This is a genomic window from Devosia ginsengisoli (assembly GCF_007859655.1).
GTDB lineage: Bacteria > Pseudomonadota > Alphaproteobacteria > Rhizobiales > Devosiaceae > Devosia > Devosia ginsengisoli.
In genome coordinates, this window is sequence record NZ_CP042304.1 from 3,018,521 (window position 1) to 3,074,225 (window position 55,705).

Below are 55,705 nucleotides of genomic sequence, written 5' to 3' on the forward strand. Positions count from 1 at the left end.
AGGCCTTGGCCGGAGCGGTGGATATTCTCGTGCTCTGCTGTTCGGGCGGGCCGGAAACGGCCGGGCTGGTCAACGGCGCCGTGCTCGATGCGCTGGGGCCGCAGGGCTTTCTCATCAATGTGTCGCGCGGCTCCGTCGTCGATGAGGCGGCGCTGCTCGATGCCCTTGCCACCGGCCGCATTGCCGGCGCGGGGCTCGATGTCTTCAACAACGAACCTGGTATCGACGAGCGCTTCTTCACCCTGGAGAACGTGGTTCTCCAGCCCCATTACGCAACTGTCACCGCGGAATCACGCGAAGCGATGGCCGATATCCTGCATAGCGCGATCGCCCATCAATTCGCTGCCCTCCGCTGACGCGATCGGATTCGGTGTTCCTATGTTTTATCGGCCGGAAGATGGTCATGGCCTGCCCCATGATCCATTCACCTCCCTCGTCTCGCCGCGCCCCATCGGCTGGATTTCGACCATTGATGCAGAAGGCGGCGTCAACCTGGCGCCCTATAGCTTCTTCAACGCCATATGCGGCAAGCCGCCCATGGTCGGCTTTTCCAGCGAGGGCATGAAGCATACCGCTGCAAACATCGTGCAAACGGGAGAATTCGTGGTCAACATGGCCTCGGGCGCGCTGGCCCAGGCGATGAACCTGACCTCGGCCCGCGTTCCGTTCGGCGTGGACGAGTTCGAACTGGCGGGGCTCGAAAAGGCGCCGAGCCAGACCGTGCGCGCGCCCCGTGTCGCACGGGCGCCCGCCGCTCTCGAATGCAGGCTGGTCAGCATCACCCCTGTCGTTACGCTCGACGGCACGCAAACCGGCAACAGCCACATCATCGGCCAGGTGACCGGCATCTACATATCGCCGGACTGTCTCAAGGATGGCCTGTTCGACGTGATCACGGCAGGCCCGATCGCCCGGCTGGGCTATCGCGACTATACCCAGGTGGTCAGCACTTTCTCGATGATCCGCCCGCAAGACGACCTGCCGCATCCCTGATGGAAGGGCTATGCCGGCCCCTGCAGCCATTCCAGCTCGGCGAGGGCATCTGATATGACCGAGGCGAAGCAGGTCTGCATCAGCAACTGCGTCTCGGTTCCGGACAGCACTTCGGGAAAAGACAGATAGAATTTTGTCCTGGCGTCGATGCCCTCGACGGGACGCCAGACCATGTTGCTATTGGCCTGGCAGATGATCGAGGCCATCAGCGCATTGTTGAACGACAGCGCATTGAGGACTTCGGTCATGCGGATAGAAAAATTCGCGAATGGCGATTGCAGCGCCGTGCGGCAGTTCAGCCTGTGGCGGCGGAACAGATCGCGATAATACTGGAAATAGGGGTCGCGACGCGATGGCCAGATGACATCGTGGCCATTGATCTGGCTCAACGGGATCCGCTCGAACTGCGCCAGGGGATGGTCGGCGCGCATGATGCAGACCTGCGGCACTTCGCATTGCAGCAGGTTGACGATATTGGCGTGCTCCAGCGGCCGCGTGTGAAACGCGAAATCGACATGGCCCTCGGCCACGGCATTGGTCATCCCGTCGATGGCATTCGAACTCACCGCGAAGCTTCCGGTGGGGTGATGCCTGTGCAATTCGCCCAGCAGCAGCGGCAGGATTTCGGTCAGGAATGACATCGTCGCCGAAATGCGGATCTGCGACAGCAATTTGTCGGTCCGCGGCTTGAGGTGCATTTCGATGCGGTCGATCAGCGCCAGCAGGTCGCGCGCATCGTCATGCAGTGCCTCGGCCCGCTGGGTCGGGAAAATGGCGCCATTGCGCCGGACGAACAGGGCGACCCCGACCGATTTTTCCAGATTGCTGATAAGCTGGCTCACCGCCGGTTGCGACATGTTGAGCTGGCGGGCGGCGGCAGAAATCGAGCCGGTCATGACGACAGCCGAAAAGGCCTCGATATATTTGAGCCGGCGGATATTGCGCGGTGGAGCCTGGGTCATCACCTGCCCTGCGCCGGCGAGGCCGGCCATGTTGCGGTCCTCCGTGCTCACGGGGCGAACCGAGGCGATCTGCCGCCTGAAGTCACGAGGGTTCGGCGCTGCGCAGAACGCGCGGCATGGCGGCGAGCAATTGGCGCGTATAGGGCTCGCCGGGTTCGGTCAAGACCTGTTCGGCCGATCCGCGCTCGACGATCTGCCCGGCTTTCATGACGATCAGGCGGTCGCACATCTGCCGGACCACGGCCAGATCGTGGCTGACAAAGACCAGCGTCAGCCCCAGGCTCTCCTGCAACTCCTTGAGGAGATTGAGCACTTCGGCCTGCACCGTCACATCCAGCGCCGATGTCGGCTCGTCGCAGAAGATCAGCTCGGGGCGATAGGCCAGCGCCCGGGCTATGCCGATGCGCTGCCGTTCGCCGCCGGAAAAGGCATGGGGCATCTTGCCCGCAGCAGCGCGGGGCAGGCCCACCACTTCGAGCAGGTCCTCGGCCAGCACCCTGGCCGCCCCGCGATCCACCAGGCGCTGGGCGAGAAGTCCGTAGATGATGTTGGTCCCCGCATCCATGCGCGGATTGAGCGACGAATAGGGGTCCTGGAAAATGCATTGCAGGCGCTGCGACAGGCCCTTGCGGTCGCCGGACGCGATGGTGCGGCCGGCCAGCGCTATCGTGGCGCCGGCATCGGGCTCGACCAGGCCCAGGATCGCCCGCCCAATCGTGGATTTGCCTGAGCCGGATTCCCCGACAATGCCGAACGTCTCGCCGGCGATGACCTCGAAACTCACCCGGTCCAGCGCCTTGAAGCCCTCGCCGCGCCTGTCGCCCTTGAAGGTCTTGGAGAGGTCGTGGACCGAGAGCAGGACCGGCTGGCCCGGATTGGCGGCAATGCCCGATTTGAGAAAGTCGATGCCCCGGCAGCGGCCCGGCGTGTCCTCGAAGGCATCGAGCACGTCGAAGCGTGGGCGCTTTTCATCGACGCTGGGGATCGCCGCCATCAGGTCCCGCGTATAGCGCTCGCGCGGCGCGCCGATGATCTCCGCGGTCAGCCCATGCTCCACCAGCTTGCCGCGCGACAGCACATAGACCTCGTCGCACATCTGGGACACCACGCCCATGTCGTGGGTGATGAGGATGATGGCAATCTGCTCCTGCAGCGCCAGGCGCTTCAGCGTGCCCAGCACCGCCTGCTGCACGGTAACATCGAGCGCCGTGGTCGGCTCATCGGCGATGATGAGGTCCGGCTGGGCCGCGATGGCGATGGCAAAGACGATGCGCTGGCACAGGCCACCCGAGAGCTGGTGCGGATATTTCGACAACCGCTGTTCGGGATGGCTGACTTCGGCGCTGGTCAACAGGGCAATGGCATGGTCGCGGGCCGCCTGGCCCCGCTTGTCCGTATTGGCCTCGATCGCCTCGATCAGTTGTTCGCCCACTGACAGTACCGGGTTCAGGGCGGTCATCGGATTCTGGTAGATATAACCCACGCGCTTGCCGCGAATGGCGGCGAACTGCCGCTCGGAAAACCGGGCCAGGTTTTCGCCGTCGAGCAGGATTTCTCCTCCCGAAATGTGGGCATTTTCGCCCAGCAGGCCCAGGACGGCCTTGCCGATCGTCGATTTTCCGGCGCCGCTCTGCCCCACGATACCGACGATCTGGCCGCGCTCGAGCGACAGCGAGAAATCCGTGATTGCATCGAGTTCGCGGCCATTGGCCAGCGCGTAGGCAATCGAGAGATTGTTGATTGAAAGCAGCGACATGCCTACCCCTTTGCCTGCAGATAGGGATTAGCGTGATCGCGCAGGCGGTCGGCGACGACATTGATGGACAGCACCATCAGCACCAGCACGAGGCCGGGGACCACGCTGATCCACCAGCGGCCGGACAGCAGGTAGTCATTGCCATTCGAGATCAAGAGGCCCAGCGAGGGCTCGGTGATCGGAACGCCGACGCCGAGAAAGGACAATGTCGCCTCGGCAACGATGGCGCCCGATATGGCCATCGGCAGGATGACCAGCACCGGCGAGATGGCGTTGGGCAGCAGGAAGCGAAACATGATGCGCAGGTCGCCGATGCCGCCGATACGGGCCGCGGCGATATAGTCCTTCTTCATCTCGGAAAGGCCCACCGCCCGCACCAGGCGGGCATTCTGCGCCCAGATGCCGATGGCCAGGGCGAAGATGACCTTGTCGACCCCCGAACCGAACACGGCCAGCAGCATGAGGGCCAGCAGCACGCCGGGAAAACTGACCGTCAGGTCGACGGCGCGCATGATAATGCCGTCCACCCAACCGCCGCGCATGGTTGCGACCAGGCCCAGCACCACCCCGACGATCATGCCGATGCTGACGGAGAGGATTGCCACCAGTAGCGAGGTGCGCATGCCATACATCACGGCCGAAAGAATATCGCGACCCACCGCATCGGTACCCAAGAGGCTAATGCTGCCATCCATCATTTCGCCCATGGGCGGCAGCAGGCCATTCATGATGTCGAGTTCGTTCTGGTTGAACGGATTCTGCGGCGCCAGCACCGGCGCGAAAAGGGCGATGAAGACGCAGATGACCACGCCGACCAGCCCGGCAGTGGCCGCCGGATAGCCACGGAAAATGGCCCGGAACGGCTCGAGGCGGCGCAGGCCGGGTTCGGACATGGACGCGCTCATGCGTAACGGATCCGCGGATCGAGAATGGCGTAGATGATGTCGGCAACCAGATTGATGAGCACGAACATCAGGGTGATCAGGATCATGTAGGCGACGACCACCGGCCGGTCGGAGCGATAGATGGCGTCAAGCAGCAGCTTGCCGATGCCCGGCCAGGAAAACACCGTTTCGGTCACCGTCGAAAAGGCGATGAGCGTGCCCAGTTCGAGCGCGGTGATCGTGACGATGGGAATGAGGATGTTGCGCAGCAGGTGCCGCCCGATAAGGCGCGGCGGGGCGATGCCCTTGGCCCGGGCGAACATCATATAGTCCTGATACATGACTTCCTGGGTGCCCGAACGGGCCAGCCGGGTCTGCATGCAGATCAGCGCGACGCCCAGATTGGCCGCCGGCAGCAGCATGTAGCGCAACCCTTCCGGATTGAGCAGGGAGAGCTGCATGCCGAGGAATTCGGTGGTCGGCCCGCGCCCGGTTGCGGGCAGCACCCGCAACCAGACCGCAAAGATCAGGATGAACAGCAAGGCCTGCCAGAAATTGGGAATGGAATAGCCGATCGTGGTGATCATGCTGATCAGCTTGGTCGCCGGCTTCTTGCGGTTGAGGCCGGAATAGATGCCCATCGGGATGCCGAAGGCCAGGCCCAGCACCATGGCCAGGAACACCACTTCCAGTGTCGCTGGCAGCCGCTCGAAGATCAGTTCGAGCACCGGGCGTCCATAGACGAAGGACGTGCCGAAATCCCCGCGCAGGATATTGCCGAGAAAAGTGAGGTATTGCACCGGCAGCGGCCGGTCGAGACCGAGGGCGGCGGCGAGCGCCAGCCGGTCGGCTTCGGTCGCATCCTCGCCGGCCATGACCGCGACCGGATCGCTGATGACATACATGCCGGCAAACACCAGCACCGACATGATCAGCAGCAGGATGGCGCTCTGGCCCAGCCGGCGCAGCACGAAACTCAGCATGGATTGGACAGTCCAGTCATCGGCGCAGTTGCCCTTATGGCCAGAAACGAAATTGCCCGCGGCCGGTGCCGGCCGCGGGCCTTTGCTTGTCGTGTTTTACTTCGAACGGGCCATGGTGGCGACCGTACGCCCTTCGGCGCCGCCGACCAGTTCGATATCGGCCCGATGGGCCCACAGCTCGTGGTTGTAGAAGAGCGGGATGCCCGGCATGTCGGCAACGGCCGTCTTCATCGCCTCGGCAACCAGTTCCTGGGAACGGGCCGGATCGACTTCGACAGCCCAGGCCTGCATGGCCTCTTCGAATGCGGGGCTGTTATAGTTGGAGAAGTTGGCCGCACCCAGGCCGAGATCGTCATTGCGCTGGGCAAAGGCGCCGGAGATGAGCTGAGCAGCGCCTTGCGGGTGGCCCCAGCCATACATGAAGACGCCCATTTCGCCGCCGGTGCGCCGGGTCTGGAACACGGACCAGGGCTCGGTGCGCAGGGTGACGTCGACACCCAGCCGCGTCCAGTATTGCGTGATGGCCTGGGCGACGAGCGGACCATTGGTATAGCGGTCGGCGGGCACGTTCAGTTCGAGCGCAAAACCATCGGCATAGCCGGCTTCGGCCAGCAGCGCCTTTGCCTGGTCGAGATCGGTCACCAGGTCGGGCATTACCGGGGCGCCCGGCATGTAGCTGGGCGCGAACTGATTGGCCGGCGTGGCATTGCCGGCGAACAGGCGTTCGGTGATGGCATTGCGATCGATGGCCATGGAAAGCGCCTGGCGGACGCGAACATCGGCCAGCGGATTGGAACCGTCGGCGGCGCTTACGCCGGCTGCGCCATCGGCGCTGGTATCGAGAACGAGGAAGATCGTCTGCAGGCCCGGCACCGTGCTGTAGTCGAAATTGTCGTCCCGCTCGATGAGCTGGAGATCCTCGGCACTGGGACGTTCGACAATGTCATAGTCACCGGCGAGCAGGCCGGCGATACGGGCGCCATTATTGGGCACAGAACGGATTTCGACCCGATCCCATTCGGGCAATTCGCCCCAGTAGTTCTCGTTGCGAACGAGGTTCGCATCGCCCGTCGACTGGAAGCTTTCGTAGATATAGGGGCCGGTGCCGATGGCGGCCGAACCGGCATCGAAGTCGGCCTGGCTCGGATAGGCGTCGACAATGCCGCAATCGCCATCCTGATCAAAGGTGATATCGTCTTCGACACCGGCGGCTTCTGCCGACAGGATTTTGAGGAATTTGAGCTTCTGGGTGATGATCGGATAGGGTGCGGTGGTCTCGAAGCGCACCGTGTGATCATCCACCGCAACGACATTGGTGACGGGCCCAAGCGCCGAGGTCACGACATTGGCGCGGCCATCGACGCGATACATCATGCGGCACATGCTGTAGACCACGTCGCGCGCCACGAAGGGCGCGCCATTGGAAAAAACTTACCCCCTCGCGCAGGTTGAAGACGATCGAGGTCGGGCTATCCCACGCCCACTCGGTCGCCAGCAGCGGCGCATCGTCGAGCCCCACCAGCATCTCGAAGACATGCTCGGCGAGCGAGCCGGTCTGCGTGTCGCTATAGGGATAGGGATCGGCGCTGACCGGGGCGGTGCCATAGGCCATGCGAAGGGTTTCGGCCGAAGCCGGGCTGACGACGAAGGCGCTGCAAGACGCCAGCAGAAGCGCTGTAACGAATGATCTACCCATTTGAGTTTTCCATTTCCTGATGTTCCCGGTCCTGGGTGGTCTTGTGGCCACCTTGCTGAATTTCGATGAACTGTTTGAACTCCGTCAGGATGTCCGCGCAGTCCTGTTTGACCGCTTCAAAACGGTCATTCTTGAGGCGCGTTTCCTCATCCATGTAGAGGTCGCGCCGCAATTCGATCTGGATCAGATGCTGGTTGATTTCCGGCCAGCCATAGCGAAGCGTGATCTCCCCGCCCGCGAAGCGCCGATTGAGGCCGACGTCGTAGCCACGCCGTTCGAAGCATTCCAGAAGCTTTTGCGCCAAAGCCGGATCGCAGGATTCGCCGTGGCGGGTGCCGATATCGACTTCGGGGCGGGCCCGACCGCCCTGCGCCTTGGTGTCGAACTGCATCATCGAGTGGCAATCGATGACCACGCTGGAGCCGAAGCGGCGGCGCAGCGCTTCGACCATCGTCGTCAGCGCCTGGTGATAGACCACATGACACGTCGCCAGCCGCCGCTTGGCCTCGGCGTGGCTGAGCTTGCGGTCATAGATGGCGGTTTCCTTGGCCTTGGACCAGAACAGCGTCGTGCCATTGAGCAGGGCGGTGGGCTGGAGCCGACCATACCAGCGCTCCGGCTCTTCCAGCATGGTCTGGTCGATATCGTGCTGATGGCGGTTCACATCGATATAGGCGCGCGGGAAATTCGCCCGGATGGAACTCAGCCCCAGCACGTCGCCATGCGCGAACAGCTCGTCGACATATCGGTCCGAAGGGTAGTCGATGACATTGAAGGCCAGGCCCGGCGCATAGCCGAAATCGTCGGGATAGCGCGTCCCGCTATGCGGGAAGGACAGCAGCAGCGGCACCGTGCTGTCTGCGTTCCAGTTTACCGTCACATTCTGGTCCGTGGTCGCCGCATCGACCACATCAGCCTCTGGATTCAACGCCGTCCACTCCGCGCTCTACGCCGCCACTGCCGCGATTTTCCGGCACGCTAGCGACTTCACCCAGGGCGCAAAAGAATATTGACGGACCCACTGCCCCCATAAGGCTAGCCTATGGCTTGCCCCATAACCGAAGCCGATGGCTGGTTCGGCTTGGGCAATAGCGTGGACCGCGCCGGCAAGAGATTCTAGAGAAGGGCCTCAGCCCGCACTTTCGGATTTCAGGCATGTCTTTGCACCCGTTCATCGTCGTTTCGGTCGGTTCGGCCACCGATCCCCTGCCCTATGTCCAGGCGGTTGAGCGCGCTGGTGGCGAAGCGCTGGTCATGGTGCCCGACGGGTCCGCACCGGTACTGCCCGAGCAGGCGAAGGGCATCTTGTTCTGTGGCGGCGCAGCGGTGCATCCGTCGCGCTTCGGGCAGGCGCTCGACCCCAATATCAGGAAGGCGGTCGACGAGCCGCGCGATGCGATGGAATGGGCCCTGATGGATCAGGCGCTCGAACGTGACCTGCCCATCCTCGGGATTTGCCGCGGCTTTCAGATGATCAATGTCTATCTGGGCGGCACACTGACCCAGAACCTGGCCGCCGAGGACTGGAACGACGATCACCGCCCCGACCTGCCGCGCCATGGCCTGGCCCACAGCGTCCAGGCTCGGGGTGGCGTATTGGGTGACATATTCGGCAGCGCGCCCTTTGCGGTGAACTCCATCCACCGGCAGGGCATCAAGTCGCTGGCCGAAGGCCTTGCGGCAACGGTTCATACCCTCGACGGCCTGATCGAGGGATATGAAGCCCAAGACCGCCACATCCTTGCCGTCCAATGGCATCCCGAAGAGCTGGTGGACCAGCCGGCTCAGGCCCGGCTTTTCGCAACGCTGATGGCCCGGGCCCGCGGCCTGGAGCAGGCAACCGCAAGCTGATCCCGGCGCCGACCAATCCTATCGTCCAATGGCGTTCGAATACGCCCAAAGTATAGCTTCACCACCGCTTCGGCACCCGTCTTCGGGGGCTTGAGCCTGCCGCAGCGCTGCTCCACAAAGGATGCAGGCTCAAGAAAAGCAAACTGGTGAATAGCTGGAGGGACGAGACATGACCGAGGACAAGGCAGCAAGCCTGCGCGAGGCAGCTTTGCATTTTCACGAATTTCCCAAGCCCGGGAAACTCGAAATCGTGGCGACCAAGCCGCTGGCCAATACCCGCGACCTGTCCCTGGCCTATTCACCCGGCGTCGCCATTCCCTGCGAGGAAATCGCCGCAGATCCGCAGGCGGCCTATAAATATACCTCCAAGGGCAATCTGGTGGCGGTGATCTCCAACGGCACCGCCGTGCTCGGCCTGGGCAATATCGGCGCGCTAGCATCCAAGCCCGTCATGGAAGGCAAGGCGGTGCTGTTCAAGAAATTCGCCGGCATCGACTCCATCGATATCGAGGTGAACGAGCAGGATCCCAAGCGCTTCATCGAGATCGTTGCGCCGCTCGAGCCTAGCTTCGGCGGCATCAATCTCGAGGACATCAAGGCGCCGGAATGCTTCGAGATCGAGGAGGCCCTGCGCGAGCGCATGAACATCCCCGTCTTCCATGACGACCAGCACGGTACCGCCATCATCGTGGCCGCCGCCGTGCTCAACGCCATGAAGCTGGTGGGCAAGGACATCGCCAAGGCCAAGATCGTCACCTCGGGAGCCGGCGCGGCCGCCATTGCCTGCATGAACATGCTGATCGCGGTGGGGGCGAAGCGCGAGAATATCTGGATCGCCGATTCCAAGGGGCTAGTGACCAAAAAGCGCGACAACAGCGTTGACCGCTGGCGCGGCGCCTTCGCGCAGGACAGTGACAAGACCGAGCTGAGCGAGGTGATGGAAGGCGCCGATATCTATGTCGGGCTCTCCAAGGCCGGTGCGCTCAAGCCCGAGATGATGAAGGACATGGCGGCAAATCCGCTGATCCTCGCGCTCTCCAACCCCATTCCCGAAATCATGCCCGAACTGGCGCGCGAGGCGCGGCCCGATGCGATGATCTGCACTGGACGCTCGGACTATCCCAACCAGGTCAATAACGTCCTCTGCTTCCCCTTCCTGTTCCGCGGCGCGCTCGATTGCGGCGCGACCGTGATCAACGAGGAGATGAAGGCCGCCGCCGCCCACGCCATCGCCAGGCTGGCGCATGAGCCGGGCCTCGAAGCCAGCGCGCATGGCGTGCCGGCCATTTTCGGGCCGGATTATCTCATTCCCAACCCGTTCGACCAGCGGCTGATCCTGCGCATCGCCCCGGCCGTGGCCAAGGCGGCGATGGAATCGGGCGTTGCCAAGCGGCCCATCACCGACTTCGCCGCCTATCGCGATACGCTCAACCGCTTCGTGTTCCGCTCGGGCCTGGTGATGAAGCCGATGATCGAGCGGGCGCAGGGGCAGAACAAGCGCATCGTGTTTGCCGATGGCGAGGACGAGCGCGTATTGCGCGCCACTCAGGTGATGCTGGAGGACAATATCGGCCGCTCCATCCTCATTGGCCGGCCCTCGGTCATCGAGCAGCGCATCGCCCGTTTCGGGCTGACCCTCAAGGCCGGGCGGGACTTCGATGTGGTCAATCCCGAAGACGATCCGCGCTATCGCGACTATGTCGCCGATTTCCATGAACTGGTCGGCCGCAAGGGCGTGACGCCGGACACGGCCCGCACCATCGTGCGCACCAATACCACGGTCATCGGGGCGCTGGCCGTGCGGCGCGGCGAGGCCGATGCGCTGATCTGCGGCTTGCAGGGGCGCTTCATCAAGCATGCCCGCGACATCCAGTCGGTAATCGGGCTTGCCCCCGAAGCCCGCCAGCTTTCGGCGCTCTCCATGCTGGTGATGAATCGCGGCGTGTTCTTCCTCGCCGATACCTATGTCAATATCGACCCGACGGCCGAGGAAATCGTCGCCATCACGCTGCAGGCGCACAACCACCTCAAGCGCTTCAATATCGAGGCCAGAGCGGCCTTGCTGAGCTATTCGAATTTCGGCTCGCGCGACGGTACGACCAGCGAAAAAATGCGCGTCGTCTACGAGACACTCAAGCAGGTGGCACCCGACCTCGTCGTCGATGGCGAAATGCAGGGCGACCTGGCGATCAACGAAAGCCTGCGCGAGCGCTATGTGCCCAACTCGGTGCTGAAGGGCGAAGCCAACCTGCTGATCTTCCCCAATCTGGAAGCGGCGAACCTGTCGGTGACCCTGCTCAAGGAGCTCAACAACGCCCTGCCCGTGGGGCCGATCCTGATGGGCACGCGCCAGCCGGCGCATATCCTGGCGCCGTCGGTCACCTCGCGCGGCATCATCAACATGGCCACCATCGCCGCCAATGAGGCCATTGGCGGATGACCATTACGAACGGGCCGGCGTTGGCGCCGGCCCCCGCCGGACATGGTCAGTAGGTGCACCGGCCACCCGACAGGTCGAAGACCGAGGCGGTGGTGAAGCTGTTCTCCTTGGACACCAGCCAGGCGACCATGGCCGCGGCCTCTTCGACATCGAGAAAGCGGCCGCGCGGAATGCGGACCAGCATGTAATTGATGAATTCCTCGGTGAGGGTGTCGAGGATACGGGTCTTGGCGGTGGCAGGCGTGATGGCATTGACCGCGATGTCGTATTTCGCCAGTTCCTTGCCGAGGGACTTGGTGAGGCCGATGACGCCGGCCTTGGCCGCGGAATAGGCGGAGAGGTTCGGATTGCCCTCCTTGCCGGCCACGGAGGCGATGTTGACGATACGCCCGTAATTGCGGGCCTTCATGGACGGCACCACCACCTTGTTGACGTAGAATGTGCCATTGAGATTGATCTCGATGACCCGGCGCCATTCGTCCGGATCATACTGGTCGAGGCTGGTATTGCTGCCGGCAATGCCGGCTGAATTCACCAGGATCGAGACCGGGCCCAGTTCCGCCTCGACTTCCGCATGCACCCTGCTCAAGCCATTGAGGTCGGTAATATCCACCACCTTGCTGGAAGCACCCTGCCCGAGCGCGGCGACAGCCTGTTCCAGCACGGCACCATCGCGATCCCAGAGGCTGACTTTGGCCCCGGACTGCAGGATGCGATGAGCCATGGCGAAGCCCAGTCCCTGGGCGCCGCCGGTGATGACGGCGGTCTGGTCTTGCAGGTCAATCTTGTTCATGTTGTTTTCCAATAATGCGGACGGGCACGCAGGCCCGTTCAACTTACTCAGCCGGCGAAGCGCGCTCCAAGGCCGCCATCGACCCGCCAGTTCGCGCCGGTGACGAAGGACGCCTCGTCCGAGAGCAGGAAGACGACGCAATTGGCAATCTCGGCCGGTTTGGCGATACGAGCCATGGGATGCACGTCGAGCACCTGCTGGCGCATTTCCGGCGGCTGGGTGGCGAGATATTCGGCCACCAGCTTGGTCTCGGTCCAGCCGGGCGAGATGGCATTGACGCGGACCTGCTTCGGCCCGACTTCCAGCGCCAGCGACCGCGTGAGCCCGACAAGGCCGGATTTCGCCGCGGCATAGGGAAAATAGCCGGGGAACGTGTGGTCGGCATGGACCGAGGCGATATTGACGATCGACCCGGCCTTGGCCGCCAGCATGGCCGGCAGCACCACTTTGGCGCAGAGCCAGGCAGCCTTGAGGTCGACCGAAAACACATCGTCCCATTCGGCCTCGGTCATCGTGACCGGGTCGGCATTGGAATTGCGACCGGCATTGTTGACCAGCCCGGTCACGGCGCCGAACTTTTTGACGCCCGCGTCGTGCACGCGCGAAATGTCCTCGATGCGTCGGATATCGCCGGCCTCGAAATGCACCCGGTCGCGATCGGCAAGCCCGGCGACGAAGGCCTCGCCCGCCGCGCGGTCGAGATCGACCATGGTGACGCATGCACCCTCGGCCAGCGCCTTTTCAACAATGGCCGCGCCGATGCCCCGGCTGCCGCCGGTGACGAAGACATGGCCGTTTGCCAGCCGCCCGGCCATCAGACGTCCACCACTGGCGATACCGCAACATTGTCCGCGAAGAGCTTGTCGACCTCGGCAATGCTGAAACCAGCTTCGAGCAAGACCTCGCGGCTGTGCTCGCCATAGCGCGGCGAGCCGCGCAAAGACGGATCGGGATCGCCGGAGAAGCGGATGGCCGGCGCCACGGTGCGGTATTCGCCACCCTTGGAATGCGTCATGGTGGTGAGATAGCGCTGGGTCTGCGGATGGGCGAGGAAGGTCGCATAGTCGTTGACCGGGCCGCACCACAGGCCGTGCTCGGTCAGCAGGTTGTCCCAATGCGCGACGGTGTCTTCGCGCAGGCGCGCGGCGACGGCGTCATAGATGTCGTCGCGCCAGCGCATCAGCGCTGCGCTGTCCTTCTGCGACGGCCGCGATGTCTTGAGCGCCTTCAGCGCCGGCACGCCGATGACGTCGCCCAGCCGGTCGAGATCGACCTGGGCCAGGGCGATATGGGCGTCCGCGCAGCGATAGATGCCATAGGGCGGCTCCATGTAGATGGACGCCTGCGGACTGCCCGAACGGGTCGGCGGCGCCTCGGCCGCCATGAACGACGTTAATTCCTGCACCTGCATCTCCATGATCGCCGAGACCATGGTGACCTTGATTTCCTGCCCGCGTCCAGTCGTGGCGCGCGCCACCAGCGCTGCCAGCACGCCCTCGGTCAGCTGGTGCGAGGCCGAGACGTCGACCATGTAGAGCGGGGAAGGATGCGGCAATTCGCTGGAGCGCCCGGCATTCATGGTGAGGCCGGCAAAGCTCTGCAGCAGCAGGTCCTGCCCCGGCCGGTCCTTCAAGGGCCCGTCCTCGCCATAGCCGCTGATCGAGCCATAGACCAGCCGCGGATTGATGGCGCTCAGCGTCGCGTAATCGATGCCCAGCTTGCTGGCGACGCGCGGCCGGAAATTCTGCACCAGCACGTCCGCATCCTTGACCATCCGGTACAATACCTCACGCCCGGCATCGGACTTGAGGTCGAGGATCAGCGAGCGCTTGTTGCGGTTAAGGGTCACGAAGGTCGTCGCGTCGCCGAATTTGGTGATGCCGGCCATGGTGGAGTAGCGCGAGAAGTCGCCGCCCCCTGGGGCTTCGATCTTGACGATATCGGCGCCCATCTCGCCCATGCGCTGCGTGCACATGGGACCGGCCAGGGCAATGGTGAGATCGAGGACGCGAAGGCCCGCCAGGGGGCCGGTACTGGACATGGTTTGACCACTCATCTTGGGTTGGATCTGGTTCATCAGCGCCCCCGGAATACCGGTTCGCGCTTCTCGCTGAAGGCCTTGATGCCTTCGGCGGCATCCTTGGTGGACATGCAGAGCGTATAGCCGTCATTCTCCCAGGCGAGGCCCTGGGCGATGGACGTGCCCTGGCTCTGCTTGATGATATTCTTGGCCGATTGCACGGCGATGGGCGGGTTCTTGGCCAGCCGCGCGGCGATCGCCATGGTGCGGGCCTCAAGCTCCTCGACCGATACGAGGTCCTGCACGAAACCGACGCGGTGCGCCTCGGCGGCGGGGAATATCTCGCCCGTCAGAATCCAGCGCGCCGCATTGCCGTAGCCGATCAGCCGCGGCAGGATGGAGGTATTGCCCGAGCCGGCATGCCAGCCGCGCTGCACTTCCGGCGCACCGAATCGCGAGCGATCCGTCGCCACGCGGATATCGCAGCTCATGGCCACTTCCAGCCCCCGCCGAGGCAATAGCCGTCGATCATGGCGATGGAGGGTTTGCGCAGCTTGAGCAGCGGCGCGATGTAGTCGCGATCATATTCGGCGCGATTGCGCTGCTCCCAGGGGCCGCCCAGATCGTCGAGCGCGGTAACGTCGCTGCCCGCCGAGAAGGCGCGGTCGCCGGCACCCGAGATCACCAGCACCTTGATATCGTCGCGATAATCGACCTCGCGGCAGATGCGCACGAATTCGCCGCCCATCGCCGCGGTAATGGCGTTGAGCTTGGCGGGGCGGTTCATCACCATATGGGCGATGCCATTGTCGACGCTGTAGAGAATATGGGGTTCTTCGGTCATCTTCCGGGTCCGTACTAAGGGGCGCGCAGCGTCATGGTTATGGTCCAGCTTGCGCTGGCGCCGGGGGCGAGGATTGTCGCGCTGCCCTGCTCCAGCGCCTGGCCGAGATGATCGACCGGCGCGGTGGTGGGTTCGAGCGCGATGTGGTGGCCATTGCCGGGTGCCGGCCAACCGCCATAGTTGAGCCAGATGCCCAGATGAGCGATCTCGGCATTGTCAAAGGCGATATCGATGGCGCCGCGTGGGCCGCTCACCGCGGCGCGGGCGCCGGGAACCGTGCTGGCATAGAGCTTGCCGGCGAACTGGGTGGTCGCGGGATGGACAGCATCGAGCTTCAGGTCCAGCGCGCGGTTCGGGCCGGGCCAGGCCAGTTGCGGCGCCACGATGGTCTTGCCATCGCGGGAGAGATAACTAGCCGAGACGGTATCAACGCCGAGTTCGATCCTGTCCTCCGGCGTCACGGCGAGCAGGCCATGCAGCGCCCACATATAGGGCAGCGCCACATCGCCGATATTGTCGACTCGATAGTCGGCGGCCAGCACCGCATCATCAGCACTCAGCCGCCGGGTGAAGCGGAAGCCGCCAGCGGTCCGGCTCAGCGTCAGGCTGTCGGGCGCCTGTGCCTCGACCGTGAAGGGCCGTCCCCAGAGGTCCCCATGGTCGCGCAGCCGGCGGCCATGCGTCGTTCCGCTCGCATCCCAGGGCGCAACGGTGGGGAAGCACTCGTCCCAGCCCACCGCCTCGTCGGCGGCATAGACCGCGTCCTCGCCGACCTGCGAACTCTGCGGCCCCTTGGCCATCCAGTCCCGGCCGGAGCGCCGGTCGATGAGGCTGACGACGCGGGCGCCGAAATCCGCGTCCACCTCGACAAGCAGGGCATTGCTTTCTATCGCGATAATGGCCATGGCGCCCCTCAGCCGGCCAGCGAGGCGCGGGCCTGCGCCCGTTCCGCCCGCGCCATGCGCCACTGGCCGATGGCCACCGCCACGATCAGCAGGAAGCCCTTGGCGACGAGCTGGTAGAAGGTCGGGATATTGAGCAGGTTCATGCCATTGCTCAGCGTCGCCAGCAGCACTACCGCCAGCATGGTCCCGACAATGGTGCCCTTGCCGCCCGCCAGGATGGCGCCGCCGAGAAACACGGCGGTAATCGCTTCGAGCTCGAGGCCCTGCGTTCCCGAAGCCGGCTGGCCCGAACTGGTCCGCGCCGTCACCAGCACGCCCGCCAGTCCCGCCAGCGCCCCGGAAATTGTGAAGATGTAGAACTTCATCCGGGTGAGGTTGATACCCGCCAGGCGGGCCGCGGCCGGGTTGCCGCCCATCGAATAGACGGCCCGGCCGAAGACGGTCGAGCTCATGACGAAATGGGCGACCACGGCGACGGCCACAAGCAGCAGCAAGGCCACCGGGATGCCGGGAAAGCTGCCGCTTTCGAGCACGCGTCCCGAGCCGATATAGGCGAAATTCTGGTCGAGCACGCCGATCGGCCGACCTTCGGGCGCGACGAGAAAGGCGATGCCGCGATAGGCCGATAGCGTGGCGAGCGTCGCCACCACCGCATTGACCCTGAGATAGGAAATGATCGCGGCGTTCACCACGCCCAGTAGCGCGCCCGCCAATACACCCATGAATACGCCACCGGTGACTGTCCCCACATAGGTGACGAAGATGGCCGAGACCACCGAGGCCACGCCGGCAATGGAGCCGACGGAAATGTCGAGGGCACCCGAGACGATGACGATGGTCATGCCGACGCCAAGTAGCCCGACCACAGCCAGGTTCATGCCAATATTCATCAGGTTGCGCGGCACGAAGAAGAACGGCGTCTGGCTGGCGATCAGCGCCACCAGCAGCACCAGCGCGATCAGCAGGGACAGGTTTTCCGCACCCACGAAACGGGTAAACGCCTTGAACGGGTTCTCCGTGGAACGCTGCGTGGTGGTTTGGGAAATATTGGTCATGAACCCCTCTTGGGTGGATGTCTCGCTACGCGGCCTGCTGGCCGAGCGCGGCGTTGAGGATGCGTTCTTCCGACGCTTCGCTCTTTTCTATCGGGTCGGAAAGCTGGCCGGCATGCATGACGACGATGCGGTCGGCCAGCGCCAGCAGCTCCGGCATTTCCGAGGAAATCAGCATGATGGCGATGCCGCTTTTGGCGAGACTGTCGATCAGCCGGTAGATTTCGGCCTTGGCGCCGACATCGACGGCACGCGTCGGTTCGTCGAGAATCAACACCTTCGGCTTGGCCGCCAGCCAGCGAGCCAGCACAACCTTCTGCTGGTTGCCGCCTGACAGCTTGCCGACTTCCTGCTCCAGCGACGGGGTCTTGATTTCGAGACTGTCGATCAATGGCGAGACGGTGTCGACCATCATCTTGTTGCGCAGGATGCCGAAGCGGCTCAGCGTCGAGAAGACCGCCATCGAGGCGTTCTCCATCACCGAGCGAACCAGGATCAGCCCCTCGCCCTTCCGGTCTTCCGGAGCAAAGCCGATGCTGGCGGCAATCGCGTCCGATGGCGCCTTGATGCGGGTGCGCTGGCCGGCCACCAGCACGTCGCCGCTGCGCTTGTGAATGTCGCCGAAAATAACCTTGGCAAGCTCGGTGCGCCCGGCGCCCACCAGTCCGGCAAAGCCGAGGATTTCGCCGGCATGAATCTTGAAATTGACATTCTCGTGGAAGCGGCTCGACAGGTTCGAGACTTCCAGCACCACTTCGGGCCGTGTCGTCTCGATGCGGCTGAAGCCGTAGGATAGATCGCGGCCCACCATCATGCGGACGACATCGTCCGGTGTCACTGACCTGGTCTCGCACACATCGACCAGCCGGCCATCGCGCAGGATGACGATGCGATCGGAAATTTCCATCACCTCATGCAGGCGATGGGTCACGTAGATCACGCCCAGCCCGCGATCGCGCAGCTTGCGGATCAGCGTGAACAGCCGCTCGGTTTCGTCCGAGGTGAGCGAGGATGTCGGCTCATCGAAGGCGACCACCTTGACGCCGGGCTTCAGCGCCCGGGCGATCTCGACGATATGTTTCTGCGCCGGCGACAGCGTATCACCCATGGCCGCCGGGTCGATGAGGCCATCGAAGCCGCATTCCTCCAGCAAAGCCCTGGCATCGGCACGAAGCCTGGCGAAATCGACGACGCCGCGCCGCTGCGGCAGCTCGCCCACGAAGATATTCTCGGCGGCGCTGACATGGGGAACGATCTCGGGCTCCTGCCGCACCAGGCGGAACCCGGCCTGTCTGGCCTCGCGCGGGCTGACATGGCTGGCTTCCTGCCCATCGAGCAGAACCTCACCCTCATCGAGCTGGTAATCGCCGGACAGTATCTTGAGCAAAGTGGACTTGCCGGCGCCGTTCTCACCGACAAAGGCGACCACCTCGCCGCGGCGAACGTCGAAAGTGAGATCGGCCAGCGCCCGCACATTCGGGAATGCCTTGCCCACGCGGCGAATATCAACGACGGGTGTTTCAGCCATCATACCAACCAGCCAAATCTGCAGAATAATGGGGCGGGCCGCCCGAGGCGACCCGCCGGAGCATGCCTGCGCTCAGGTGCAGGGCATATGGTCCTGATAGTTTTCCGGCGTGACGATCGAGGTATCCGCCACCGTATTGGCGGGCAGTTCCACGCCGTCTTCGAGCGCCGCGATCAGCACCTTGGCCGCGGCAGCGCCGACATCGGTACCGCTGATATAGAGCGCAGCCTTGAAGCCGCTCGGCTGGCCGGCAGCCCAGGGGCGGCAGGCTTCATAGGCACCCAGGCCCACGGCGATGATGTCATCCGGCGCGAAACCGGCATTGGTCAGCGCATTGAGCGTACCGAGCACGCCTTCGTCATTGCAGCCGAACACCACCCACTTGTCGACATCGGGATGCGCGGTGACCACGGGACCGGCGGCTTCGAGAGCCGAATTGGTCGTACCGTCATAGGTCACCGGGAAGATACGGGCGGCATCGGCACCGGCCTTGGTGATCTCGGCACGCGAGGCATCGGTACGGTCGTTGCAGACCGAGAGGGTCTGCACTTCGACCGACAGGATGCCGTAGGTGCCGCCGCCCAGCCAATCGCTTTCGTTGAGCAGTTCGCCGGCAGCAATGCCAACCTTGGTGCCCATATCCTTGCCGTCGAAGCCGACCAGCGGGATCGGATTGCCTTCGGCATCGGCGATATTGTCATTGGTGCCGACCAGCAGGACACCGGCATCAGCCGCTGCCTTGGCGACCGCCGGCCCGATGGCCTGGTCCGGAACGGTGATGGCGATGCCCTTGGCACCGGCCGCAAGGGCGTCGGTCATGGCGCTGATGGCCAGGTTGGCATCGAGTTCGACGTTGATCACACTGGCCTGATAGCCGAGTTCTTCGGCGGCCGCGGTGAAGCCGTCGCCCTGATCAATGAAATACTGCTGAGTGCCGCTCTTGTTGATGTTGACGATGAGCTTGTCCTGGGCCGTTGCGGCACCGGCAAAGACGGCGCCGAACAGGCCCGCGGCCAAGATTGTGCTGCCGAGCAGGCGGGTAAGTGTGGTCATCTGGTCCTCCCTGACCGATTTTACGATCATCCGCGCGGTCCATGCTCGTCGAGCTGGCCAGCATCCGGTTGACGAATTAGAGGATTATCTGTTTATCATATAAAGTCAACGCAACATCGAAACATCGAGTTGCGTCGGAGGAAAACATGCAACGTCTCGTGGGCAAGATCGCCATCGTCACCGGAGCGGGCCAGGGCATTGGCGAAGCCATTGCCCGGCGTTTTGCGGCCGAAGGCGCACGCGTCGTCATCGCTGAACGCGAGCGTGAGCGCGGCGAAGCGGTCGCGGGACAATTGCGCGACAGCGGCGCCGAAGCGCTGTGCATCCGAACCGATGTCAGTGACACCAAGAGCATCGAAGCCATGGTCGCCGAAACCGTCTCGGCTTTCGGCTCGCCCGATATCCTGGTCAACAATGCCGGCATTGCCGTCTTCGGCGATCCGCTCCAGATCACCGATGCCGACTGGCAGCGTTGCATGTCCGTTGATCTCGACGGGGCCTGGTATTGCTGTCGCGCCGTACTGCCGCACATGCTGGCGAGAGGCAGTGGCGCCATCGTCAATATCGCGTCCAACCATTCCTTTCAGGTGATCCGCAACACCTTTCCCTACCCCGTCGCCAAGCATGGCCTGCTCGGCCTTACCCGTTCGCTGGCGCTCGAATATGCCGAACGCGGCGTCATCGTGAACGCCATCTCGCCCGGCTATATCGACACGCCGCTCAACCGGAAGATGTTCGCGGACGACCCCGATCCGGATGCACGCGCCAAGGTGGAAGCGCGCCAGCCGCTCAAGCGCCTCGGCCGCCCCGAGGAAATCGCCGCCGTCGCTGCCATGCTGGCTTCGGACGAAGCCCGCTTCATTGTCGGCGCCAATATCGTCGTCGATGGCGGCGTCACCATCCGCATGTACGAATAGGGAGAAAGCCGATCATGACCATCGAGGTTTCCACTGCCGTCGCCTGTCGCAACGTCCTCGGCGAGGGCACCTACTGGGACGCCAGGCGCGGCCGGCTCTGGTGGCTCGACGTGCCCCTGCCATCGCGGCTGTTTTGCCTCGATCCGGCCAGTGGGGACGTCCAGAGCTACGACATGCCCGAGATGATCACGGCGGTTCGGGCCAAGAAGGACGGCACCGGGCTCATCGTCGCCTGCCACAGCGGCATCAGCAGCTTCGACTATGCCACCGGCAAGCTGACGCATCTGCTCAATCCCGAGCCGCAACTGCCCTATAACCGCTCCAATGACGCGGGCACCGATGCGCGCGGGCGCTTCTGGTTCGGCACCATGCAGAACAATATCCAGCCCAATGGCGCTGGCATCGATCTCATCGCCGGCGCCGGCACACTCTACCGCCTCGATCCGGACCTGACGCTCACTCCGTTCGAAACCGGTATCTGGGTGTCCAACACCGTGTGCTGGAGCCCGGATAATCGCACCATGTATTTCTGCGATACGGCCTCGGGCGTCATCTCGGCCTATGATTTCGACCTCGATGACGGCGTGGTCACCAACAAGCGGGCCTTTGCCGAATTCGACCGCGGCGCGCCGGATGGCTCCTGCGTCGATGCCGAAGGCTATCTGTGGAATGCGCGCTGGGATGGTGGCTGCGTCGTGCGCTTCAATCCGCGCGGCGAGGTCGACAAGGTCATCGACCTGCCCGTCGCCAAGGTGACCAGTTGCGCCTTTGCCGGCCCCGATCTCGACCAGCTCTACATCACCACCGCCAGCTATGGGATGAGCGAAGCCGAGCGGGCCGCTGCGCCCGATGCGGGCAACCTCTTCATCTGCCACCCCGGAGTCAGGGGCCAGCGGACCGCCGAATTCGGCTGAGTGAAAAGGCGGGGCATCGGCCCCGCCTCGTCTTCTAGAGGTCGACCTGCTGCCGGGCCAGCGCCGCGGTCAGCACCGGGCCCTGCCCCCACGGCACGATATAGCCACGCGGCACGTGCCAGTAATGCTCCTGCGTCAGCGCCGCATAGACCGCCGCGGAGACGCCCTGCAGGTTGCCGTCGGCATCGAGATTGGCCAGTATGGCGTCATAGGCCTTGTCGGCCGCGGCGCGGAAGGTTTCGGCTGGCAATAGTCCCAGCCTTATGCCGCGATAGAAGGCGCCGGCCATGAAGGCCGCTGTCGAGGATTCGGGGCCGGATTCGGGCTCGTGCACCATGGCCCACCAATTGCCATCGGGCAGTTGCCATTTCAGCATCGCCGCGGCGAGGTCCTGGGCGTTGCGTACCACCTCGTCATAGCGGTTCGCGCCCTTGTCCGCATGCTCGGCAACATCGATCAGCCCAAGCAGCCCCCAGCCCTGCCCGCGGCCCCAGCCGCGAATGTAGGATCGCTGGGTTTTTTCGAGCCAGAAGTGGTTGTAGAGACCCAGTTCCGCGTCGAACAGCAGTTCGCGATAGGCCAGTATCTCGTCCACCGCCCGCTGCGACCATTCCGCCCCACCACCGATTTTAGCGAGATGGGCATAGAAAGGCGGGTCGAAATGCATGCAGTCGAGCCAGGTGCCGGCGCCAGGATCGCCCATCTGCGCCTGCTGGGCAGCGTCGAGCGCCGGACCGCCATAAGGCTGGCGCAGCGCCCGCAGCGTATCCTCGAAGGTGATGGCGACGTCCCGTACCCGGCGGCGCGAATAGAGATGCTCGGCCAGTTCGATCACCGCCTTGAGCAGCACCGCATCGCCCGTGCGCTTGACGATCTCGCACATGACATGGCCGGGCGCCGTATTGTCGTCGAGCTGCCAGGGTTCGCGCCGGGTCGACCAGGCGCGGAAGAAGCCTTGCGAAAAGTCCTGCCAGGTGGAGAGGCCGAGCAGATCGCCTGCGGCGATAAGGCCCTCGAAGCCCACCGAGTCGCCGTAAAACCAGCCCTTGAAGTCGTGTTGCTGCAGCCGCTCCGCCACCCGCTTGAACAGCTGGCGCTGGGCTTCCGTCGGTTCTGTCATGTCGATTCCTAGGGGGCTCACTCGGTGAGCGAAAAACCCCTGTTAGCGTCAATAATGGCGCTCTGGATGAGATGCCGCATGGCCCTCTCGGCCCCTTCGGCGTCGCCGGCGGCAAAGGCGTCGTAGACGTCCTGATGCAACTGGTTGGTCTCTTCCATTCCGACGAGTGCGGTGGTCGAACCGCGAGCCTGCATCTGCACGTCGATCATCAGCGACAAAGCCGCCTCGATCACCGAAAAAAGCTGCTCGAGAATTTCCGACCCCACCGCTGCCAGGAACGCGCGGTGAAATTCGAGATCATGCGTGATGAAATGCTGGCGCTGTTCTTCGGGCGTGACGGATTCTTCGTGCAGCACGGCGATCTTGCCCTGCCAGGCCGCATGGATGCGGGCCTTTGCGGCCTCGCTGCCATTGGCCGTGGCGGCCCAGACCACGCCGGGCTCCAGTGTCAGGCGGACCTGCAGCAGGTCCTTGAGCAGCACCTTGCGGTCCGCCGCCTGCATTCGCCACTGGATCAGATCGGGATCGAGCAATCGCCAGACGGCCCGCGGCATGACGGTGGTCCCCGCCATCTGCCGGCTGCGCACCAGCCCCTTCGCATTGAGAATGCGGATGGACTCGCGCACTACCGAGCGCCCCACCTTGAGTTCGTCCATCAACTCGGTTTCGGTCGGCAGGGTTTCGTCGGTCTTCCACTCGCCCGCCACGATACGGCGGCCGAGATCGCTGACGACCTGACCAAGAATGCCGCGCACGGGCATCAACCCGCCAAGCGGCATATCCTCGCGATTCGATGTAGTTGAGCGTCTGACCATTGCCAATTCGATCTGTGTTCCAAAGCCTCCCGTCAAGTGTGTACTTGCCCCTCTCCCCCTCCTCCGACTAGCATCGGTTCTAGTTTATATGTTTATCATATAAAGTCGAATGAGAAGCCGCAAGCGCCTCATGACGTTCGAGGGACCAGACGTGACCCAGCCACACGGCATCTTCCCGATGCTCTATGCCTTCTTCGATGCCGACAACCGGCTGGATCGCACCGCCTTTCGCCGCCAGGTCGAGGTCTGCATCGCCTCGGGCTGCCATGGAATCGCGATCCTGGGGCTGATCACCGAGGTCAAGGCGCTGACCCCAGACGAGCGTGAAACCCTTGTCCGCTGGGCCGTCGAGGATATTGCCGGCCGTGTGCCGCTGATGGCGACCATCGCCGGGGCCACGCTCGATGAAGTGCGCATGCTAGCGGCGTCGGCCGAAGCCTCGGGCGCCGATTACCTCATCCTGCAGCCGCCGCTGGGCCAGCGTCCGTCGAGTGGCGATCTCCTCGAATTCTACTCCACCGCCATGGCCGGCATCGACATCGCCGTCGGCATCCAGAATGCGCCGGAATTTCTCGGCGTCGGGCTCAGCCCCGACGAGGTCGGCCTGCTTCGCGCCCGTCACCCCAACTTCACCCTGATGAAGGGCGAAGGTCCGGTCGTGCAGGTGCGTCCCTTCGTGGTCTCGCAGGGCAATGACTTCCCCATCTTCAATGGCCGCGGTGGCCTGGAACTGCCGGACAACCTGCTCGCCGGTTGCGCCGGCATGATCCCGGCACCAGACTGCGCCGACATCCAGGTCGCCATCTTCCGCGCTATCAAGGCCGGCGACCTGGCCGAGGCCGAACGGCTTTACGCGCAGGTGCTCCCCTACATCGTCTTTGCCATGCAGACGCTCGATGTGGCGATCTTCTATGGCAAGCGCATGTTCGCGCGCCGCGCCGGCATCGACAATGCCGGCGCCTGCCGTGTCCCCACGCTCATGCCCGACCCGTTCTTCGAGGCGGCGCTGGAGCGCTGGACGGCAGGTTTCGGGCCCTACGGCGCCACGCGCTGACCTACCAGTCGGCGACGCTGCCGTCGTGATGATACCACTGGATCGGCCTGACCTCCTCGAAGGGGTGCTTTTCCGCCGCCTCGAAATTGATCTCGACGCCGATGCCGGGCGCCTGGCTCGGTTCGACATAGCCCCCGACGATCGGCGTCACGCCGGAAATGATTTCGTCGCGCCATGGCACATCGGAGCGCATCACCTCCTGGATGAGGAAGTTCGGCGTGGCGAAGCCGAGATGGATATTGACCATCGTCGCGATGGGCCCGAGCGGATTGTGCGGCGCCATCGATACGCCGAACGTGTCGCACAGGGTCGCGATACGGCGCGTCTCGGTAATGCCGCCGGCATGGCAGACATCGGGCTGTGCCACGGCGATCGCGCCGGCCTGCAGCAGGTGCAGGAATTCATGCCGATGCACCAGCCGCTCTCCGGCTGCGATGGGGATGCTGGTCGAAGCCGCCACGCGCGCCGTGCCCTGCCAGTTTTCCGGCTGGCACGGCTCTTCGAGAAAGAACGGCCGATAGGGTTCGAGCACCTTGGCATATTCGATGGCCATGGCCGCCGTGGTGCGCCCATGCAGGTCCACCATGATGTCCATGTCCTCGCCGGCACCCTCGCGCGCGGCCGCCATCAATGCCTCGGCCTCGGCCAGCGCGGCATGGCCATCGAGCGGCGCCGTCTTGCCGACCGCCAGTATCTTGACCGCCGAAAATCCGTCTTCCCGCGAGCGGGCCGCCTTTTCGGCGAAGGCCCCGGACGCAGCGCTGTTATAGACCGCAGTCGAATCGCCCCCGCCCAGATGGTCATACATGCGCAGCCGCCTGCGGCTCAGCCCGCCGATCAACTGCCACAGCGGAATGCCGAGATCCTTGGCCTTGAGATCGTGCAGCGCCTGGTCGATCCCCGAAAGCGCCGACATGGTGACGATGCCGCCTTTGAAGAAAGGATGCCGGAACATCACCTGCCAGAGATGCTCGATATTGCGCGGGTCCTCGCCGAGGATCAGCATGCCGATATCCTCCACGGCGCCGGTCACCGCACGCGTCTGGAACTCCATGGTCGCCTCGCCCAGCCCGTAGAGCCCCGGCTGGTCGGTTTCGACCCGCACGAAGATCCAGTTCCGCAGCCGGGCATTGACCACGAAACTCCTGATGGCGGTGATCTTCATCTGCGTCTCCTCTTTCCGGGCATTGGGACGTGGCGCTGGCCCTGCCGTCAACGTCCCTATCGTTGACCTATAAAATCGATCATATATGTTCTTGAGCAAAGCGGGAGGGAAATCATGAGTGCAGGCAAGGTTCGTATCGGCATCGTCGGCGTCGGCTGGTGGGCCGCCGCCAATCACCTGCCCATCCTCAAGGCGCGTCCCGATGTCGAGCTGGTCGGCGTCTGCCGTCTGGGAAAGGACGAGCTCGCCAAGGTTCAGCAGGCCTTCGGCATTCCCTACGGCACCGAGTCCTATGACGAACTGCTCGAAACCGTGCCCATGGATGCCATGATCGTCGCCTCGCCGCATCGCCTCCACGGCGTCCAGACGCTGCAGGCGCTGGAAAAGAATCTCCATGTGCTGGTCGAAAAACCGATGACCGTGGATGCCGACGAGGCCCGTGCCATCGTCACCCTGGCGGCCGAACGGCAGCGCCATGTCGTCGTGCCCTATGGCTGGAACTTCCGCCCCTATTTCGCCGAGGCCCGGCGCCTGGTGGCCGCAGGCCGCATCGGCACTATCCGTCATATCTCGGCGGTCATGGCCTCGCCAATCGGGGAGCTGATGTCGGGCCAGCAGATGCCCGGCACGGAGAACGAACTGTTCCGCCCCGATCCGGAAACCTGGGCCAATCCGCAGAATGGCGGCTATGGCTGGGGCCAGCTCGTCCATCTGCTGGGCGGCATGTTCTATCTGGCTGACCTCGCCCCAGAACGCGTCTTCGCCTTTACCGGCAAATCGCAGCTCGGCGCGGACCTGTTCAACTCCGTCTCGCTGCAACTGGCCGGTGGCGCCACGGCCGCCCTGTCCGGCGCCGCCACCGTGCCCGATGGCAAACCCTTCCAGCTCGACCTGCGGCTCTATGGCAGCGAAGGCATGCTGCTGCTCGATGTCGAGCGCGAGCGCTGCGTGATCCAGCGCCTCGACGGCACCGAGATCGTCATACCGATTACGCCGGGCGACGGCGCTTATGCCTGCATCGAGCCGGTCAACCGCTTTGTCGATCTCTGCAAGGGCCTGGCCGTCGAAAATGCCGGCCCGGCTTTGGTCGGGGCGCGGGCCGTCGAAGTGGTGGGTGCCATGCTGCGCTCGGCGAAGTCGGGCAATGCCGAGATTGTCTAGACGCCGCGATTGACCCCGGCGGTCAGCTTTTCAATTCCGTCGAGTGCAGCACCCATATCCATCTCCCCGGCGAGGAAGCGGCGCACCACCACGCCCATTTCCTTCTGGAACACGGGATAGCCCGGCAGCCGCGGCCGAATCCACGCCGTCTCGATGCTCGACCGGGTCGTCGAGAAGAATTGGTTGAAGCGGGCATCCGTCGCCGCATCGTCCCACGCGGCGGCAAGCGCCGGCTGGCCGTGATGGGCCGGAATGATCTGGCATTGCGCCTCGTCCGACAACACGAATTCGATAAAAGCCAGCGCCGCATCCTTATCGGCACAATGGCGCGATAATCCCATGGCCGTACCGCCGATCGCGGTGCCGGCATGATAAGGCGTCACGGCGCCAGGGAACGGCCCGAAGCTCAACCGTTGCCGCATATCAGCCTCGCCATAGGTGGCATAGCCATAGACGCAAGGCGCGTAGACGATATCGTCGCGCGCCACCATCTGGTCGTGCAGGTCTATCGAGTTCCAGTTAATCGCCTCGGGCGGGCACAGCGCCATCACTGCCGCCGTCCGTTCCAGCGCCACCCCGAGCGCCGCCCGGTCGATGCGGAACGGCTGTGCCGGATCGGTGGACCAGGGCGTGCCGGCATTCGCCATCAGCGCCGCCACCACCAGCCCGGCATGCGGCGTCTCGCCAGCGAGCCCCAGATAGAGGCCGTCCTTGCGCAAGGCGCGACCCAGCGTCAACACCTCGTCCCAGGCCTGCGGCAGCGGCCGATCCCTCATCAGGTCGGTGCGATAGAGCGCATGCTGCGTCGCCCCGTCGATCGGCGCCCCCCAGACCGAGCCGCCATAGCGATAACTGGTTAGCGACGCTCCGACGAAGCGCGCGTCATCGTCCACCGTCAGCCCGGGAAGATGCTGGTCGAGCGGCACGAAGGCCCCGCTCGCCACGAGGTCGCCGCTGAACGGATGATCGTAGATGATGAGGTCGAACAGTTCGGCGACACCGGCCAGCCCCTGATGCTCGAAATCGCTCAGCGGCCGCACCGTCCACTGGATGTCGATATCGGGATGGCGCTCCCGAAACCGGTCGACCAGCGGCTGGAGCGGCCCGGTGGCGCGCCGATGGCCCCAGCTCAGCCCCTTGAGGACGACCCTGGCCATCAACCGCCCTTCCGGCTGGTGAAGGCGTCGATGCCCTTGCGCTGGTTGCCCAGCGCGAAGGCCAGCACCATCAGGTCGTTCTCATACCGCGAGGCCCCGTCCAGCGTGCCGTTGAGCGCCGCCCGAATACCCTCCTTGACCGTCATCGTGGCGATGGAAGTATGCCCGGCGATCCGCGCGGCCATCGACCGCGCCGCGGTCACTTCCTCGCCCTCACCCACCACTTGCTCCAGCACGCCCATGCGATAGGCCTGTTCGCTGTCATAGGTGTCGCCGGTCAGGCAGATCATCATCGCCTTGCCATAGCCGACCAGCCGCGTCAGCATCTGGGTCTGCCCGCCCCCGCCCAACCAGCCATGCTTGACCTCGGGCGCGCCGATCTTGGTGGAGGGCGCCGCGATACGGATATCGCAATTGATGGCGATCTCGAGCCCACCGCCCACCGCCCAGCCCTTGAGCGCGGCGACGGTCGGCTTCTTGATGCGCCGGCATTCGGTGGCGTAGCAAACACGATTGCGGAAATCCCAGGCGTCCTTGAAGCTGTCGAGCCGGCCGATGTCGGTGCCGGCGCAGAACGCCTTCTCGCCTGCCCCGCGCACCACGACCGCGCGGATGGAGTCATCGTCGTTGATGGCGCGACGGGCATCGCGAATGGCGCTGGCCATTTCCGGGCTGATGGCATTGTGCTTTTCGGGCCGGTTGAGCACCAGTTCGGCAACGCCCTCGCCAATACGGTCGAGCAGGATATGGTCGGTCATGATGGAAGCTCCCCAAGCGGAAAGAGCTTCCGCTTCATGATAATCGATTATATATGATTATGGAGAGATCGGGGATTTCGCAAGCGGAGTCTTGCGAACCCATGGCCGAGGCTGGAGGATGCCGCGATGAGCAAATCGCCCCAAACACCGCGCAGGCCTGCCGCACTCATTCGCAGCCGCAGCCTGGTCGACCTCGCGCATGAGGAAATCCACAAGCGCATCACCAATGGCGAGATTGCCCAGGGCGAGCGGCTGATCATCGATGCGCTGGCCCAGGAATTCGGCACCAGCCTCATCCCGGTGCGGGAGGCCCTGGCACGGCTGCATGCCGAACGGCTTGTCTCGTTCGAGGCCAACAAGGGCTATCGCGTCGCTGCCCCGCCCGATGCCCTGGAACTGCGCCACCTGTTCAGCGCCCGCCTCATTCTCGAGGTCGGCGCGCTGGAAACGGCCATTCCGCTCGTCGATTCAGACCTGATCGTCGAATTGCGGGAAATCAACGCCCGGATGGGCCGGGGCACCTATGGCACGACGTTCGAAAGCTATGTCGATTTCGTCAAGCTCAATGCCGTCTTCCACGAGAAAGTGGTTGGCCTCTCGGGCAACCCGTTCATCATCGAGGCCTACCGCACCCTCGCCTATCACCAGCGCATCATGCAGGTCCTGCATGGCCGCGGCGTGCCCGACATCACCAAGCTGGTCGCCGAGCACGAGACGATCATCGATGCGCTGCAGGCCGGCTCACACGCCGTCGCCCGCCAGGCGATCCGGCAGCACATCCTAAATGGATCGGAGAGGCTATCACCCAGTTCGGAAGCCGGCTCTCCCTAAGGGCATCCGCCTATAGCGCGGGCAAGGCCACCTTGGAGAGTTCTTCGATCTGCGTGCCCTTGAAGTCGCGGAGCGTGCTCATGAAGGCCTGGGACGCTTCATTGCCATAGGCGCGATGGCTGATGGCGAACAGCATGCCGCCAACCTCGCCCTCGGCATTCTGGGCGCTGGCATAGCGATAGCCGTTCCACTCGACAATATATTCGCCCTTCTCGTCCTTGGCCGAGACGATAAAGTCCAGCAGCACTTCCCCGGTCTGCTCGTTCTGCATCAGGTCCATATTGACCAGCGGATCACTGGCCTTGCGCTCGTTGAGCATGTTGACCTGCGCGCTCGCCATCTGCAGCGGGGTCATTTCGGAGGCGAGAAACTCCACCATGATCATGCTGTCAAAGTTCTCGACCGTCTGTCCGGCGGGCACATATTCCTGCTTGATATATTGCGCATTGGGCTGCGACGACCAGCTCAGCAGATAGTCCGTGCCATCGAAAGTGAGGGGGCCGGGCACGCCGAGATAGTCGGTGACATCCTGGGCTAGGACCGGCCCGGCGGAGAAGGACAGGGCAACAAGGGCGGCTGCGGCGAAACGGGTCAGAGCAGGCATGAATGAACTCCTCGAAATATCAGCATGGCGCGATTTTCAGCGCTTATGAATAAGACGATCCGGCTTGGCCTTTCCTTTGGGCGATACGTGGAATTTTTTACAAAACCCCGTCGGGAGCCGTCGCGCGCAAATCCGCCATCACGCTATCGCGTTCGGAGACAACAAAAAAGTAGAGCGGAATATTGGCCATGGCGGTGCTGGCATGGTTGGCCCGAAAGGGCATGACAACGCGCAGGATCGCATACATGGCGCCGAGCCAGGGGAAGAAATGCCGCTCGCCCTGGGTGACGCGCAGAACCGGCTTGCCGCCATTGGCGTGAAACGCGATGCCGGACCATGGCACGTCGAGTGCATAGCCCACACTGCGATAGTGAACACCAAAGGCATCGAAACCGATAGCGGTGGCGCGGAACTCGATGCAGATAACCACGGCGAGAATTGCCGCTGGCGCCAGGATGAACACCGGCCACCAGCCCCGACCCGCGCCGATGAATACCGGGAAACTGATCGCCGCTATCACCACGATGATGGCCGGAAAGATGAAGGCAATGGCCCGGTGCCGCTCGGGTAGCAGGTGCATGGTCATCAGGGCATTCTCTCCTGTTTGCCTGTATGACGCCACCGGCCGGGCCGACCTTGGTATTTATTGCGCCCGGAACTGGCGGCCGACTTCGGCAAAGAGCTTCAGATCCTCAAGCGAGTCTTCGAGACTGGTCTTGTTCGGGGTGCCGTTGACCATGCTGTCGAGGAAGGCGTTGAGCTCGATGCGGAAGGGATCTTCGTAGATCGGGCCGATGATTTCGGTGCCGGTTTCCGTGACCGACGAGGTGGTAATTTCGAGGCGTGTCGGGAGGTTACGGATATAGGGCGTGTCGTAATTCATCTTGAAATGCTGGGTCTGGGTCAGCACTTCGATGCCGGCGTCAAAGCGGGAGACGTCGTCGATGACGGCTTCGTAAAGCGCGGTGAAATGGCCGTAGTCGAAGAGGGCAATGACGGTTTCGCCATTGTGTTGGGTGGCATGGCGCACCGCTTTGGGCGAGCCCAGCAGGTCGCGCATGGCCGAGAAGCTGTGCGAGGAAAGGCCGGTCAGGACCTGGTAGGCGCGCAGGGCATCTGGCGGGCAGTCTTCACCCATGACCGAGCGCAGCATGGCCTGCGTGCGGGCGCGGCCCTCGGCGATGAGATCGGGGGAAACATCTTTTGGTTTGAAGACGTTACGCGTCTGCGCCACGAAGAACGGCGCCTCGCGGATGATGTCGCGGATGCGGACATGGCGGATGGTTTCGAGCGGCGGCAGGCGCTCCTTGAGGGCGAGGAAAGCCCGGGAAAACCGTCGCATATAGCCGACAAAAACCACCTGACCCGGCCGGCGCGGCACCGACAGGATCGGCTCGAGCTGGGCCGCGGTGAGGCAGGCGGGCTTCTCGATGAAGACGTGTTTTCCCGAGCGGATCGCCTGCTCCAGCAGCTCGGCATGGAGATGATCCGGCGTGAGAATAAACACCGCATCGAGGCTCGAATTGGTTAGCAGACTGTTAGCATCGAGAGAACGCGTTGCGACTCCGTAGCGGTTGCCGACATGCTCGAGAAGGCTGGACGACACATCGCTGATGGCGGCGATGGAAAACCTCGGATCGTCAGCGAGAAGTGGCAGATGCATAAGCTGGGCAACTTCACCCAGACCGATCAGCCCGACCTTGATCGGCGCGCTCATGAATTGATCCCGTTCATATAGGCAAGGTTGCGGGCAGCCAGTTGCAGCGGCGTCTCGACGGCATCGGTGGCAACGTCCTGCTCGACCACAATGGGACCGGTGAAATGGCGCTGCTGCAAGAGCTGCATCACGGCCTGAATGTCGACCACGCCATCGGGCAAGGGACACATGACGCCCGCGCCATAGGAATCGGCCACCGACAACTCGCCCGACAGCACGCGGGCGCGGACTTTCGGGTCGACATTTTTCAGATGCATATAGGCGATGCGGGGGAAGGTCTTTTCCATATAGGTCAACGGGTCCTGGTCCCAGAAGGCGTGATGGCCGGTATCGAAGCAGAGGTCGATATCAGTGTCGGCCAGCAGGCGGTCGATCTGGCCCTCCTTTTCGACGGCGGTGCCGATATGGGGGTGGAAGCTGAGCTTGAGGCCGTATTCACCTTCGACCAGGCTTTGCGCATCGCGGACCATCTGCGTCAGCCCGGCCCAACCGGCCGCGTCGAGCACGCCTTCCTGGCCCTTGGGGTAGAATTCGCTGCGGTCCATGATGACGACATGGCCGGCGCCGAGCGACTGCATCAGGGTGGAGAGATCGCGCAGGGTCGCCATGAGGTCCGGGGCCGAAGCGGCATCGCCGAAGCTGTGGACATGGACGCCGCCGATCAGCACGAGGTCGCGCTTGGCCAGCTCGTCGCGCAATAGGCCCACATCCTTGGGCAGGAAGCCGTAGGGGCCCAGTTCGGTGCCGCGATAGCCGGCCTCGGCGACCTGGTCGAGATATTGCTGCCAGCTATAGGCATTGCTGGCCGAACCGGTAATGCCCCAGGAACAGGGTGCGTTGGCGATAAGCATGGAAATCAGGCCTCGATATAGATGGGGTTGGTCAGGGCGCGGCGAATGGGCTGCTCGGCGATCCGCGCACCCTTGAAATAGTCGGGCGGAACCTGCCCCACGACCTCTGCTGCGAGTTCGGCGACCAGCCGGTCCCGGCTGGCGACGGCAATGATTTCGGCGCGGAGGAAGGTTTTCGGCGTGGCGAGCTTGAGGCTGACCGTCCAGTCGTCATCGGGAATGTCCATCTCCGCGATGGAGCCACTTGCATCGATCAGCACCAGGCGGTCGCCACCGGCGCCCCGGACGATGATATCGACGGCATCCGGGCTTGTGGTCGAGCTGCCCATGACGGAAGCGCCGCAGCGGATTTCCAGATGCGGGCCATCGGGGCTTTCGGTGATGTAGCCATGCCCCGCCTTCATGCCGGCGAGAACGGCATCCTCGCTCAATTCGGGCAGGTAGAGCACGGTGGTCGGCCGCGCCAGCACCAGCGGCCCCTCCGGGCGCAGGTCGGCGGGCTGGTGGTAGTCGGAGCCGCCAATGGCCGAGAGTTTCATGCCGGCGGCAAGCCGCTGCTGGTAGCGCTGCAGCGACACCCAGTTCCAATCCAGCCAGGTCGATTGCCAGACCTCCTGGCAGTCGGCGGCGGGCATGTCGTAGTCCCAGGGAATGACCGGCTTGTCGTGGTTGATCGAGAGCAGGCCACCTCGCTCATGCACCAGCTTTTCCAGCACATGGGCGTCGGATTTCTGGGTCATGCGGAAGTCGATCCAGTCATCGACGCCGAAAACATTGGCGTGGCCGATTGCCGTCGTCACTTCCATGCCTCGCACAAAGACGAGGTCGGGCGAGGATTGCGGGTGGAAATAGCGGCGCTGGGTGATGGTGTTGTGGTCGGCAATGGCCAGGAAATCGAGCCCGGCCTGTCTGGCGGCCGCATGGAGCACTTCAGGGGCGCCCTTGGCGTCGGAATGGAAGGTGTGGCAGTGCAGGTCCCCCTTGTACCAGCCGGCGCCCGGACGCACCGGAAAGGTGCGGGCCGGCTGGGATTCGAGGGCGCGCTGCGCGGCGTCGAGCGTGATGGTGACCGTGACATCGGCGCCGGCCTCGGGGACCTTGTAGAGACCGAGGATGACATTCCAGGTGCCGGGCTGGATGTCGCCATGCACATAGCCGGGCGTGGCATCGTCGGTGGCGATGAAGAAGCGGTCGCGCGCGCCGCCGCTCCAGCCGCGAAACCCCTCGCGCGTGGGATAGCCCGTATCGCGCGGGTCGAAGGCGCCGAGATCGACCACGCAATCCTCGGCCTTGGGATAGGCCAGGACGACATCGATGCGGGTCGTACCAGCGGGGACATCGAAGGGAATGTAATAGTAGGGATTGGCGGCCTGATCGGCGCGGGTGACATGGGCGGTGAACTGCATTTTGCGATTGTCCTGAAGACTATTCCTTCACCCCGCCCACGGTGAGGCCGCGGATCAGGTATTTCTGCATGAAGGGATAGAAAACCAGCAGCGGCACCAGCGCCAGCACGATAGCGGCCATGGTGACATTGGGGGCGATGAAGTCGTTGGTCGAGGTGGCGCTTTCGCCCAGGATCACCGATTGCAGGGCAATCTGCAGCGTTATCTTCTGCGGGTCGTTGATGAACAGCAGCGGCTCGATGAAGAGATTGTATTTGTGCACGATCTGGAAGGCCGTGACGGTCAGCACGCCCGGCAGCGCCAGCGGCAGGTAGAAATCCCGCAGCAGCTTGAAATGCCCGGCGCCGTCCATGCGCGCGGATTCGATCATGGATTTGGGCACCTGCTCGAAATAGGTCTTCATCAGCAGGATCGAAAAGGCCGAGACCATTTCCGAGACGATCAGCGACAGCAGGGTGTTGAGCAGCATGAACTGCTTGAACACCACGAAAAGCGGCACCAGGATCACCTGGGTCGGGATGGTCAGGGTGAGCAGGATGATGCCGGCCATGATCCTGCGGCCCGGCAGGTCTTCCTGGATCAGCACATAGCCGCCCATGGCCGACAGCAGGACATGCAGCGCCGTGCCGATCACGGTGACATAGAGCGTATTGGCGAAGGGCAGCACGAAATTGAGGCGCCGGAACAGCGTCTCGAAACCCTCGATCGAGAAGGTCTCCGGCCAGAGCTTGATGCCGGGTTGCAGCGAAGCGAACTTGCTGGAAAACGCCGTGGCCACCACCGACCACAGCGGCACGATCATGGTGACGGCCAGCGCGATCAGGATGGCATAGGAAAGGAACCGTATCGAGCGGGACTTGAGCATGTCAGGTCTCCGGCCGGGTGCGGGTGAAGATCTGGGCGACGCCCGAAATCAGCAGCGAGACGATCAGCAGGACCACGCCGGCGGCGCTGGCAAGGCCCAGGTCGAAATTGAGAATGCCGCGCTCATAGGTGAAGATGGCGAGCGTCCGGATCTGGTCGGCCGTGCGGCCATTGAGCATCAGGAAGGCGGAGTCGAAGGTGCGCAGCGAGCCGAGCAGGGTGATCAGGAACACAACCCGGATCATCGGCATCAGGTGCGGCAAGAGGATATCGCGAATTTTCTTGAAGTCGTTGGCGCCGTCTATATCGGCCGCTTCGAGAATGTCAGGGCTCAGCGACAGCAGGGCCGCCAGATAGATGAGCGCATGAAAGCCCACATCCTTCCAGACGGTGAGTCCGATGACCATGGGCCTGGCCCAGGCGGGATCGGCGAAGAAATTGATCGGCTGGTCGATGACGCCAAAGGCCAGCAGCAGCGTATTGACGAGGCCCAGGGGCGACAGCGTGTTGAGCCAGATGCCGACAATGATCACCCAGGACAGCAGGTACGGCGTGTAGATCGCGGTCTGGAAGCCGCGCTTCAGCCAGTCCGGCGAAATCTGCAGCAGGGCAATGGCCGGCAGGATGGGCACCAGCGTGCCGACAATGGTAATGCCGGCCGCGATGATCAGCGTGTTCCAGATCGCCTGCCACACGGCGGGAGTCGAAAACACCTTGGCGTAATTGTCGAAGCCGATGAAGCCGACCGGCCCGAGCAGACCCGCCTTCTGGAACGACAGATAGATGCCCTGCCCCATGGGATAGAACAGGAAGGCAAAGAAATAGGCCAGGACCGGCACGATCAGCAGATAGAGCACCCAGTGCCGGCGAACGCGATCAAGCATGGCTGGTCCTTTGGCAAAGCCGGAATGGGCCGCCGGTCGCCCGGCGGCCCATCGGGGATTATTCGTCGATCAGGCCGGCGGCCAGCAATTCGGCATGCATGGCCTCGACGGCCTCGGCGCCCGTGACTTCGCCAAGCATGGCCTGGAAGGCATGCTTTTCGACGATCGGGGCGGCTTCGGTCCATTCGGCCGGCAGGTATTCCATGGTCGCGTGTTCCATGATGATGGCCTGGGCTTCATCGACGCCGGGCAGCGGCGGGAAGGGATTTTCCCAGGTCGTGGAGGCGACGCGCGGCGAACCGTGATCCATGCCATGGGCCTGGCCCTGCTCGGTCAGCTCATACTTGCCGTCGGCGGTCTTGTTGTAGTCCACGCCCTCGATGCCCAGCGTGCCCAGGACATAGCCGGGCTCGGAATGCCAGAATTCGAGGAACTTGATGGCATTTTCCGGATGCTCGGCATTGGCCGGGATCATCCAGAGCGAGGCATCGCCGCGACGCAGGATGATCTCGCCATCCGGGCCCGGAACGCCGGCAACGCCCTTGGCCTCGAAGCTGGAATCGGGATGGTCGGTGGCCATGATATTGTTGAACAGGCCGACCCAGGCATCCCAATAGGTCACGGCGGCAACCCGGTCGGTCATGAACAGGTTGCGGAATTCGCCCGAGCCATTGGTGACGAAATTGGGATCGAGCAGGCCTTCCTTGGAGAGCATGCCGAACCAGTCATAGACCGCCGCGGCAGCCGGGGTGGCGTAGGGAATGGTGCGCTTGCCATCGACCAGCACATAGCCGGCCTTGACGCCTTCGGCCGACATGAAGCCCTGGATGTCGTAGAGCTTGGACGTGGACAGGCCATAGGCGTCCTTGTTGTCCTTGGCCCATTTGAAGAAGGCCGTCCAGTCATCGAGGGTGACCGGGGTTTCCATGCCCGACTCTTCCAGCCAGTCCTGGCGGATGGTCGGCAGGGTGCCGCCCTCGAACTTGTTCGGCACCGCCCATTTGCGGCCTTCGATATCGAAGAGCTGCCATTCGCCGGCGGGGATCGCGGTTTCATCCGAAAGCACGGCGGAGGCGGCGACCAGGTCGGTCACGTCGGTGAGCGCCCCCTGCTCCACCAGGCCCGGCAGCATCTTGGAATCGCCGTAGATCAGGTCATAGCGCTCGCCGCTGGCCAGCGAGGTGAACAGCACATTGTTATAGTCCGATGCCGGCTTGACCATTTCGATATCGAGCCCGAGATGCTTTTCGAGTTCGGCAACGAATTGTTCGTGTTCGGCGGCATCCTTGCCGCCGGTAACGGCCGTCAGGATGCGCAGGTCGGCGCCCATGGCCGTGCTGACCATCAGCGCAGCGGCCAGAACCGACAGATTAGCGGTCAAAAAGGTCTTCATAATGGGGTCCTCTCCCGATGAGCGAGCGCAGGCGCAGCCCGCGGCGACCTGCCCTCCTTAAGCAGGTCAGATGACAGCCGAATGAAATCGTGTGCAATTTTTATCCGTGGATCTGCATCCACGCCTGTCACACGACTGTCGTCATTCCGGCACAGTTTTGACTTTCCTCCGGCTGTTATTGTTGTAGAACCTTTGGCACAGCCAAGCAGAATAGACCGCGTTTTTGAACACGCTGTCAATCGGGAGTGCGCGAGATATGCCGGCATCGCAAGCGGCAAGGGGTGGGCGGGCGACCGCGGAAATGGTCGCGGCACGCGCCAATGTTTCCCGGGTCGCCGTGTCGCGGGCCTTCAACGCCCATGCTTCGCTCAAGCCTGAAAAGCGCGAGCTGATCCTGCGCATCGCCCAAGAGCTGAACTATACGCCGGACCGCGCGGCGCGGGCGCTGGTGAGCGGCCGCTCGCACCTGATCGGGGTCATCGTGCCCGATGTGTGCAGCCACTGGGAAAGCCAGGAAATCGATGCGCTGACCACCGCCTTGCAGGCGGAAGGCTTTGCCACCCTGCTGTTCAAGACGCGCACCGACTATTCGATGGACGAGCAATTGCTGTCCTATATGCGCGGCTTCAATCCGGACTCGGTCATCGCCTTCGTCGAAAATGTGAAGCCGCAGACGCTGGCGAAATTCCTCGACCGGGCCGTGCCGATCTATGTGCATTACCCCCTGCCCGGCATGGCGGACGAGCCCGAGCACAGGCCGCTGCAGGACCGGCTCAACGTGCTGCAATATGACGGCATCGACCAGGCGGTGGCGCTGCTCCAGGGCTATGGGGCCCGGCGCATCGCTTATCTGTCGGGGCTGGAAAAATCCCGCGCCAGCACGGCGCGCGAGCGGACTTTGCGGCAGGTCATGGCTAACAGGGGCATGGAGCCGCCCATCGTCGCCCGCGGCGATTTCAGCTATGACATGGCCTATCAGGCCACGCTCGACCTGTTCCGCATCGGTGATGGCGCCGACGCGGTCTTCGCCGCCAATGACGTCGGCGCCTTCGGGGTGATCGACGCGCTGCGGCACGAGCTGAAGCTGCGCGTGCCCGAGGACGTCAAGGTGGTTGGCTTCGACGATATCGCCCAGTCGCACTGGAAGAGCTACAACCTCACCACGGTGAAATTCGACCTCGAGGAACGCGTGCGGGCGCTGGTGCGGCTCATCCTGCTGCGCCTCAACAATCCCGATGCGCCCGGCTTCCAGGAAACGCTCAATACGCGGCTGGTCGTGCGCGGCACGGTCGGCTGAAGCAAGGCAATATGTCCAGACAGATCCACCTGGTCTTCAAGACCCATCTCGATATCGGCTTCACCGATCACGCCGCGCGGGTGCGGGCGCAGTATCATGACCAGTTCATTCCCCAGGCCATCGCGACGGGCGAGCATTTCTTCGCCGAGGACCCGGACCATCCCGCCTTCATCTGGACCACGGGCGCCTGGCTGATCTGGGATCATCTCAATTCCCAGAGCCCGGAGCGGGTACAGCGGCTGGAATGGGCGATCGCGCGCGGGCTCATCACCTGGCATGGCCTACCCTTCACCACGCATACCGAACTGATGTCGCCGGAGCTGTTCCGGGCGGGCCTCTCCTATGCCGGCGAACTCGACCGGCGCTTCGGGCGCCGGACCACGGCCGCCAAGATGACCGATGTGCCCGGCCATACTCTGGGCATGGTGCCGTTGCTGGCCGAGGCCGGCATAAAATTCCTGCATCTGGGGGTCAATACAGCCAGCCCGGTGCCATCAGTGCCGCCGATCTTCCGCTGGCGCGCGCCCGATGGCAGTGAAGTCGTCGTCATGTATCAGGGCTCCTACGGCGCCACCGACTTTCCCGGCGGCGGCGAGATCGGGCTGAGCTTTGCCCATACCAACGACAATATCGGCCCGCAAAGCGTCGGCCAGACCGTCGAGGCCTTGCGCCATATCCGGGTGGCCAATCCCGATACGGAAATCGTGGTTTCGGCCCTCGATGCCTTTGGCGACCTGATGTGGGCCCGCCGCGACAGCTTTCCTGTGGTGACCGAGGAGATCGGCGATAGCTGGATCCACGGCACCGGCAGCGACCCCGAAAAACTGGCAAGGTTCCGGGCTTTGTCCCGGCTTTATGATTGCTGGGCCGAAGCGCCGACGCCGGAGCGGCTGGCTTTTGGACGCGGGCTGACCATGGTGCCCGAACATACCTGGGGCGTCGATATCAAGACCTATCTGCGCGACGAGACCGCGTGGGACCGGGAGAAATTCGAGGCGGCGCGGCAGGCCGATTATCGCTTCGCCTACACGGAGCAATCCTGGGCGGAACAGCGGGCCTATCTGACCAGCGCCGTCGAACATCTGGTGCCGGCGGATCGTGCCGTGGCTGATGCGGCGCTGGCCAAATTGACGCCACGGGTTCCGGCCGAGCCGGTGGCGGGCACGGAAATCGGGCATGATGGCTGGCGCGCCGAGCTCGATGCGCAAAGCGGCGATATCGTCAGGCTGGCGGCGCCGGACGGGCGGGTGCTGGAGGGGCTCGATGGCAGCCTGATCGGCTACCGGCACGAGAGCTATAACTGGCATGAGCTGCAGAAGCATCTCGATAGCTACCTGCAGCACCGGCAGGACTGGGCCATTCTCGACCATGACAAGCCGGGGCTGGCCGGGGCGAAGACGGCGCGGACGGCGCGCTTCGTGCCAAGCCATCTCGGGATTTCATCCGATGGGCAGACGGCGATCGGGCGATTGCCTGATGATGCGCGGCAGCAATTGGGCGGGCCGGAGCGGCACGCTTTCAGCCTGCGCGGGCTGGATGCAAACCGGGTCGAGCTGACGCTGGCATTACATGACAAGCCGGCCAATCGGATGCCGGAGGCGGGCTTTCTCGAGGTGACGCCGGCCGGGGCCGGCCGTTGGGAATTGCGGAAAATGGGACTCTGGCTCGCCGGGGACAATATCGTCCGGCGCGGGGGCGGCCAGTTGCAGGCAGTCGAGGCGATCAGGAGCGATGCGGTGGCGGTGACCCCGCTCGATTCCGCGCTGGTTGCCCCGGCCGGTGCGCCATTCCTGCCCTTCCAGCCGGAACGACCCGATTTTGGCGCGGGTATGCGGTTCAACCTCTACAATAATAAATGGGGCACCAATTTCCCCATGTGGTGGGAAGGCAGTTTGGCGCTGCGCTTTGTGCTGGACCTGGCGGCGGGACGCTAGTGCTTAGGTTAGACGCGTGAGGGCGGTTACCCTCTCCCCTTGTGAGAGAGGGTGGAAATCCGCGTCCAGCGGATTTCCGGGTGAGGGGGACCTGCGCCGCCCCATGCTTCACCGCCAGTGGATAACTCGGCGCCCCCTCATCCGCCCTTCGGGCACCTTCTCCCACGAGGGGAGAAGGGGAAAGCGCCCAGGCGTCAGAGGTAAACACTCCGCCGTTTATCCCGATGGCATATCCGCGCCGATCAGGGTCAGGCGGGCGGTGATCTGGGGCAGGACGAATTGCTTCCAGCGCTGCCACTGTTCCTCGATTTCCTTGGGCGTGCGCGTGGCCTGCAGCACGGACAGGCCGCGCAGATAGACGGCAAAGGTGGTGTCGAGCCAGTAGAAGACCTGCGGGTCCTCCACGGCGGCCGCCCCGAATATCTTGATATACATCTGCCGCTGCTGCATGCGCTGGGAGGCGCCATAGCCGCGCATCTGCGCGGCCATGCTTTCATTGGTGCGGGCGGCATTCAGCAATTCGCCGACCACGCCGAACAACTGGCCGATGGCCAGGTCACGAAAATGGTCCAACGCCGCTTCGGTGCGCGCCGCGATATCGCTGGGGAGCTTGGAAAAGCGCAGCTCGAATTCGCCGATCATGCGCTGGAACAAGGCATCGACCGCCGCCGCGATCAGCTCTTCGCGCGTACCGAAATGGTGCAGATGCGCGCCATGGGTGACATCGGCCTTGCGCGAGATTTCGGCAATGGTCGCGCCAGCATAGCCGCGCTCCCACAGGCACTCGATCGTGGCGGTGATCAGCGCCTGCTTGGTCATCAGGCTGCGGGCCTGGCTGGCGCGCTTGCGCGCCGGTTCGGCCCCGGCTTGTCCCCTGGTCACTGTAGAAATTGCAACTGCTCCTCGCTCAATGGCAGGCTCTTGCGGGCCTTTTTATCCACATGGACCACAACAGACTCGGCTCGCGCAAGGCAAGTGTTTGCCTGTTCGAGCGTGTGCGACAGGGTAAAGCTCGACCGCCCGACCCGCGTCAGTGTGGTGGTCACCGTGACATCGGGCTCGATGCCGGCCGGCGCCAGATATTGCATGCTGAATGACACCAGCATGAACTCGCTGAGCGGGGTCATCGGCATATCGAGGATAATGCGCATGCGCCCATCCTCGACCAGTGCCGCCAGGCTCAGGCTGTTGACATGGCCCAGGCCATCGAGATCGGCGAAGCGCAGGCGCGCTTCGCTCGTCCAGACCCGGCCTTCGCCGCCGCTCACTATGTCCGCCCGCGCAATGCCAGGGCAGCGCGCGCCTCGTCCGGCGTGGCCACCGGAATATGCAGCTTTTCCAGCACTTCGCGGATCAGCGTGACCTGCTCGGCATTGGTCCTGGCCAGTTGGCGCGGCGCAATATAGAGCGAATCCTCGAGCCCCACCCGCACGCCACCGCCACGGCTGGCCGACATGACGCCGAAGCGCATCTGCTGCTTCCCGGCGGCGAGAACCGACATGTAGTAGCGGTCGCCGAACAGGCGCTCGGCCGTCTCGTAAAAATGCTCGAGATGGCTGGGATGCACGCCGATGCCGCCCATGAAGCCGAAGATGAACTGGATCATGAACGGGCCCTTGGCGACGCCGATATCCTCCAGATATTTGAGATTGTAGAGGTGGCCGATGTCGTAGCATTCGAATTCGAATGACGTGCCATTGGCGCCCAGCTCGCCGACGATGGATTCGAGCACGGCAAAGGAATTGACCGAATATTTCTCGCGCGACGAGAGCAGGAATTCCTTCTCCCAGTCATGCTTCCACTCGCTGTAGCGCGCCGCCATCTGGTGAAAGCCGAAATTGATCGAGCCCATGTTGAGCGAGACCAGTTCGGGGCGCAGCGCCCGCGCGGCGGCCAGCCGCTCATCCATGGTCATGCCCGGCGCGCCGCCGGTGGAAATATTGATGACCGCATTGGTGGCCTCGCGAATGCGGGGCACGAACTGCTCGAACACTTTGGGGTCGGCAGTGGGGCGGCCATCGGGGAGGCGGGCATGCAGATGCACCACCGCCGCGCCGGCCTCGGCCGCGCCGATGGCGGCTTCGGCAATCTCGTCCGGCGAGATCGGCAGATGGGGCGACATGGTCGGGGTATGGACCGAACCGGTCACCGCGCAGGTGATGATGGCCTTGTTGAAGTTAAGCACGGACGGCCTCCTTGGACAGGTGGGTGATCATTTCGCTGGAATAGCCTTCGAAATTGCCGCAGACGCCGAGCTGCTGGCCGCTGACGAAACGGGCCTGGTCGGACAGCAGGAAGCAGACGGCCTCGGCAATGTCTGATCCCTCGACCATGGTCTTCATCGAGGTGCGGCTGGTGAATTCCTGGCGGGCGGCTTCGAGCGCGAGGCCGCGATGCGCTGCCTGACTGGCAATGATGGCCTCGACCCGGTCGCCCGCCACGATGCCGGGCAGCACGGTATTGCAGCGAATGCCCCAGGGGCCCAGCTCCATGGCCATGGTGTCCGACAGGGCCTCGAGCGCCGCCTTGGTCGCGACATAGGGGGCGCGCAACGGGAAGCCATTGGTGGTGGCGGCCGAGCTCATCATGACCACGGCGCCCTGCCGCTGCTTTTTCATTATAGGTATAATGTTCTGCAGGCAGTTGACTGCCGCGAGCAGATTGACCCGGACGACGCGCTCCCAATCGGGCAGGACAGTATCTTCCAGCAGGGCCGTCGGCCCGGCAATCCCGGCATTATTGACCAGGCCGAGCACCGGCCTGCCTGTGCCCGCCATATCGGCGACAATGCCGGAAAGCGCGGCCGGGTCGGCCGCATCGGCGGCATAGGCCAGCCAATCGCCGGGCACCTGATCGGCTTTCAGGCCGGGATCGACGACAACCGGCGTGCCGCCACGCGCTGCAATTTCCTGGGCGACGGCGAGCCCGATCCCCGAGCCTCCCGCAGTGACCACGTAATATCCGGGGGCAAGTTCGTTCCGCATCGCTCTACCTTAAACATTGCAGCTATAATCTTTTTGCTTGACGGTGACAGTTTCGTCAAGGAGAGTATTGCGACACGAAGCGGGGAGGCCGGCGCGTGCATTTCGAAGCGGTCTGGGCCGGTTTGCCCTTGCTCCTCAGCGGAGCGCTCAAGACAATCCTCTATGCGGTGGCCGGCTATGCCGCCGGGCTGGCGCTGGCCATGCTGCTGATCGTCGGGCGCCTGGCCTATGGCAAGGCGGTCTCGCGACCCACCGCGGTCTTTGTCGAGATCGTCCGCAACACGCCCTTCCTGGTGCAGGCTTTCTTCCTCTATTTCGGCCTGGCCAGGCTGGGCTTCAGCATGAGCCCGGTCACGGCGGCGATCATCATCGTGACCTTCAATTCGCTGGCCTATACCGTGGAAATCCTGCGATCGGGGTTGATGGGCGTGCCGCGCGGCCTGATCGAAGCGGGCGAGTCGATGAGCTTTTCGGCTATCCAGATGTTCCGCTACGTCATCGCCCGACCGATGCTGCGCGCCACGCTGCCGGCGCTGAGCGGGCAGTTCATCATCATCATGCTCAATACTAGCCTGCTCTCGGCCATCGCCATTCCCGAACTGACCTATGAGGCGAGCAACCTGGCTTCGAGCAGCTTCCGCCCGTTCGAGGTCTATGTGGCCATTGCGGTGATCTACTTCACCATCTCGGCGGCATTTGCCGGCGTGTTCGCCCTGCTGACCCGCGCCGTTACCGGCGACTGGGCCAAGGTCGACCTAGCGAGGAGGGGCATTCTGTGATCCGCGAATTTACCCTCAACCATGTCTGGTTCATCCTCGGCGCCGCCGGCTGGACCATCCTGCTGACCGCCATCGCGCTGTTCTTCGGCTCGATCCTGGGCCTGGTGCTGGCCATTCTCAGGCAATCGCCCAATGCCATCCTGCGCGTCGCCGCCGGCTCGCTGGTGCGCGTCTTTCAGGGTGTGCCGCTGGTCGTGGTGATCTTCATGGTCTATTTCGGCATTGCCGGGGGCGGGGTGAATGTCTCCCCGCTCATGGCCTGCTCGATCGGCCTGTCGCTGTTTGCCGGGGCCTTTCTCGGCGAAATCTGGCGCGGCGCCATCCAGGCCATTCCGGCCCAGCAATGGGAAGCCGCCGATGCGCTGGGCTTCACCGCGCTGGAGCGGCTGCGCTACGCCATCCTGCCGCAGGCCATCCGCATTTCCATGCCGGCCACGATCGGCTTCATCGTGCAACTGGTCAAAGGCACCTCCGTTGCCTCCATGGTGGGCTATGTCGAGCTGATGCGCGCCGGCCAGGTGGTCAACGGCTCCACCTTCGACAGCTTCACGGTCTTCGGTCTGGTCGCCCTGATCTATCTGGCGATCAACCTGCCCCTGTCATTCCTCAGCAAGCGCCTTGAACAGGTCAAACTCTAGCGAGTCGCGATGTCACTGATCGAAATCGACCACCTTTCCAAATCCTACGGGACCCACCAGGTCATCAAGGATGTCTCGCTGTCGATCGAGGCAGGCGAAGTGCTGGCCATTATCGGCCGCAGCGGCTCGGGCAAGAGCACGCTGCTGCGGTGCCTCAACGGGCTCGAACAGATCAATGGCGGGGCGCTGCGCGTCGATGGCCAAGCCGTGAGCTATGACAAGCGATCGCTGCGCCAGTTGCGCAAGCGCGTGGCCATGGTGTTCCAGAGCTATAACCTGTTCCCCCATCTCAGCGCCCAGGACAATGTGGCCCTGGCGCCGCGCATCGTCGGCAAGCTGGAGCGCAAGGCCAGCCTCGACATCGCCCATGAAATGCTGGGGCGCGTCGGCCTCTCGGACAAGCACAATGCCTATCCGCGCGACCTGTCCGGCGGCCAGCAGCAGCGCGTCGCCATCGCCCGCGCTCTGGCGGTGCGGCCCGAAATCCTGCTGCTCGACGAAGTGACGGCGGCGCTCGACCCCGAACTGGTGGGCGAAGTGCTCAAAGTACTCGGCGACCTGGCGGGCGAAGGGCTCACCATGGTGCTGGTGACCCACGAAATCGCCTTTGCCCGCAAGGCCGCCAACCGGGTGGCCTTCATGCATGAAGGGCGTATCCACGAAATCGGCCCGGCCGACGACATTATCGGCAACCCGCAGACGCCGGAACTCCAGCGGTTCCTCGCCTCGGTCATTGCCTGACGACAAGCAAAACATAACCAAAGGGAGACCCTCCATGTTCAAGACTATCGCCGCATTGGGACTGGCCGCCGCTTTTGCAGGCCTCGCCACACCCGGCTTCGCCGCCGATCTCGACGAGGTCATGGCGCGCAACAAGATCATCATCGGCGTGCAGAACGACGTGCCGCCCTATAGCGCCATCGGCGACAATAACGAGCCCATCGGCTACGACATCGACGTGGCCAAGCTGCTGGCCGAGCGGCTTGGGGTCGAGCTGGAACTGGTCGTGCTGACCGGCGCCAACCGCGTGCCCTACCTGCTGTCCAACCGGGTCGATGCTGTGGTCGCCACGATCGGCATCACCCCGGAGCGCCGCGAGGCGATCGACTTCACCCGCCCCTATCTGGTGTTCCAGACCGTGATGCTGGCGCCCGAAGACATCGCGGTCAGCTCGGCCGACGAGATCGGCGCCTATCGGGTCGGCGTGACGCGCGGCACGATGATGGACCCGCTGGTCACCAATGCCGCGCCTGCCGGCACCAATATCATGCGCTTCGATGACGATGCGACCTCCGCCGTGGCCCTGGCCACCGGCCAGGTGGACATGGTGCCGACCGGCGAGTTGATCGCCCGCGCCATTGCCGAGCAGAACCCGGATCGCAACCTCGAAATCAAGTTCGTCATGGCCAGCACCTATGCCGGCATCGGCGTCAGCAAGGACAGCCCCGCTCTGCGCGACCGCCTCAACGAAGTGATTGCCGAGACGCTGGAAGATGGCGCCCTGGCCAAGCTCTACGAGACCTGGCTGGGTGGCGAGCTGCCCGAACTGCCGGCCTCGGTCGATGACGTGCCCTGATCGTTCCGCCTGACTGATTGGACGCCCCGGCACTGCCGGGGCGCATATGGAGCAGCCCATGTCCCCCGCCGACTATTTCCAGACCATCGAAGGCGAACTGATCGACTGGCGCCATCTTCTGCATCAGCATCCGGAACTGGCCTATCAGGAGCACTGGACGGCCGACTTCATCGCCGAGCAGTTGACGCGGTTCGGCTATGCGCCGCATCGCGGGCTGGGCGGCACGGGCGTGGTGGCCAGCATCACGCGCGGGGAAGGACCTTCGATCGGCTTGCGGGCCGATATGGATGCATTGCCGGTGGAGCAGCAGACCGGTCTGCCCTATGCCTCGCTTAATGCCGGCTGCATGCATGCCTGCGGCCATGACGGCCATGTGGTCATGCTGCTGGCAGCGGCGCGGTGGTTTGCCGAGCATGGCCAGTTTTCCGGCACGATCAATTTCATCTTCCAGCCGGCCGAAGAGGGCGAGGCCGGCGCCGCGGCCATGCTGCGGGATGGGCTGTTTGAAACCTTTCCGATGCGTGAAGTCTATGGCCTGCACAACTGGCCGGGCCTGCCCGAAGGGCAGTTCGCCGGACGGGTCGGCGCGCAGATGGCGGCCTTCGATACATTCGAAATCACCCTCGCCGGCCGGGGCGCCCATGCCGCCATGCCGCATATGGGGCAGGACGTGCTGCTGGCCGCCGCCCATATCCAGAGCCAGTTGCAATCGATCGTGGCGCGATCGGTCGATCCGCTGCAGACGGCGGTGGTTTCGGTCACCCAGATCCATGGCGGCGATAGCTGGAACGTGCTGCCGGCAGACGCTGTGCTGCGAGGCTGTACGCGCCATCTCGATGCCGAAGTCCAGCAGCTCATCCGCGAGCGGATGGCGGCCGTGGTGGCTGGTGTGGCGGACAGTTTCGGCATCAGCGCCAAGTTGCACTACCAGCCGCGCTATCCGGCGACGATCAACACCGCCCGCGAGGTCGGCATCGCCATGGCCGCTGCGGCCGATGTGGCGGGCGACGACAACGCCATCGAGCCGCCGCATCCCTCCATGGCCTCGGAGGATTTCGCCTTCATGCTGCAGCAGCGGCCCGGCGCCTATCTGTGGCTGGGCGCCGGTTCGACCAATGACGGCCGCGTGCTGCACAGCGCGCGCTTCGATTTCAATGACCGCATCCTGACCACAGGCGCGCGCTGGTGGGTCGCCCTGGCCTTGCGCGCGCTGGCGGACTAGGCCACGACCACGCGCGTGGCCTTTTTCCGCGTGGGCTTTCCGGCGAACTCCACGGCCCGAGCCGCCTCGACCAGCGTCCGCGTATAGGGATGCACCGGGGCGGTGAGGATGTCGCCGGTCGGGCCTTCCTCGACCAGTTGCGCATTGCGCATGACCATTGTGCGATTGCAGAGCGCGCCGACCACGGCCAGGTCGTGGCTGATGAAGATGAGGCTGAGCCGCCGCGTCTGGCGCAGCCGGGCCAGCAGCTCGAGCACCTGCGCCTGCACCGACACGTCGAGCGCCGAGACGATTTCGTCGCAGATCAGCAGGTCCGGCGACACAGCCAGAGCGCGGGCAATGTTGACCCGCTGGCGCTGGCCGCCCGAGAGTTCCCAGGGATAGCGGCCGAGATAGGCGCTCGACAAATCCACTTCTTCAAGCAGGCGCACCGCCTCGTCGCGCCAGGTGCGGCGGGGCTTGCCATAGATGGCGAAGGGTTCGACCAGCGCCTGTTCGACATTGAGGCGCGGATTGAGCGCGCCGTAGGAATCCTGGAAGATATACTGGATTTTCCGGCGCATTTCCCGCGGCATGCTTGCGGGACGCAGCGGGTTTTCTTCGAACTGGATCTGGCCGCGATCGGGCGGCACCAGCCCGACCAGCGCCTTGCCCAAAGTGCTCTTGCCGCTACCGCTTTCGCCCACAACGGCGAGGGCGTCGCCCCGGCGCAGCGCGAAGTCGATATTATCGAGCGCGACGATGCGGGGGCTGAAGGCACGGGGCCCGGGATAGCTGACAGAGAGGCCGGAGACGGTGAGGATATCGTCACGCCTGGTGTCGGCGGCGGGTGCCAGGGCTTCGAGGCGCGGGCGGCTGTCGAGCAGCATGCGCGTATAGTCCTGGGCGGGCCGGGCGAGCAGGGTCGCGGTCGGTCCCTGTTCGACCATTTCGCCGCGCCTGAGCACCACGACCTGCGTCGAATATTTCGACACGACACCCAGATCGTGGGTGATGAGCAGCATGGCCATGCCGCGCGCCTGCTGCAGATCATGCAGCAATTGCAGAATCTGGGCCTGGACGCTCATGTCGAGGGCGGTGGTGGGTTCGTCGGCAATCAACAGGTCCGGATCGCCGGCCAGGGCCGAGGCGATGACCACGCGCTGCTGCTGCCCGCCGGACAATTCGTGCGCATAACGGCGCTGGACATGGGGGATGGCACCAAGGCCGACCTCGTCCAGCAGCTTCGCCACGCGTGCCTCGGCCTCGGCGCGCGGCAGGCCATGCGGCAGTGCTTCGCGCAGATGGTCGCCTACGGTCATCAGCGGATCGAGCGCCGCGGCCGGGTCCTGGAAAACGACGCCGATGCGCTTGCCGCGCAAGGCGCGCATTCCGCGTTCATCGAGCGCCAGCAGGTCGATGCCGTCGAACTGGGCCGTGCCTTGCAGTTGGAGGATCGTGCCGGGCGGGGCCAGCCCGACCAGGGACATGGCCGTGAGCGACTTACCCGACCCGGACTCGCCCACCAGGCCCAGAGTCTGGCCCCGGGCGATGGCGAAGGAGACGCCGCGAACGGCTTCGACGGGCCCGGAACGGGTGTCGAGGGTGACACGCAGGTCGGTGACGCGGAGCAGAGGTGTCATCAGATCGTCCTCAAGCGGGGGTTGATGAGCTTGCGGATGGTATCGGCGACGAAATTGGCGAAGATCACCGTGACGCCGAGCCAGATGATGATGGCCTGTACCACCGCATAGTCGCGGCCTTTGATGGCCTGCAGCGTGAGCGTGCCGAGGCCCGGCAAGCCGAATACCACTTCCATGGTGATGGCGCCGGTGAAGACGCCGGCCAGCATGAGGCCGATAATGGCGATGGTGACGGTCAGCGCATTGGGCAGGATGTGGCGCAGCACGATGCGGGCATGGCTGACGCCGCGGGCGCGGGCGGCACGGACGAATTCCGATGCCTGGACTTCGCGCATATCCTCATGCAGCGCCTTGGCGATGGAGCCTGCGGTGTCGAGGCCCAGGATCAGAGCGGGGACCAGGAAATTGCCGATGGCCGGTATCCAGCCGAGCCAGACCGCGAAGACAATCAGCGACATGATGCCGATGGAAAAGGTCGGCACGGTGATCGACCAGATGGTGATGAAATCCACCACCGGTGCGAAGATGGAGCGCGGGAACAGCACGGCCAGCACCGAAACGGTGACACCGACGACAATGCCGATGGCGAGTGCGGTGGCGCCGAGCAGGAGCGTCGAGGGCAGCACGGCGCCGAGCAGGTCGGCAATGGGCCGGGCGAAGCGGGCCGACTGGCCCAGATCGCCAGACAGGATCATGCCGGACCAGTCGATGAACTGGGTGAGCCAGGGCTTGTTGAGCCCGAGTTCCTCACGCATGACCGATTGCTGAGAATAGGTGAGCGAGCCTTCGATGCCGCGCACATCCACCACGTCGCCGGGGATCATGCGGATGACGAAGAAGGTGAAGACCACGATGCCGACGGCCACGCCGAGGGCGCGCAGCAGGTCGAGGCCGATATTGGCGGCCAGCCGGAAATGATGCGGGCTCATGCCGAGCTCCTCTTGCTGGTATGGGTCAGGCGCTGGCGCTGGGCATTGCCGATAATGGCCAAAGCGAAGGTGACGGCCGAAAGCATGAGAATGGGGGCGAGGAGCGCGTGGGGCGCCTCTTCCATATAGGGGGTCGCCGTAGCAATCATGCGGCCCCAGCTCGGCAGTTCGGACGAGACGCCGAGGCCCAGGAAACTCAGCACCGATTCCGAGACGATGCAGCGCGGCAGGATGATGGCGAACTGGGTGATCAGCGCCCCGCCGATATTGGGCAGGACATGGACCAGCGCGACGCGGCCGCGGCCGGCGCCCAGCACGCGGGCCGCCGCCGTATAGGGCTGGGCCATCTGCTGTTCATAGGTGGCGCGGGTGATCATGGCGAAGTTGGGCGCGAAGGAGACGCCGAGCGCCAGGACCACGGAGAAGGCGCCGGGCTCGAAAGCGACGATGAAGGCCAGCGCGAAGAGAATGCCCGGCAAGGCGCGAACCAGGTCGACGACGGCGAACAGCGCCAGCTCGACCGGTCTGCCCATGGACATGGCGATCAGCGCCGTCACCGCGCCCAGCACCAGGGCGACCATGGCGGCGCTGGCGCCGTAAAAGAGGCTGAGGCCGGTGCCCACCATGAGGCGGGAGAAGACGTCGCGGCCCCCATCGTCGGTGCCCAGCAGGTGCCCGTTGCCGGGCTGCTCGTTCATCTCGGCGCTGAACATCATCGGGTCATGGGTGGCGAGCCAGGGGCCCGCCAGGGCGATGAAGAGGGCGATGGTGATGATGAGCCAGGCGAGCATGGTCACCGGATCGAGACCCGCCAGGCGGGTGCGAATTGGCCGTGCGAGGGCTTCTGCCGTCATGGCGGGTCTCCCGGTTGGTGCTGTTAGTCCTGGTCCATCCAGGCGAAGGCCAGGCCCCCGTCGACGCGATGGGCCGAGGCGTTGAAGCCGATGGTCATGTCGTGGACCTTGGGGCTGATGGCATAGGCGGACGGCTTCTGGGCGAGGCCGAACGTGTAGTAATTGTCCATCACGCGCTTCCAGGCCTGGAGATAGAAGTCGCGGCTTTCATCGAGGTCGGCGGTGGAGATGGCCTTGTTGATCAGGGCATCGAGCTCAGGATCCTGAATGCCGCCCCACAGGCCCGGATTGGGGCCATCGCTCATCAGGCGCACATAGCGCAGGAAGATGTCGTTACGGGCGCCCGAGCCGCCGGGATAGATATCCCAGTCGAATTCAGACAGCGCACGCTGGTAGCCCAGATCGTCATATTCGCGCATGTCGACGCCGAAGCCGAGCGAGCGCAGCACCTGCGACAGCAGCGGACCGCTGCGGCTGCCCACGGTCGAGACCATGTAGAGCGTGTAGTCGCCCGGGTTGATGCCCTCGTCGGCCAGCATCTGTTTGGCCTTTTCCAAATCGGCGACATTGTGCGGGTCGTTGGCGGACAGTTCGGTATCGAAGAAGAAATTGCCTTCGCCCACCGGCTGGTTGCCCGGCGTGCCGTATTTGCCGTTCATGATGGTGTTGAACTGGGTGCGATCGACCGCCCACGCCACGGCCTCGCGTACCTTCACATTGTCGAAGGGCGGACGCGGATTGCGGTTGTTGAAGGAGATGAAGTCCCAGCTCGTGCCACCCTGAAAGGCGATCTCGAAGCCTTCATTCTCGATGGATTCGACCTTGGACAGCGGCACGCCTGCCACCTGATAGTCGCCGGCGCGCAAGGCCAGGGTGGCGTCGGCCACTTCGCGGACGTCGAATTCGACGCCATCGAGATAGGGCTTGCCCTCCATCCAGTAGTCTTCGAAACGGCTGCCATTGAGCGTGAGCTGCGGGGTCCAGCTATCGAAGGTGAAGGGGCCGGTGCCGATCGGCTGGGTGATATTGCTGTCCCAGCCCGGCGATTCCGGAGCGAGAATCCAGGCCTCGGCGATGAGATTGACGAAGGGGCCGAAGGGCGCCTTGAGCTGGACGACGAAGGTGTGGTCGTCGGGAGTGGAGAAGGATTCCACCTGTTCCATGGCGGTGGTCAGCCAGCCGGCTTCGACCGTATTGCGGATGCGCTCGAAATTCTTGAGCACGTCATCGGCGGTCATTTCGCGGCCATTGTGGAATTTGACGCCGTGACGCAGGTTGAACGTATAGGTCAGCGCATCGTCGGACACCGTCCAGTCCTCAGCGAGCAGGCCCTTGGGGCTGCCGTCGAACGAGATCGAGGTCAGGGTCTCGGCAAAGGGGTGCGGCAGCGAGATCGTGCCGGTGTGGCGGTGGAAATCGGTGGTATCGAGCGTGCCCCATTTGAGGTGCAGGATACCGCCATATTCCTGGGCCAGGGCCGGCAGACTGGCCTGACCAAGCAGCAGGGCGGCGACGAGTGACAGCAGACGCTTTTTCATCTGGATAGTCTCCGAGGGTTAAAACTGCGGGAGGGCGAGACCGTCCATGCCGTCTCGGGGCAGGCCGAGGTAGCGCATGACGGTAGGCGCGATATCGATCAGCCGTGTGACACCATGCTCGACGGTGCCGGGAGCAAAACCGCCCCCATTGGCGATCAGGAAAGGATGGCGTTCGAAATCGCCCAGGCCGCCATGGCTGCCGAAGCCTTCCGGTTTGCCGGGCTTTTCGTCGCTGACGCAGATGGTGATCTGGCCGGGGACGCCGAAGGGATTGGGCTCGGCGCTGCGGGCCATGGCGAAGGCGATGGCGAGGCCGTTTTCCGGGCGCTGGCCGATATGCAGCATTTCCGCGCCATGGAAGACTTCGGCGATATAGGGCTGGGCGCGCAGGAACGCGATGATGTCGGGAATGCGGGATTGCGCGTTGGGCGCGACATAGAGGAGCCCGCTGCCACCCTGGGGCGCGACGACGACATCGGTGCTGTCGGCGCTCTCCTTGAGGCCGGCCGCGACCAGCCTTGCGGCGACGGCGACGCGCTCGCGCACGGTTTCCTGACCATGGTCGGAACCGAGGAGGAAGAGCACGTCCTCGCCCTCTGCCCGCATTGTCTCGACGGCGCTTTCGACGCGGGCGAAGGCGCGGTCGGCGCAGGCGATGGCATCGAGATGCATCTGCGAGCCGAGCGGGCCGGCATGCATGCCCAGATCGGGATTGGCCAGCCACAGCACCGAGAGCCGCGGCCGCCGCTGCAGCAGCACATCACTGACGAACCATTCGGCCAAGGCTTCGTCGCCGGCAAAGTCGTGGCTGACGACCGGCGCTTCATCCGGACCCAGCACGCGCCCGCCGGGACCGAAGGAGCCGGCGCGATGCACGACATGGCCGAAATTGTCGGGGTCCTGGAAATAGGCGGCGCCGGGCGAGACATTGGAGGCGATCACCGCGCCGCCATGAGGCGCCAGTCGTTCGGCCATGGTCGGCACTTTGAGCGTGCGGCCGAAGGCATGGCGCAGCTTGCCGACAAAGGCGGGGTCGCCCACATCATGCACGCGGACGCCTTCGCCATCGGGCAGGCCCATCGTATTGCCATGCAGGCCATGATTGGCCGGCCAGCAGCCGGTGGCGATGGCCGCGGCACTGGCACGGGTGGCCGAGGGGAAGATGGCGCGGTGATTGGCGAAGCGGCGCGAGCGCTCGGCAAAACCCGATATGTTGGGGCAGGTATCGGCCCGCACGAAGTCATTGCGGTGGCCGTCGCAGATCATCAGCACGACGCGGCCCATGCCGCCGGTTTCGGTGGCCGGGCTCATGCCGTCACTCCATTGATGGTGAAGTCGAAAATGTCGAAATTGCGCAGGCCCGCCTGGGCGCGTGTGGCGTAGTCCTCGGTCAGCGGGTGCGAGAGGATGAAGGGCACGGCCTGCTCGCTGGTGCCGCCATGCGAGCGCAGCCTTTGTCCGGCCAAGGCCGACAGGTCATGCTCGCCTTGCGTGGCGCCGAGAGCGAAGCCGGGCGCCGCGACGACGACCACATCGGCCTCGCCTTCGAGCGGCATGTCGAAGCGCGTGCAGGCTTCGTCGGCCAAGAGGGCCAAGGAAACGCCGACCATGCCGGCCAGCGCATCGCGCACAGCTTCGGGCGACACAGTGGCCTCTTTGATATAGACGCGCACGAAGCCGCCCAGCGAGGCGTGGTGGCGCACGAAGGGATCGGTGATCGGGCAGATGACGCGGACGCTGCCGGCGCCGAACCGCGCCTCGAGCACATCCTGCACGAAGAGCACGCGCGGCGTGCCGTCCGGCCCGGACATGTCATGCATGCCGTGATCGGCGACGATGCCCACGGTGGCGCCGAGCGCCACGAGGCGCCCCAGCCGCCGGTCGACCTCGGCCATGAAGGCGAGCGCTTCGGGAGCCTCGGGGGCATGCTTGTGCTGCACATAATCAGACAACGACAGGTAGATGATGTCCGCCCTGTTTGCTTCGAGCAGGCTGATGCCGGCATCGAGGACGTAGAGCGATAGGGCTTCAGAATATTTGTCGGCGGCGGAAGCGGGAGCGCGATCGCCCAGCACGGGCACGGCGTCCTCGGGGGACTCGGCGGAGAGCGCGATGCCATCCATGTTGCGCGCCAGGGCGCGGAGCAGCTTGTCCTTGGCGGTGACCACGGCGACGGGGACGCCGGCCCGGGCGAAATGGGCGAAGATCGTATCGACCTGCATCTGGTGCCCGTCGAGCACCATCACTTCCCGGCCTGTGGCGCGGTCCAGATAGTAATTGCCGGCAACCCCGGTCACGGAAGGCGGCGCGCCGCAGGCAATCGCCACATTGTTGGGATTGGTGAAGGTGGGCATGGCCGCCTGCGCGATGGCGCCGAAGCCGTGCTGCATCATGGCCGCCAGATGCGGCGCCACGTCGGCCTGCATCGCCGCCGCGACATAATCGGGGTCGCAGCCGTCAAAGCAGATGACCACGACGGGCCGGGCGGGCTGCCGGTAGGTCCGGCCATTGATGAAGAGCGGCGCCGCCTCTTCCACAGAAGAAGCACGCAAGGTGGCCTTGGTCATATGGATGTCACCTAAGGTGTATAACATCGCTCGATTGAAGTAGAGCGAGTAATAATTACTGACTTAGGTTAGTATATATGTTTTCCAAATCGCCAAAAGAGAAATGTAATTCGGCTTCTGTGAGGTTTTGGAACAGATGAATAGGAAAGTACCGCCTCTAAAGACTATTACGGCTTTCGAAAGTGTAATTCGCCTTGGAAGTGTTACAAAGGCCGCCAATGAGCTGTTCGTGACGCATGGCGCCATCAGCAAGCAGATTGCGGCGCTCGAAGACTGGCTGGGCCGGCCCCTGTTCGAGGCCAATCGCAAGCAGATGCGCCCCCTGCCCGACGCCGTTACTTGGGCGCAGACCCTGGCCCAGCTTCTCGACACGCTGGATAGTTCGGCCGCGCAG

General features: G+C 64.0%; 54 protein-coding genes and 1 pseudogene (2 of these 55 cut by a window edge). 17 read left to right on the top strand and 38 right to left on the bottom strand.

Translation table 11 applies throughout. The annotated features are described in order from the left end of the window. Together FPZ08_RS14665 and FPZ08_RS14670 are read left to right on the top strand one after the other, a co-directional pair. Window positions 1–356: the 3' portion of a 2-hydroxyacid dehydrogenase gene (locus FPZ08_RS14665; protein ID WP_246132669.1), read on the top strand. Its footprint begins 550 nt before the window's first position; 356 of the gene's 906 nt are visible here — the last part of the coding sequence; its start codon lies off the left edge, out of view; it ends in the stop codon at window positions 354–356. 22 nt (window positions 357–378) lie between these two features. Continuing rightward, a complete protein-coding gene (locus FPZ08_RS14670; RefSeq protein ID WP_146290694.1) occupies window positions 379–993 on the top strand; it encodes a flavin reductase family protein in 615 nt (204 codons plus the stop codon). Window positions 994–1,001: 8 nt separating this feature from the next. On the opposite strand, the gene FPZ08_RS14675 is transcribed toward FPZ08_RS14670, so the two are convergent. The 7 genes from FPZ08_RS14675 to FPZ08_RS14705 form a co-directional block, all read right to left on the bottom strand. Continuing rightward, a complete protein-coding gene (locus tag FPZ08_RS14675) occupies window positions 1,002–1,985 on the bottom strand; it encodes a LysR family transcriptional regulator (protein ID WP_146290695.1) in 984 nt (327 codons plus the stop codon). 52 nt (window positions 1,986–2,037) lie between these two features. Then, window positions 2,038–3,711 (bottom strand): dipeptide ABC transporter ATP-binding protein, encoded by a 1,674-nt coding sequence (locus FPZ08_RS14680; RefSeq protein ID WP_146290696.1) that lies wholly within the window; start codon window positions 3,709–3,711, stop codon window positions 2,038–2,040. A gap of 2 nt (window positions 3,712–3,713) precedes the next feature. Continuing rightward, complete coding sequence (locus tag FPZ08_RS14685; RefSeq protein ID WP_246132670.1) at window positions 3,714–4,604, bottom strand: ABC transporter permease; 891 nt, start codon at window positions 4,602–4,604, stop codon at window positions 3,714–3,716. An 8-nt stretch (window positions 4,605–4,612) separates the two neighbouring features. Then, window positions 4,613–5,578, bottom strand: coding sequence for an ABC transporter permease (locus tag FPZ08_RS14690; protein WP_146290698.1), 966 nt, complete (start codon window positions 5,576–5,578; stop codon window positions 4,613–4,615). Window positions 5,579–5,674: 96 nt separating this feature from the next. Further along, window positions 5,675–6,952: an ABC transporter substrate-binding protein gene (locus FPZ08_RS14695; RefSeq protein WP_246132671.1), complete on the bottom strand. Its 1,278-nt coding sequence runs from the start codon at window positions 6,950–6,952 to the stop codon at window positions 5,675–5,677. Then, window positions 6,873–7,274: a hypothetical protein gene (locus tag FPZ08_RS14700; protein WP_146290700.1), complete on the bottom strand. Its 402-nt coding sequence runs from the start codon at window positions 7,272–7,274 to the stop codon at window positions 6,873–6,875. The genes FPZ08_RS14695 and FPZ08_RS14700 overlap by 80 nt, the downstream gene beginning before the upstream one ends. After that, window positions 7,267–8,202: an N-formylglutamate amidohydrolase gene (locus tag FPZ08_RS14705; protein ID WP_146290701.1), complete on the bottom strand. Its 936-nt coding sequence runs from the start codon at window positions 8,200–8,202 to the stop codon at window positions 7,267–7,269. Before FPZ08_RS14705 ends, FPZ08_RS14700 begins: the two co-directional genes overlap by 8 nt. Window positions 8,203–8,429: 227 nt before the next feature. Here FPZ08_RS14705 and FPZ08_RS14710 point away from each other — a divergent pair, with 227 nt between their 5' ends. Together FPZ08_RS14710 and FPZ08_RS14715 are read left to right on the top strand one after the other, a co-directional pair. Then, window positions 8,430–9,125 (top strand): gamma-glutamyl-gamma-aminobutyrate hydrolase family protein, encoded by a 696-nt coding sequence (locus tag FPZ08_RS14710; RefSeq protein WP_146290702.1) that lies wholly within the window; start codon window positions 8,430–8,432, stop codon window positions 9,123–9,125. A gap of 169 nt (window positions 9,126–9,294) precedes the next feature. Then, on the top strand, window positions 9,295–11,565 hold the full coding sequence (locus FPZ08_RS14715) for an NADP-dependent malic enzyme (protein ID WP_146290703.1): 2,271 nt from the start codon (window positions 9,295–9,297) through the stop codon (window positions 11,563–11,565). Window positions 11,566–11,611: 46 nt separating this feature from the next. Here the strand turns inward: FPZ08_RS14715 and FPZ08_RS14720 are convergent, their stop codons facing one another. The 8 genes and pseudogenes from FPZ08_RS14720 to FPZ08_RS14760 form a co-directional block, all read right to left on the bottom strand. Beyond that, the gene (locus FPZ08_RS14720) at window positions 11,612–12,358 is read right to left on the bottom strand and encodes an SDR family NAD(P)-dependent oxidoreductase (RefSeq protein ID WP_146290704.1); all 747 of its coding nucleotides are present in this window, start codon (window positions 12,356–12,358) and stop codon (window positions 11,612–11,614) included. A 47-nt stretch (window positions 12,359–12,405) separates the two neighbouring features. Continuing rightward, on the bottom strand, window positions 12,406–13,173 hold the full coding sequence (locus FPZ08_RS14725; RefSeq protein ID WP_146290705.1) for a glucose 1-dehydrogenase: 768 nt from the start codon (window positions 13,171–13,173) through the stop codon (window positions 12,406–12,408). After that, on the bottom strand, window positions 13,173–14,399 hold the full coding sequence (locus FPZ08_RS14730; protein WP_186767020.1) for a CaiB/BaiF CoA transferase family protein: 1,227 nt from the start codon (window positions 14,397–14,399) through the stop codon (window positions 13,173–13,175). Before FPZ08_RS14730 ends, FPZ08_RS14725 begins: the two co-directional genes overlap by 1 nt. Before the next feature lie 35 nt (window positions 14,400–14,434). After that, window positions 14,435–15,222, bottom strand: a pseudogene (locus tag FPZ08_RS23055) (enoyl-CoA hydratase/isomerase family protein). Between the two features lie 14 nt (window positions 15,223–15,236). Continuing rightward, complete coding sequence (locus FPZ08_RS14745; RefSeq protein ID WP_146290709.1) at window positions 15,237–16,127, bottom strand: aldose epimerase family protein; 891 nt, start codon at window positions 16,125–16,127, stop codon at window positions 15,237–15,239. 8 nt (window positions 16,128–16,135) lie between these two features. After that, a complete protein-coding gene (locus tag FPZ08_RS14750) occupies window positions 16,136–17,182 on the bottom strand; it encodes an ABC transporter permease (RefSeq protein WP_146290710.1) in 1,047 nt (348 codons plus the stop codon). 25 nt (window positions 17,183–17,207) lie between these two features. Continuing rightward, window positions 17,208–18,707 (bottom strand): sugar ABC transporter ATP-binding protein, encoded by a 1,500-nt coding sequence (locus FPZ08_RS14755; protein ID WP_210246810.1) that lies wholly within the window; start codon window positions 18,705–18,707, stop codon window positions 17,208–17,210. A 72-nt stretch (window positions 18,708–18,779) separates the two neighbouring features. After that, window positions 18,780–19,760, bottom strand: coding sequence for a substrate-binding domain-containing protein (locus FPZ08_RS14760; RefSeq protein WP_186767021.1), 981 nt, complete (start codon window positions 19,758–19,760; stop codon window positions 18,780–18,782). A gap of 146 nt (window positions 19,761–19,906) precedes the next feature. On the opposite strand from FPZ08_RS14760, the gene FPZ08_RS14765 reads away from it, so the two are divergent. Together FPZ08_RS14765 and FPZ08_RS14770 are read left to right on the top strand one after the other, a co-directional pair. Next, entirely contained in the window at window positions 19,907–20,677 is a 771-nt protein-coding gene (locus tag FPZ08_RS14765) for an SDR family oxidoreductase (protein WP_146290713.1), read from the top strand. 14 nt (window positions 20,678–20,691) lie between these two features. Then, complete coding sequence (locus FPZ08_RS14770) at window positions 20,692–21,591, top strand: SMP-30/gluconolactonase/LRE family protein (protein ID WP_146290714.1); 900 nt, start codon at window positions 20,692–20,694, stop codon at window positions 21,589–21,591. Window positions 21,592–21,625: 34 nt separating this feature from the next. Here FPZ08_RS14770 and FPZ08_RS14775 read toward each other — a convergent pair whose 3' ends face one another. Both FPZ08_RS14775 and FPZ08_RS14780 read right to left on the bottom strand, forming a co-directional pair. Then, window positions 21,626–22,711 carry a glycoside hydrolase family 88 protein gene (locus FPZ08_RS14775; RefSeq protein WP_146290715.1) on the bottom strand — a complete coding sequence of 362 codons (1,086 nt, stop codon included), beginning with the start codon at window positions 22,709–22,711 and terminating at the stop codon, window positions 21,626–21,628. A 17-nt stretch (window positions 22,712–22,728) separates the two neighbouring features. Then, window positions 22,729–23,526, bottom strand: a complete 798-nt coding sequence (locus FPZ08_RS14780) for a FadR/GntR family transcriptional regulator (protein WP_146290716.1) — start codon at window positions 23,524–23,526, stop codon at window positions 22,729–22,731. Window positions 23,527–23,677: 151 nt separating this feature from the next. Here FPZ08_RS14780 and FPZ08_RS14785 point away from each other — a divergent pair, with 151 nt between their 5' ends. Beyond that, window positions 23,678–24,580: a dihydrodipicolinate synthase family protein gene (locus tag FPZ08_RS14785; RefSeq protein WP_186767022.1), complete on the top strand. Its 903-nt coding sequence runs from the start codon at window positions 23,678–23,680 to the stop codon at window positions 24,578–24,580. 1 nt (window position 24,581) lies between these two features. Here the strand turns inward: FPZ08_RS14785 and dgoD are convergent, their stop codons facing one another. Next, window positions 24,582–25,745, bottom strand: a complete 1,164-nt coding sequence (gene dgoD, locus FPZ08_RS14790) for a galactonate dehydratase (protein WP_146290718.1) — start codon at window positions 25,743–25,745, stop codon at window positions 24,582–24,584. Window positions 25,746–25,859: 114 nt separating this feature from the next. Between dgoD and FPZ08_RS14795 the strand changes: the two genes are divergently transcribed. Beyond that, complete coding sequence (locus tag FPZ08_RS14795) at window positions 25,860–26,906, top strand: Gfo/Idh/MocA family protein (protein WP_146290719.1); 1,047 nt, start codon at window positions 25,860–25,862, stop codon at window positions 26,904–26,906. On the opposite strand, the gene FPZ08_RS14800 is transcribed toward FPZ08_RS14795, so the two are convergent. Together FPZ08_RS14800 and FPZ08_RS14805 are read right to left on the bottom strand one after the other, a co-directional pair. Continuing rightward, on the bottom strand, window positions 26,903–28,063 hold the full coding sequence (locus tag FPZ08_RS14800; RefSeq protein WP_146290720.1) for an ABC transporter substrate-binding protein: 1,161 nt from the start codon (window positions 28,061–28,063) through the stop codon (window positions 26,903–26,905). The two genes, FPZ08_RS14795 and FPZ08_RS14800, sit on opposite strands and share 4 nt — an antisense overlap. Continuing rightward, window positions 28,063–28,821 (bottom strand): enoyl-CoA hydratase/isomerase family protein, encoded by a 759-nt coding sequence (locus FPZ08_RS14805; RefSeq protein ID WP_146290721.1) that lies wholly within the window; start codon window positions 28,819–28,821, stop codon window positions 28,063–28,065. The genes FPZ08_RS14800 and FPZ08_RS14805 overlap by 1 nt, the downstream gene beginning before the upstream one ends. A 126-nt stretch (window positions 28,822–28,947) precedes the next feature. Between FPZ08_RS14805 and FPZ08_RS14810 the strand changes: the two genes are divergently transcribed. Next, window positions 28,948–29,652: a GntR family transcriptional regulator gene (locus FPZ08_RS14810; RefSeq protein ID WP_146290722.1), complete on the top strand. Its 705-nt coding sequence runs from the start codon at window positions 28,948–28,950 to the stop codon at window positions 29,650–29,652. Between the two features lie 10 nt (window positions 29,653–29,662). On the opposite strand, the gene FPZ08_RS14815 is transcribed toward FPZ08_RS14810, so the two are convergent. The 8 genes from FPZ08_RS14815 to FPZ08_RS14850 all read right to left on the bottom strand — a co-directional run bounded on the left by FPZ08_RS14815 (window position 29,663) and on the right by FPZ08_RS14850 (window position 37,371). Beyond that, on the bottom strand, window positions 29,663–30,256 hold the full coding sequence (locus tag FPZ08_RS14815) for a hypothetical protein (RefSeq protein ID WP_146290723.1): 594 nt from the start codon (window positions 30,254–30,256) through the stop codon (window positions 29,663–29,665). Between the two features lie 97 nt (window positions 30,257–30,353). After that, window positions 30,354–30,842: a hypothetical protein gene (locus FPZ08_RS14820; RefSeq protein WP_146290724.1), complete on the bottom strand. Its 489-nt coding sequence runs from the start codon at window positions 30,840–30,842 to the stop codon at window positions 30,354–30,356. 57 nt (window positions 30,843–30,899) lie between these two features. Beyond that, window positions 30,900–31,973: a Gfo/Idh/MocA family protein gene (locus FPZ08_RS14825; protein ID WP_146290725.1), complete on the bottom strand. Its 1,074-nt coding sequence runs from the start codon at window positions 31,971–31,973 to the stop codon at window positions 30,900–30,902. After that, complete coding sequence (locus FPZ08_RS14830; protein ID WP_146290726.1) at window positions 31,970–32,824, bottom strand: sugar phosphate isomerase/epimerase family protein; 855 nt, start codon at window positions 32,822–32,824, stop codon at window positions 31,970–31,972. The genes FPZ08_RS14825 and FPZ08_RS14830 overlap by 4 nt, the downstream gene beginning before the upstream one ends. 5 nt (window positions 32,825–32,829) lie before the next feature. Next, the gene (locus tag FPZ08_RS14835; protein WP_146290727.1) at window positions 32,830–34,230 is read right to left on the bottom strand and encodes a CehA/McbA family metallohydrolase; all 1,401 of its coding nucleotides are present in this window, start codon (window positions 34,228–34,230) and stop codon (window positions 32,830–32,832) included. A 19-nt stretch (window positions 34,231–34,249) separates the two neighbouring features. Beyond that, window positions 34,250–35,095 carry a carbohydrate ABC transporter permease gene (locus FPZ08_RS14840; protein ID WP_146290728.1) on the bottom strand — a complete coding sequence of 282 codons (846 nt, stop codon included), beginning with the start codon at window positions 35,093–35,095 and terminating at the stop codon, window positions 34,250–34,252. 1 nt (window position 35,096) lies between these two features. Then, entirely contained in the window at window positions 35,097–35,978 is an 882-nt protein-coding gene (locus tag FPZ08_RS14845; protein WP_146290729.1) for a carbohydrate ABC transporter permease, read from the bottom strand. 58 nt (window positions 35,979–36,036) lie between these two features. Continuing rightward, on the bottom strand, window positions 36,037–37,371 hold the full coding sequence (locus FPZ08_RS14850; protein WP_146290730.1) for an extracellular solute-binding protein: 1,335 nt from the start codon (window positions 37,369–37,371) through the stop codon (window positions 36,037–36,039). A gap of 256 nt (window positions 37,372–37,627) precedes the next feature. Between FPZ08_RS14850 and FPZ08_RS14855 the strand changes: the two genes are divergently transcribed. Beyond that, a complete protein-coding gene (locus FPZ08_RS14855; RefSeq protein ID WP_246132672.1) occupies window positions 37,628–38,668 on the top strand; it encodes a LacI family DNA-binding transcriptional regulator in 1,041 nt (346 codons plus the stop codon). A gap of 11 nt (window positions 38,669–38,679) precedes the next feature. Beyond that, window positions 38,680–40,602 (top strand): DUF5054 domain-containing protein, encoded by a 1,923-nt coding sequence (locus FPZ08_RS14860; RefSeq protein WP_146290731.1) that lies wholly within the window; start codon window positions 38,680–38,682, stop codon window positions 40,600–40,602. Window positions 40,603–40,818: 216 nt separating this feature from the next. On the opposite strand, the gene FPZ08_RS14865 is transcribed toward FPZ08_RS14860, so the two are convergent. From FPZ08_RS14865 to FPZ08_RS14880, 4 genes are read right to left on the bottom strand one after another with little or no spacing between them, the layout of a single operon-like run. Beyond that, window positions 40,819–41,484, bottom strand: coding sequence for a TetR/AcrR family transcriptional regulator (locus tag FPZ08_RS14865; protein ID WP_146290732.1), 666 nt, complete (start codon window positions 41,482–41,484; stop codon window positions 40,819–40,821). Then, complete coding sequence (locus FPZ08_RS14870) at window positions 41,481–41,870, bottom strand: acyl-CoA thioesterase (protein WP_146290733.1); 390 nt, start codon at window positions 41,868–41,870, stop codon at window positions 41,481–41,483. Before FPZ08_RS14870 ends, FPZ08_RS14865 begins: the two co-directional genes overlap by 4 nt. After that, the gene (locus FPZ08_RS14875) at window positions 41,870–42,724 is read right to left on the bottom strand and encodes a beta-keto acid cleavage family enzyme (RefSeq protein ID WP_246132916.1); all 855 of its coding nucleotides are present in this window, start codon (window positions 42,722–42,724) and stop codon (window positions 41,870–41,872) included. Before FPZ08_RS14875 ends, FPZ08_RS14870 begins: the two co-directional genes overlap by 1 nt. A gap of 55 nt (window positions 42,725–42,779) precedes the next feature. Continuing rightward, complete coding sequence (locus FPZ08_RS14880; RefSeq protein ID WP_146290735.1) at window positions 42,780–43,586, bottom strand: SDR family oxidoreductase; 807 nt, start codon at window positions 43,584–43,586, stop codon at window positions 42,780–42,782. 95 nt (window positions 43,587–43,681) lie between these two features. On the opposite strand from FPZ08_RS14880, the gene FPZ08_RS14885 reads away from it, so the two are divergent. From FPZ08_RS14885 to FPZ08_RS14905, 5 genes are read left to right on the top strand one after another with little or no spacing between them, the layout of a single operon-like run. Beyond that, entirely contained in the window at window positions 43,682–44,365 is a 684-nt protein-coding gene (locus FPZ08_RS14885; RefSeq protein ID WP_146290736.1) for an amino acid ABC transporter permease, read from the top strand. Continuing rightward, window positions 44,362–45,003 carry an amino acid ABC transporter permease gene (locus FPZ08_RS14890; protein ID WP_246132673.1) on the top strand — a complete coding sequence of 214 codons (642 nt, stop codon included), beginning with the start codon at window positions 44,362–44,364 and terminating at the stop codon, window positions 45,001–45,003. Before FPZ08_RS14885 ends, FPZ08_RS14890 begins: the two co-directional genes overlap by 4 nt. Before the next feature lie 9 nt (window positions 45,004–45,012). Next, entirely contained in the window at window positions 45,013–45,744 is a 732-nt protein-coding gene (locus tag FPZ08_RS14895; RefSeq protein WP_246132674.1) for an amino acid ABC transporter ATP-binding protein, read from the top strand. Between the two features lie 34 nt (window positions 45,745–45,778). Next, window positions 45,779–46,579, top strand: a complete 801-nt coding sequence (locus tag FPZ08_RS14900; RefSeq protein ID WP_186767023.1) for a transporter substrate-binding domain-containing protein — start codon at window positions 45,779–45,781, stop codon at window positions 46,577–46,579. A gap of 58 nt (window positions 46,580–46,637) precedes the next feature. Further along, on the top strand, window positions 46,638–47,801 hold the full coding sequence (locus FPZ08_RS14905) for a M20 aminoacylase family protein (RefSeq protein WP_146290738.1): 1,164 nt from the start codon (window positions 46,638–46,640) through the stop codon (window positions 47,799–47,801). Here the strand turns inward: FPZ08_RS14905 and FPZ08_RS14910 are convergent. The 6 genes from FPZ08_RS14910 to phnA are packed head-to-tail and all read right to left on the bottom strand — an operon-like array spanning window position 47,798 to window position 55,311. After that, window positions 47,798–49,423: a dipeptide ABC transporter ATP-binding protein gene (locus FPZ08_RS14910; protein WP_210246811.1), complete on the bottom strand. Its 1,626-nt coding sequence runs from the start codon at window positions 49,421–49,423 to the stop codon at window positions 47,798–47,800. The two genes, FPZ08_RS14905 and FPZ08_RS14910, sit on opposite strands and share 4 nt — an antisense overlap. Beyond that, window positions 49,423–50,352 carry an ABC transporter permease gene (locus tag FPZ08_RS14915; protein WP_146290740.1) on the bottom strand — a complete coding sequence of 310 codons (930 nt, stop codon included), beginning with the start codon at window positions 50,350–50,352 and terminating at the stop codon, window positions 49,423–49,425. The genes FPZ08_RS14910 and FPZ08_RS14915 overlap by 1 nt, the downstream gene beginning before the upstream one ends. Next, complete coding sequence (locus FPZ08_RS14920; RefSeq protein WP_210246812.1) at window positions 50,349–51,206, bottom strand: ABC transporter permease; 858 nt, start codon at window positions 51,204–51,206, stop codon at window positions 50,349–50,351. The genes FPZ08_RS14915 and FPZ08_RS14920 overlap by 4 nt, the downstream gene beginning before the upstream one ends. A 23-nt stretch (window positions 51,207–51,229) precedes the next feature. Next, entirely contained in the window at window positions 51,230–52,744 is a 1,515-nt protein-coding gene (locus FPZ08_RS14925) for an ABC transporter substrate-binding protein (RefSeq protein ID WP_146290741.1), read from the bottom strand. A gap of 18 nt (window positions 52,745–52,762) precedes the next feature. After that, entirely contained in the window at window positions 52,763–54,055 is a 1,293-nt protein-coding gene (locus tag FPZ08_RS14930) for an alkaline phosphatase family protein (protein WP_210246813.1), read from the bottom strand. Continuing rightward, complete coding sequence (phnA, locus tag FPZ08_RS14935) at window positions 54,052–55,311, bottom strand: phosphonoacetate hydrolase (RefSeq protein ID WP_146290742.1); 1,260 nt, start codon at window positions 55,309–55,311, stop codon at window positions 54,052–54,054. The genes FPZ08_RS14930 and phnA overlap by 4 nt, the downstream gene beginning before the upstream one ends. Before the next feature lie 136 nt (window positions 55,312–55,447). Here phnA and FPZ08_RS14940 point away from each other — a divergent pair, with 136 nt between their 5' ends. Beyond that, window positions 55,448–55,705, top strand: the 5' portion of a protein-coding gene (locus FPZ08_RS14940) for a LysR substrate-binding domain-containing protein (protein WP_146290743.1). Its footprint extends 651 nt past the window's final position; the window shows 258 of its 909 coding nt (coding positions 1–258); the start codon lies at window positions 55,448–55,450; its stop codon lies off the right edge, out of view.

Coding starts and splice junctions, on each gene's coding strand:
- FPZ08_RS14710 (WP_146290702.1), top strand. CDS start 8,430: ATGTCTTTGCACCCGTTCATCGTCGTTTCGGTCGGTTCGGCCACCGAT.
- FPZ08_RS14755 (WP_210246810.1), bottom strand. CDS start 18,707: ATGGCTGAAACACCCGTCGTTGATATTCGCCGCGTGGGCAAGGCATTC.
- FPZ08_RS14730 (WP_186767020.1), bottom strand. CDS start 14,399: ATGTCCAGTACCGGCCCCCTGGCGGGCCTTCGCGTCCTCGATCTCACC.
- FPZ08_RS14815 (WP_146290723.1), bottom strand. CDS start 30,256: ATGCCTGCTCTGACCCGTTTCGCCGCAGCCGCCCTTGTTGCCCTGTCC.
- FPZ08_RS14900 (WP_186767023.1), top strand. CDS start 45,779: ATGTTCAAGACTATCGCCGCATTGGGACTGGCCGCCGCTTTTGCAGGC.
- FPZ08_RS14855 (WP_246132672.1), top strand. CDS start 37,628: ATGCCGGCATCGCAAGCGGCAAGGGGTGGGCGGGCGACCGCGGAAATG.
- FPZ08_RS14750 (WP_146290710.1), bottom strand. CDS start 17,182: ATGACCAATATTTCCCAAACCACCACGCAGCGTTCCACGGAGAACCCG.
- FPZ08_RS14775 (WP_146290715.1), bottom strand. CDS start 22,711: ATGACAGAACCGACGGAAGCCCAGCGCCAGCTGTTCAAGCGGGTGGCG.
- FPZ08_RS14920 (WP_210246812.1), bottom strand. CDS start 51,206: ATGACGGCAGAAGCCCTCGCACGGCCAATTCGCACCCGCCTGGCGGGT.
- phnA (WP_146290742.1), bottom strand. CDS start 55,311: ATGACCAAGGCCACCTTGCGTGCTTCTTCTGTGGAAGAGGCGGCGCCG.
- FPZ08_RS14725 (WP_146290705.1), bottom strand. CDS start 13,173: ATGGCCGGGCGGCTGGCAAACGGCCATGTCTTCGTCACCGGCGGCAGC.
- FPZ08_RS14690 (WP_146290698.1), bottom strand. CDS start 5,578: ATGCTGAGTTTCGTGCTGCGCCGGCTGGGCCAGAGCGCCATCCTGCTG.
- FPZ08_RS14795 (WP_146290719.1), top strand. CDS start 25,860: ATGAGTGCAGGCAAGGTTCGTATCGGCATCGTCGGCGTCGGCTGGTGG.
- FPZ08_RS14680 (WP_146290696.1), bottom strand. CDS start 3,711: ATGTCGCTGCTTTCAATCAACAATCTCTCGATTGCCTACGCGCTGGCC.
- FPZ08_RS14880 (WP_146290735.1), bottom strand. CDS start 43,586: ATGCGGAACGAACTTGCCCCCGGATATTACGTGGTCACTGCGGGAGGC.
- FPZ08_RS14850 (WP_146290730.1), bottom strand. CDS start 37,371: ATGAAGACCTTTTTGACCGCTAATCTGTCGGTTCTGGCCGCTGCGCTG.
- FPZ08_RS14820 (WP_146290724.1), bottom strand. CDS start 30,842: ATGACCATGCACCTGCTACCCGAGCGGCACCGGGCCATTGCCTTCATC.
- FPZ08_RS14675 (WP_146290695.1), bottom strand. CDS start 1,985: ATGGCCGGCCTCGCCGGCGCAGGGCAGGTGATGACCCAGGCTCCACCG.
- FPZ08_RS14835 (WP_146290727.1), bottom strand. CDS start 34,230: ATGCAGTTCACCGCCCATGTCACCCGCGCCGATCAGGCCGCCAATCCC.
- FPZ08_RS14670 (WP_146290694.1), top strand. CDS start 379: ATGTTTTATCGGCCGGAAGATGGTCATGGCCTGCCCCATGATCCATTC.
- FPZ08_RS14925 (WP_146290741.1), bottom strand. CDS start 52,744: ATGAAAAAGCGTCTGCTGTCACTCGTCGCCGCCCTGCTGCTTGGTCAG.
- FPZ08_RS14800 (WP_146290720.1), bottom strand. CDS start 28,063: ATGGCCAGGGTCGTCCTCAAGGGGCTGAGCTGGGGCCATCGGCGCGCC.
- FPZ08_RS14860 (WP_146290731.1), top strand. CDS start 38,680: ATGTCCAGACAGATCCACCTGGTCTTCAAGACCCATCTCGATATCGGC.
- FPZ08_RS14830 (WP_146290726.1), bottom strand. CDS start 32,824: ATGCTTATCGCCAACGCACCCTGTTCCTGGGGCATTACCGGTTCGGCC.
- FPZ08_RS14720 (WP_146290704.1), bottom strand. CDS start 12,358: ATGAACAAGATTGACCTGCAAGACCAGACCGCCGTCATCACCGGCGGC.
- FPZ08_RS14845 (WP_146290729.1), bottom strand. CDS start 35,978: ATGCTTGATCGCGTTCGCCGGCACTGGGTGCTCTATCTGCTGATCGTG.
- dgoD (WP_146290718.1), bottom strand. CDS start 25,745: ATGAAGATCACCGCCATCAGGAGTTTCGTGGTCAATGCCCGGCTGCGG.
- FPZ08_RS14695 (WP_246132671.1), bottom strand. CDS start 6,952: ATGATGTATCGCGTCGATGGCCGCGCCAATGTCGTGACCTCGGCGCTT.
- FPZ08_RS14910 (WP_210246811.1), bottom strand. CDS start 49,423: ATGACACCTCTGCTCCGCGTCACCGACCTGCGTGTCACCCTCGACACC.
- FPZ08_RS14915 (WP_146290740.1), bottom strand. CDS start 50,352: ATGAGCCCGCATCATTTCCGGCTGGCCGCCAATATCGGCCTCGACCTG.
- FPZ08_RS14930 (WP_210246813.1), bottom strand. CDS start 54,055: ATGAGCCCGGCCACCGAAACCGGCGGCATGGGCCGCGTCGTGCTGATG.
- FPZ08_RS14700 (WP_146290700.1), bottom strand. CDS start 7,274: ATGGGTAGATCATTCGTTACAGCGCTTCTGCTGGCGTCTTGCAGCGCC.
- FPZ08_RS14895 (WP_246132674.1), top strand. CDS start 45,013: ATGTCACTGATCGAAATCGACCACCTTTCCAAATCCTACGGGACCCAC.
- FPZ08_RS14805 (WP_146290721.1), bottom strand. CDS start 28,821: ATGACCGACCATATCCTGCTCGACCGTATTGGCGAGGGCGTTGCCGAA.
- FPZ08_RS14810 (WP_146290722.1), top strand. CDS start 28,948: ATGAGCAAATCGCCCCAAACACCGCGCAGGCCTGCCGCACTCATTCGC.
- FPZ08_RS14905 (WP_146290738.1), top strand. CDS start 46,638: ATGTCCCCCGCCGACTATTTCCAGACCATCGAAGGCGAACTGATCGAC.
- FPZ08_RS14760 (WP_186767021.1), bottom strand. CDS start 19,760: ATGACCACACTTACCCGCCTGCTCGGCAGCACAATCTTGGCCGCGGGC.
- FPZ08_RS14875 (WP_246132916.1), bottom strand. CDS start 42,724: ATGTCGCCCCATCTGCCGATCTCGCCGGACGAGATTGCCGAAGCCGCC.
- FPZ08_RS14745 (WP_146290709.1), bottom strand. CDS start 16,127: ATGGCCATTATCGCGATAGAAAGCAATGCCCTGCTTGTCGAGGTGGAC.
- FPZ08_RS14765 (WP_146290713.1), top strand. CDS start 19,907: ATGCAACGTCTCGTGGGCAAGATCGCCATCGTCACCGGAGCGGGCCAG.
- FPZ08_RS14780 (WP_146290716.1), bottom strand. CDS start 23,526: ATGGTCAGACGCTCAACTACATCGAATCGCGAGGATATGCCGCTTGGC.
- FPZ08_RS14840 (WP_146290728.1), bottom strand. CDS start 35,095: ATGCTCAAGTCCCGCTCGATACGGTTCCTTTCCTATGCCATCCTGATC.
- FPZ08_RS14770 (WP_146290714.1), top strand. CDS start 20,692: ATGACCATCGAGGTTTCCACTGCCGTCGCCTGTCGCAACGTCCTCGGC.
- FPZ08_RS14715 (WP_146290703.1), top strand. CDS start 9,295: ATGACCGAGGACAAGGCAGCAAGCCTGCGCGAGGCAGCTTTGCATTTT.
- FPZ08_RS14825 (WP_146290725.1), bottom strand. CDS start 31,973: ATGAGCGCGCCGATCAAGGTCGGGCTGATCGGTCTGGGTGAAGTTGCC.
- FPZ08_RS14685 (WP_246132670.1), bottom strand. CDS start 4,604: ATGTCCGAACCCGGCCTGCGCCGCCTCGAGCCGTTCCGGGCCATTTTC.